Annotated in this window: 44 protein-coding genes and 6 pseudogenes; 25 read left to right on the top strand and 25 right to left on the bottom strand. The window is 57.5% G+C overall.

The window, feature by feature from the left end; all coding sequences use genetic code 11:
* A pseudogene (locus PL597_RS23585) lies at nt 1–186 on the bottom strand (MFS transporter); the annotation flags it as partial.
* A 388-nt stretch (nt 187–574) separates the two neighbouring features.
* Between PL597_RS23585 and PL597_RS23580 the strand changes: the two are divergent.
* The 3 genes and pseudogenes from PL597_RS23580 to PL597_RS23570 form a co-directional block, all read left to right on the top strand.
* Nucleotides 575–1,078: pseudogene (locus PL597_RS23580) on the top strand (ABC transporter ATP-binding protein/permease); the annotation flags it as partial.
* A gap of 16 nt (nt 1,079–1,094) precedes the next feature.
* On the top strand, nt 1,095–1,283 hold the full coding sequence (locus PL597_RS23575; RefSeq protein ID WP_269824965.1) for a hypothetical protein: 189 nt from the start codon (nt 1,095–1,097) through the stop codon (nt 1,281–1,283).
* A gap of 184 nt (nt 1,284–1,467) precedes the next feature.
* On the top strand, nt 1,468–2,280 hold the full coding sequence (locus PL597_RS23570) for a nickel-binding protein (RefSeq protein ID WP_271366350.1): 813 nt from the start codon (nt 1,468–1,470) through the stop codon (nt 2,278–2,280).
* Between the two features lie 41 nt (nt 2,281–2,321).
* Here PL597_RS23570 and PL597_RS23565 read toward each other — a convergent pair whose 3' ends face one another.
* The 4 genes from PL597_RS23565 to PL597_RS23550 all read right to left on the bottom strand — a co-directional run bounded on the left by PL597_RS23565 (nt 2,322) and on the right by PL597_RS23550 (nt 6,285).
* Entirely contained in the window at nt 2,322–4,325 is a 2,004-nt protein-coding gene (locus tag PL597_RS23565) for a hypothetical protein (RefSeq protein ID WP_271366349.1), read from the bottom strand.
* A gap of 147 nt (nt 4,326–4,472) precedes the next feature.
* Nucleotides 4,473–5,366: a DMT family transporter gene (locus tag PL597_RS23560; RefSeq protein ID WP_077984396.1), complete on the bottom strand. Its 894-nt coding sequence runs from the start codon at nt 5,364–5,366 to the stop codon at nt 4,473–4,475.
* Nucleotides 5,367–5,615: 249 nt separating this feature from the next.
* On the bottom strand, nt 5,616–6,020 hold the full coding sequence (locus PL597_RS23555) for a hypothetical protein (RefSeq protein WP_003505769.1): 405 nt from the start codon (nt 6,018–6,020) through the stop codon (nt 5,616–5,618).
* 46 nt (nt 6,021–6,066) lie between these two features.
* Nucleotides 6,067–6,285 (bottom strand): hypothetical protein, encoded by a 219-nt coding sequence (locus PL597_RS23550; RefSeq protein ID WP_003505772.1) that lies wholly within the window; start codon nt 6,283–6,285, stop codon nt 6,067–6,069.
* A 286-nt stretch (nt 6,286–6,571) separates the two neighbouring features.
* On the opposite strand from PL597_RS23550, the gene PL597_RS23545 reads away from it, so the two are divergent.
* From PL597_RS23545 to PL597_RS23520, 6 genes and pseudogenes are all read left to right on the top strand, one after another.
* Nucleotides 6,572–6,913: an ArsR/SmtB family transcription factor gene (locus PL597_RS23545; protein WP_020009926.1), complete on the top strand. Its 342-nt coding sequence runs from the start codon at nt 6,572–6,574 to the stop codon at nt 6,911–6,913.
* Nucleotides 6,910–7,848: an SRPBCC family protein gene (locus PL597_RS23540; RefSeq protein ID WP_271366348.1), complete on the top strand. Its 939-nt coding sequence runs from the start codon at nt 6,910–6,912 to the stop codon at nt 7,846–7,848. Before PL597_RS23545 ends, PL597_RS23540 begins: the two co-directional genes overlap by 4 nt.
* Nucleotides 7,849–8,155: 307 nt before the next feature.
* Nucleotides 8,156–8,592 (top strand): annotated as a pseudogene (locus PL597_RS26360) (winged helix-turn-helix transcriptional regulator); the annotation flags it as partial.
* Between the two features lie 568 nt (nt 8,593–9,160).
* Nucleotides 9,161–9,625 carry a nuclear transport factor 2 family protein gene (locus PL597_RS23530; protein ID WP_077984391.1) on the top strand — a complete coding sequence of 155 codons (465 nt, stop codon included), beginning with the start codon at nt 9,161–9,163 and terminating at the stop codon, nt 9,623–9,625.
* Between the two features lie 2 nt (nt 9,626–9,627).
* Nucleotides 9,628–10,230: a TetR/AcrR family transcriptional regulator gene (locus tag PL597_RS23525; protein WP_269827427.1), complete on the top strand. Its 603-nt coding sequence runs from the start codon at nt 9,628–9,630 to the stop codon at nt 10,228–10,230.
* A gap of 300 nt (nt 10,231–10,530) precedes the next feature.
* Entirely contained in the window at nt 10,531–10,899 is a 369-nt protein-coding gene (locus PL597_RS23520; RefSeq protein ID WP_416372248.1) for a GlcG/HbpS family heme-binding protein, read from the top strand.
* Between the two features lie 34 nt (nt 10,900–10,933).
* Here PL597_RS23520 and PL597_RS23515 read toward each other — a convergent pair whose 3' ends face one another.
* Both PL597_RS23515 and PL597_RS23510 read right to left on the bottom strand, forming a co-directional pair.
* A complete protein-coding gene (locus PL597_RS23515) occupies nt 10,934–11,314 on the bottom strand; it encodes a hypothetical protein (RefSeq protein ID WP_271366343.1) in 381 nt (126 codons plus the stop codon).
* A 19-nt stretch (nt 11,315–11,333) separates the two neighbouring features.
* The gene (locus PL597_RS23510) at nt 11,334–12,284 is read right to left on the bottom strand and encodes an AraC family transcriptional regulator (RefSeq protein ID WP_271366342.1); all 951 of its coding nucleotides are present in this window, start codon (nt 12,282–12,284) and stop codon (nt 11,334–11,336) included.
* Between the two features lie 94 nt (nt 12,285–12,378).
* On the opposite strand from PL597_RS23510, the gene PL597_RS23505 reads away from it, so the two are divergent.
* Nucleotides 12,379–13,131, top strand: a complete 753-nt coding sequence (locus PL597_RS23505) for an SDR family oxidoreductase (protein WP_271366341.1) — start codon at nt 12,379–12,381, stop codon at nt 13,129–13,131.
* A gap of 87 nt (nt 13,132–13,218) precedes the next feature.
* Here the strand turns inward: PL597_RS23505 and PL597_RS23500 are convergent, their stop codons facing one another.
* Entirely contained in the window at nt 13,219–13,950 is a 732-nt protein-coding gene (locus PL597_RS23500; RefSeq protein ID WP_077984385.1) for an SDR family NAD(P)-dependent oxidoreductase, read from the bottom strand.
* An 81-nt stretch (nt 13,951–14,031) separates the two neighbouring features.
* On the opposite strand from PL597_RS23500, the gene PL597_RS23495 reads away from it, so the two are divergent.
* The 10 genes from PL597_RS23495 to PL597_RS23450 all read left to right on the top strand — a co-directional run bounded on the left by PL597_RS23495 (nt 14,032) and on the right by PL597_RS23450 (nt 23,409).
* Nucleotides 14,032–14,424, top strand: coding sequence for a winged helix-turn-helix transcriptional regulator (locus PL597_RS23495; protein ID WP_077984384.1), 393 nt, complete (start codon nt 14,032–14,034; stop codon nt 14,422–14,424).
* A gap of 169 nt (nt 14,425–14,593) precedes the next feature.
* Nucleotides 14,594–15,223, top strand: a complete 630-nt coding sequence (locus tag PL597_RS23490) for a hypothetical protein (RefSeq protein ID WP_269824976.1) — start codon at nt 14,594–14,596, stop codon at nt 15,221–15,223.
* 272 nt (nt 15,224–15,495) lie between these two features.
* Nucleotides 15,496–15,807, top strand: coding sequence for a hypothetical protein (locus tag PL597_RS23485; RefSeq protein WP_269824977.1), 312 nt, complete (start codon nt 15,496–15,498; stop codon nt 15,805–15,807).
* A gap of 129 nt (nt 15,808–15,936) precedes the next feature.
* Complete coding sequence (locus tag PL597_RS23480; protein WP_271366340.1) at nt 15,937–16,383, top strand: hypothetical protein; 447 nt, start codon at nt 15,937–15,939, stop codon at nt 16,381–16,383.
* 218 nt (nt 16,384–16,601) lie between these two features.
* Nucleotides 16,602–17,024, top strand: a complete 423-nt coding sequence (locus PL597_RS23475; protein ID WP_269827420.1) for a hypothetical protein — start codon at nt 16,602–16,604, stop codon at nt 17,022–17,024.
* Nucleotides 17,025–17,493: 469 nt separating this feature from the next.
* Nucleotides 17,494–17,778, top strand: a complete 285-nt coding sequence (locus PL597_RS23470) for a YMGG-like glycine zipper-containing protein (RefSeq protein WP_077984381.1) — start codon at nt 17,494–17,496, stop codon at nt 17,776–17,778.
* Between the two features lie 207 nt (nt 17,779–17,985).
* Nucleotides 17,986–18,660, top strand: coding sequence for a response regulator transcription factor (locus tag PL597_RS23465; RefSeq protein WP_173991717.1), 675 nt, complete (start codon nt 17,986–17,988; stop codon nt 18,658–18,660).
* Nucleotide 18,661: 1 nt separating this feature from the next.
* Complete coding sequence (locus tag PL597_RS23460; RefSeq protein ID WP_269824980.1) at nt 18,662–20,011, top strand: sensor histidine kinase; 1,350 nt, start codon at nt 18,662–18,664, stop codon at nt 20,009–20,011.
* Nucleotides 20,012–20,242: 231 nt separating this feature from the next.
* Nucleotides 20,243–21,451, top strand: coding sequence for an efflux RND transporter periplasmic adaptor subunit (locus tag PL597_RS23455; RefSeq protein ID WP_271366339.1), 1,209 nt, complete (start codon nt 20,243–20,245; stop codon nt 21,449–21,451).
* A gap of 8 nt (nt 21,452–21,459) precedes the next feature.
* Complete coding sequence (locus PL597_RS23450) at nt 21,460–23,409, top strand: MacB family efflux pump subunit (protein WP_271366338.1); 1,950 nt, start codon at nt 21,460–21,462, stop codon at nt 23,407–23,409.
* A gap of 109 nt (nt 23,410–23,518) precedes the next feature.
* Here PL597_RS23450 and PL597_RS23445 read toward each other — a convergent pair.
* Nucleotides 23,519–23,665: pseudogene (locus PL597_RS23445) on the bottom strand (transposase); the annotation flags it as partial.
* Nucleotides 23,665–23,826 (bottom strand): annotated as a pseudogene (locus PL597_RS23440) (IS3 family transposase); the annotation flags it as partial. The pseudogenes PL597_RS23440 and PL597_RS23445, both read right to left, overlap by 1 nt.
* A 107-nt stretch (nt 23,827–23,933) precedes the next feature.
* On the opposite strand from PL597_RS23440, the gene PL597_RS23435 reads away from it, so the two are divergent.
* The 3 genes and pseudogenes from PL597_RS23435 to PL597_RS23425 all read left to right on the top strand — a co-directional run bounded on the left by PL597_RS23435 (nt 23,934) and on the right by PL597_RS23425 (nt 25,108).
* The gene (locus tag PL597_RS23435) at nt 23,934–24,404 is read left to right on the top strand and encodes a hypothetical protein (protein ID WP_271366337.1); all 471 of its coding nucleotides are present in this window, start codon (nt 23,934–23,936) and stop codon (nt 24,402–24,404) included.
* 72 nt (nt 24,405–24,476) lie between these two features.
* Nucleotides 24,477–24,608: pseudogene (locus PL597_RS23430) on the top strand (transposase); the annotation flags it as partial.
* A 227-nt stretch (nt 24,609–24,835) separates the two neighbouring features.
* A complete protein-coding gene (locus tag PL597_RS23425; protein ID WP_173991721.1) occupies nt 24,836–25,108 on the top strand; it encodes a hypothetical protein in 273 nt (90 codons plus the stop codon).
* Nucleotides 25,109–25,233: 125 nt separating this feature from the next.
* On the opposite strand, the gene PL597_RS23420 is transcribed toward PL597_RS23425, so the two are convergent.
* The 6 genes from PL597_RS23420 to PL597_RS23395 form a co-directional block, all read right to left on the bottom strand.
* Entirely contained in the window at nt 25,234–25,986 is a 753-nt protein-coding gene (locus PL597_RS23420) for a siderophore-interacting protein (protein WP_271366336.1), read from the bottom strand.
* Nucleotides 25,987–26,022: 36 nt separating this feature from the next.
* Nucleotides 26,023–28,014 (bottom strand): Fe(3+)-hydroxamate ABC transporter permease FhuB, encoded by a 1,992-nt coding sequence (gene fhuB / locus PL597_RS23415; protein ID WP_271366335.1) that lies wholly within the window; start codon nt 28,012–28,014, stop codon nt 26,023–26,025.
* A gap of 1 nt (nt 28,015) precedes the next feature.
* Entirely contained in the window at nt 28,016–28,915 is a 900-nt protein-coding gene (locus PL597_RS23410; RefSeq protein ID WP_269824987.1) for an ABC transporter substrate-binding protein, read from the bottom strand.
* Nucleotides 28,909–31,353, bottom strand: a complete 2,445-nt coding sequence (locus tag PL597_RS23405; RefSeq protein ID WP_271366334.1) for a TonB-dependent siderophore receptor — start codon at nt 31,351–31,353, stop codon at nt 28,909–28,911. Before PL597_RS23405 ends, PL597_RS23410 begins: the two co-directional genes overlap by 7 nt.
* Nucleotides 31,354–31,464: 111 nt before the next feature.
* Nucleotides 31,465–32,433 carry a FecR family protein gene (locus PL597_RS23400; RefSeq protein WP_271366333.1) on the bottom strand — a complete coding sequence of 323 codons (969 nt, stop codon included), beginning with the start codon at nt 32,431–32,433 and terminating at the stop codon, nt 31,465–31,467.
* A 90-nt stretch (nt 32,434–32,523) separates the two neighbouring features.
* Complete coding sequence (locus PL597_RS23395) at nt 32,524–33,021, bottom strand: RNA polymerase sigma factor (RefSeq protein WP_173991727.1); 498 nt, start codon at nt 33,019–33,021, stop codon at nt 32,524–32,526.
* Nucleotides 33,022–33,481: 460 nt separating this feature from the next.
* On the opposite strand from PL597_RS23395, the gene PL597_RS23390 reads away from it, so the two are divergent.
* Nucleotides 33,482–33,802, top strand: coding sequence for a 4Fe-4S dicluster domain-containing protein (locus PL597_RS23390; RefSeq protein WP_173991728.1), 321 nt, complete (start codon nt 33,482–33,484; stop codon nt 33,800–33,802).
* Between the two features lie 16 nt (nt 33,803–33,818).
* On the opposite strand, the gene PL597_RS23385 is transcribed toward PL597_RS23390, so the two are convergent.
* The 9 genes from PL597_RS23385 to PL597_RS23345 all read right to left on the bottom strand — a co-directional run bounded on the left by PL597_RS23385 (nt 33,819) and on the right by PL597_RS23345 (nt 43,398).
* Entirely contained in the window at nt 33,819–35,204 is a 1,386-nt protein-coding gene (locus PL597_RS23385; protein WP_269824990.1) for an amidohydrolase family protein, read from the bottom strand.
* 4 nt (nt 35,205–35,208) lie between these two features.
* Nucleotides 35,209–36,132 (bottom strand): LysR family transcriptional regulator, encoded by a 924-nt coding sequence (locus PL597_RS23380; RefSeq protein ID WP_137412167.1) that lies wholly within the window; start codon nt 36,130–36,132, stop codon nt 35,209–35,211.
* 49 nt (nt 36,133–36,181) lie between these two features.
* Nucleotides 36,182–36,967, bottom strand: coding sequence for an enoyl-CoA hydratase-related protein (locus PL597_RS23375; protein ID WP_137412168.1), 786 nt, complete (start codon nt 36,965–36,967; stop codon nt 36,182–36,184).
* Complete coding sequence (locus PL597_RS23370) at nt 36,964–38,121, bottom strand: CaiB/BaiF CoA transferase family protein (protein WP_149147399.1); 1,158 nt, start codon at nt 38,119–38,121, stop codon at nt 36,964–36,966. The genes PL597_RS23375 and PL597_RS23370 overlap by 4 nt, the downstream gene beginning before the upstream one ends.
* A complete protein-coding gene (locus PL597_RS23365; RefSeq protein WP_269825037.1) occupies nt 38,118–39,491 on the bottom strand; it encodes an FAD-dependent oxidoreductase in 1,374 nt (457 codons plus the stop codon). Before PL597_RS23365 ends, PL597_RS23370 begins: the two co-directional genes overlap by 4 nt.
* Before the next feature lie 10 nt (nt 39,492–39,501).
* Nucleotides 39,502–40,278: an ABC transporter permease gene (locus PL597_RS23360; RefSeq protein WP_173991752.1), complete on the bottom strand. Its 777-nt coding sequence runs from the start codon at nt 40,276–40,278 to the stop codon at nt 39,502–39,504.
* Nucleotides 40,279–40,334: 56 nt separating this feature from the next.
* Nucleotides 40,335–41,138, bottom strand: coding sequence for an ABC transporter ATP-binding protein (locus PL597_RS23355; protein WP_269827410.1), 804 nt, complete (start codon nt 41,136–41,138; stop codon nt 40,335–40,337).
* 4 nt (nt 41,139–41,142) lie between these two features.
* Nucleotides 41,143–42,177 (bottom strand): ABC transporter substrate-binding protein, encoded by a 1,035-nt coding sequence (locus PL597_RS23350; protein ID WP_271366332.1) that lies wholly within the window; start codon nt 42,175–42,177, stop codon nt 41,143–41,145.
* Between the two features lie 807 nt (nt 42,178–42,984).
* A complete protein-coding gene (locus tag PL597_RS23345) occupies nt 42,985–43,398 on the bottom strand; it encodes a VOC family protein (RefSeq protein ID WP_271366331.1) in 414 nt (137 codons plus the stop codon).
* Between the two features lie 94 nt (nt 43,399–43,492).
* Between PL597_RS23345 and PL597_RS23340 the strand changes: the two genes are divergently transcribed.
* Nucleotides 43,493–44,359: a LysR family transcriptional regulator gene (locus PL597_RS23340; RefSeq protein ID WP_269824995.1), complete on the top strand. Its 867-nt coding sequence runs from the start codon at nt 43,493–43,495 to the stop codon at nt 44,357–44,359.
* Nucleotides 44,360–44,796: the final 437 nt, after the last annotated feature.

Genomic DNA, 44,796 nt, shown 5'->3' with positions numbered 1-44,796 from the left:
GGTAATGCCGAGATCGCGCGCCATGGGCGTCAACAATCCCGCTGGCAGGAACTCGGCCGAAACCAGCGCAAAACTGGTGGCCGCCATCGAAAGAACCGCGAACCAGGTCGCAGCTGTCCATGCGGGTTCTTCTGCGGCCGCCAGGGCAATTGTTGACCCATCAAAATCTGATGTCGTGTCCGTCATGGTCTCTCTCCTTGAGTTGGGAGAGTTTTAGACGAATTTTTCCGGATGATATGTATCTAAAAATCCGAATTTCATGCCTATTCCTCCGAATTTTGTGCGTTGCACAACGTTGGCAGGCAGTGCGTACGAGATATTGGCGCCCGCGCACCTTCTAGAAACAAGGCGTCCGGTCTCGACATGCTTCGCCCTTGCAACGGAGACAGGGCCAGCGGAGCTTTCTTGCCCGACTGCAAACCCTTCCGGGCCGGCAACTTTTCAAACAGTCATCCGTTTATCCATCCATGAACGATGCTGACGCAAATCCTGAACAAGTCGATGCGCCGGCCAAAAGGGTGCAGAGAACGTTCATGCCAATGACGCACCGGATGATCCACTCCCGCCGGAGGAAATAGGGCCCGTCTTGGGCTTGACGCCGCAGCAGACCGAAGAGCTTCGCAAGCGATATCTTCTGAAGCGGTTCCTGATCAGCGCGCGGGGTTTCTGGAGCCGCCATGGGGATGGGCTTGCCTGGCCGTTCTCCATCGGGCTTCTGGCGATGATCGGCGTTAATGTCGGTTTCCAATATGGCATCAACATCTGGAATCGCGGGATTTTCGACGCGATTGAAAAACGGGATGCGTCGACGGTCTACTTTCTCGCTTCCATATTCCCGCCGCTGGTTCTTGGAAGCGTTTTTATTGTGACCTCGCAGGTCTACGTCCGAATGCGCATTCAACGGCGCTGGCGGTCGTGGCTGACCAAGGTGCTTCTCTCCCCATGGATCGCAAATGGCCGCTATTACCAGCTCAACCTGATCGACGGCGACCATCAAAATCCGGAGGCGCGGCTGTCGGAAGAGATGCGGATCGCCACCGAAGCGCCCGTGGATTTCGTGGCGGGCGTCATTGCCGCCTAGGATGATGCAGACGGTGATCGATGAATTGCCCGACGCCACCATCATCAGCGTGGCGCATCGTGCCGAACTGGAGGCCTTCCATAGCCGGAAAATAACCTTGGAGCGACGCGAAGGCGGCGCAAAGCTGGTCAGCGATATCCACCTCATTCCCCATAAAGTCCGATCCCGCTCCCTGCTTCGGCGCATGGTCAAGCGCAGGTAAGTCGCTGCGGCTGTCGGGAAGCCTTGCGGGCATACAGCCTGCGGCATTCTAAGGCGAAGGAATTTCGCCCTTTCCGGTGTTCCCGCCTTGTCCGGCGTCACCCGTAAGAACGGTAGACGGCAATTCGGCGACGTCATAAAATGGCTGACAGAGGAGGCAACGATATACTCTTGGGAGGAAACCAATGCCTATCTTCATGGACCGGCACGAGCTTGCCGGCGTTTCGGCTGCGGATATCGCCGCAGCACATCTTAAAGATCTTAACATCCAGGATCGGTACGGCGTCAGGTTCTTGACCTACTGGTTCGATGAAAGGCGCGGTACGGCCTTTTGCCTTATGGACGCTCCGGACGCCGAAACCGCGCAGTGCGTGCATCGGAAAGCGCACGGGTTCGTCGCCAGCGAGGTGGTGGAAGTCGCCCTGTCGGCCGTGGAAGCGTTTCTCGGGCGAATACAGGATCCGGTGGCGCCTGGGGCCGCCTCGAGAAATATGGACCCCGGCCACCGCGCGATCCTTTTCACGGACATTGTCGGTTCAACCGAAATGACGGCCCGCCTCGGGGATCGCATGGCGGCGGAACTTATCCGGGCACACGATGCCCTCGTGCGCGGTTGTCTGGGGCGGCGCTCGGGGCGGGAAGTCAAGCACACCGGCGATGGCATAATGGCCGTGTTCTCCTCCACGCCATTCGCCGTGGATTGCGCCATCGATATCCAGCGCGAGTTCCATCGCTACAACAGCGACAGGGGCGAGCCCATTCACATCCGTATCGGTCTGGATTGCGGGGAGCCTGTCGAGGACAGCAATGATTTCTTCGGGACTACAGTGCAATTGGCGGCAAGGCTTTGTGCCGCCGCCGGGAGCGACCAGATCCTGATATCGGACAAGACTTTTCAGGAATATGGCGGCGCCGATGTCCTCGTGCACGGCGATCGTTACAGGCTGAAAGGCTTTGCCGAGCCGGTCCTCGCCTATAGTTGTGAGTGGCTGCACTAGCTACGCTTGTGCAGCCACTGAAGGGGCAGAGGTCGCCCGATTTATTCGGCCGTCGCCTGAATGTCGACCTTGTCGAGAAGACCCATCGGATTGTCGGAGGCGGCAACCAGATCGAAAATGCCGAGGCCGTTTGCGCCGGTGGATTTGACCGTGACCGTCAGGGTCCCGGGTTTGCTGATGAACTGCACGAGCGCTTCCACGGCGTTTTGCAGCTTGGGCTGTTCAGCGGCCACCTGCGGCAGCATCATGCTCGCCACCAGAGTCAGAGTGGCGCGTACCTGATCTTCCGTCATGTCGTTCTGCAGGGCATAAAGCTTGATCGCCTTCGCCATCAAACCTTCGTCCTTGATCGTGAGCTTCACTTCGCGGCCGGCGAGCCCGAAGAGCGCCGCCTGCGCGCGATTGACGTCGAAGGAGAAGAACTCTTCCGTAAAACCGCTTACTAGACCGGCAAAATTGACGCTGCCGAAGTCCTTGCTGCTTAGCGAGATGTCGCGGATCACCAGATTGCTGTTCGGTTCGTCCCAGCCGGCCGCAAGGCCATAAGAGAAGGCGAGCGTTTCAAGACCCAGTTTGCGGGCTTCGACGAAAACTTCCTCCTGCGAGTCCGCGGGGATCGGAAGCGTGAGTTCGTCCTGCCTGATCTCGATATCGGTGGGGATGCCGTTGAAGGGCTTGGTCAGCCCCATCTCGAAATTCTTGAGTGAGAACTTGATACGCTCAGGCGTTCCCGTCGTTTCTTCCTTCGGCTTTTCCGGCGCGGCGATGTCGACGTTGATGCCGCCGACGCGCACCCGGCCAAGTTCCGGTATCAGGCGGTTAAACTGAAAGGTCTCGATCTGCGTCTCGTCGAGCGCGATGATCTCGGAAATTCCCTTGATCGTCGAACTCCAGTCAAAGCCCTTGAGGCTTGCTTCCGCGACTTCGATCTTGCCATCGTCGTCGCCGATCGACATGCCATTCAAGCCGAAGTCGAGCTTGCGGCTGTCCATCTGCATGTCGATACGGTCGATGGTGGCCTTGACCCTTTTGTCAGCCGCCCCTTGCTGTTCATCCGGTGCGTCGACCTTGAAGCCGATGAGCTGCATGTCGCTTTTGCCGACCATGTCGAGAATTGAGACGACCTTTGAGAAAAGCGCCTGGCGCGCTTCCGGTGAAAGCTCGTCAGGATTTTGGGTCGTTGTCAGTACTTTCAGGGTCTCCAGTAGCGGCTCGGCTGGCATCCGGGCGGTAAAGCCGTCACTGCGGATTTCATCGTAGCTGAAATGACCGTCTCCGTCAGAAAAGGAGACAGCCTTGACGGAGAGCGGCCCGTAGAGCGGCTTCGCTTCCTTGTCGTCCGGGCCGGCCTTTTCCGTATAGAGCCGGGCGAGATAAGCGACATCGATGTTCTCGCCGGCGATTGCGCCGGTCGACACAACCATATGCTTGTCCTTTATCGCGCCTTCGCTGTCGGGAAGCTGCATCTTGATGTCGTAGCTGCCATTGTCGATAGAGTATCGGGCAATGCGACCGCCGGTGATCCCAGAGAAAGCAAGGTTTCTGTAAACGGTCTTCTGCTCGGTGGTCGCGACGGACTGGGTAAACGTCACCTCCGGCGTGGAGATGTTTGTCGCCGCGAAGCGCTCGATGCGCCGGGGCAGGGAGTTGCCGTTTTCTTCAGCTTGTGCCGGCTTTTCGAATGCGGCATTCTCGACGCGGGCCTGCGCCATCGAAATCTTTCCGGTCGGCACATCGATATCGATGGTCTTCATATCAAGCGCGCCGTCCAGAAACGGAAGTTTCGGACGTCCGTCGATAGCCGCGATCTTGATATTCTTGCCATCTTCAAGCGGCAACGTCAGATCGCGAACATGAATTTTTCCGAGAAAATCGACCTCGATGGAAGTGGCCGTCGCACCGCTGCGGGCAACAAGTTCTTTCACCTTTGCTTCGTAGAAGGTCTTGCCGCCGATGACGCCTGCGGCAGCAACGGCAATAATTGCAACCGCCGCCCAAAGCGCCTTGCCTCGACCCTTGCCGGTCTGGATGGTTTCCTGTTCCACGAAGTGAGTCCTCTCTAACGAACTGATATTCTGGGCCTTTTAAGCACGCAAAAGTTGTTTAGCAAGGGGCCGTGCTGTCTGAATCTTGGCGTGAAATGTTTCGACGCGGATGATGTGTTTCCGCACCCGTACCCCATCGGGTTGAAGCTATCTCCAGAACATGAGCGCCATACCGGCAACGACAAGGGCGGCGCCTGCCCATGCGCCGGGCGCCGGCATTTCCCGTGTTCTCAGCCAAAGAAGCGGCAGGATAATCACCGGCGTCGTCGCCGACAGTGTCGAGACGATGCCGACCTTGCCGCCTGAAAGGGCAAAGAGAAGCAGCGTCATGCCGAAAGCCAGGGCGATGATGCCCGTGAACGCTGTCTGCAGGAACAGGCTTCTGGTCATCGGGCCTCTGGGCCTGACAGCTTCGATGGGCAGCATGGTCAACGCGGTGAGGCAAAGGGCGGCCACCCCGACACGCAGCATGGAAGCGGCAAGAGGATCGATCCCGGTCGCCATCACGGGCCGTGCGATGAGTGAGCCGACCGCTTGGCTGAGCGCCGCCAGAAGGCCGAAGAGCACGCCAAGCCACAGAGGCCCCTTAACGCTCTCCCATTCATGCAGCTGGGCCTTACGTTTGCCGAAGAGGATTGCCAGCAGCACGCCGCTGAGTGTCAGGCCTATGCCGGCAATGGCCCTTGTGGGAAGCTGCTCGCCAAGCACCACCCATGCCAGCAGCGCGGCGATCGGGGCATTCAGCGCAAACAGGATTCCCGAACGGCGCGGCCCCAGCCGGTTGAGGCAGGTGAAGAGCAGCGTGTCGCCAACAAAAATGCCGATGAAGCCGGATAGGAGAAGCGACGACAATGCTTCGGGCTGAAGCTCCCGCCAGGAGCCTGACGCGAGCACATAGACCCCGAGCAGAGCGGCGACAAAAAGCTGCCGCGTCCTGTTGAAGGCGAGCGCGCCAAGCCGCCCCGCCGGACCCGCGGCAAGAAGCCCGGTTATCGCCCAGCACGTCGCGGCGCCCACGGCAGCCAGTTCATAGATCGGCATATTTTCCCCGTCGATTCACAGCCTGCTTCCGGCTGCGGACACTATCCCTGTCTGCACCCATCGCAGATTCCGGGGTTGCCCGCCATACCATAAGCAGCGCCATCAACGGCATGAACCCGCATATGCCCGGGCCGCGCCAGCCGGCACGGTCGCTACGCCACAGATGCGCCGCACTCGCTTAGCCGCCACTACTCGATGTCGGTGAGCACCGGCATCAAGACCGCGAAGCGGCAGTTCATACACCGTGCGTCACGCGCCATTGATGATATTGCAGATGCCCTCGCGGATGACGTTCTTGTCCGCGATCTGTCCTGCCTGAATGTTGAAGACAGCATCAATCCGCACCGCGGCGCCCTTTTGCCGGGCCACGACCCGCAGCGTCTGAATTCTGCCGCTGCCGCTGGTCTCCTGGTGCGCATCGATGGAAGACAGCGCCTTGTTGATCTGGATGCCTGAAAAACCTTCCGCCGCCACGGCCTGAGCCAGCTTTTGAAGCACGGCAGGCGCTTTCGCCTTCGGCAATTCCTGCCAGGACTTGTATGAGACGGCCGTCACCATCGGTACGCCTGAGACAGTGAAGTTCTTCTCGCAGGATGCGGCGAGGGCAGGGCTTGAGAAGGCGATCAGGCCAAGAGCTGCTATGACATATTTCATTTCGGATAATCCAATCGTGGGTAAGGGCTGAAAACTGCCGGCCGCATCAGAATGTCGACCGTTTTCCTCTGTAGGTGGACGGAGGCGGAAGAGCCTCATGGGCCTGAGCCAGCGTTTCAAGCCATGTCGCCAGGCCAGCGGGAACCTCCTCGTTGCCCGCTTCCAGCGCCTCAATCCATGAAAGTTCGCATTGCAGCGCGGACGCAATATTGATCGGCGTCCAGCGGATCACCCGCAGGCATTGATTAAAGCGTTCTGGTGACATGATGATTTGATGTTTTCCCCGTCTTTTCCCGGCGAAGCTCACTCAGGCGGCAGCGAGAGTCAATCTTTTTCTGCAACTTTTGATGGCCCGTTTCCGGCGCTCCAGTTGCATCCGCTGCCCGTTGCCGAACGCAAGGCGCTTGAAGGGGGAAAGGCCCGGTTACGCAAATGAAACGGCCGGGAGACGCATCGGCATTTCATCCCAAGGACCATTCCCCGCGACAAAACTTAGTTAACTTACTAAGTTTTCCCTTGCCCCGTCACGATGAAGCATGATAGTTAGCAACATGACTAAGCATCATCAGGAACTTTCACTGATCTTCCAGGCTCTGGCCGATCCGACGCGACGGGCGATCCTTGCGCGCCTCGGCGGCGGGCCGGCACCGGTCATGGAGTTGTCCGCACCCACGGGGCTGCGTCTGCCCACGGTGATGCGGCATCTTTCCGTGCTGGAGGAGGCGGGGCTGATCATCACTTCCAAGGATGGGCGGGTGCGCACCTGCGCCATCGTGCCCGAAGCGCTGGAGCCGGTAAGCACATGGCTCGATGAGCAGCGGGCCGTGTGGGAGAGCCGGCTTGACCGGCTGGAGGCATTTGCAATGCAGGCCATGAAGGAGGATTCAGAATGACAACGAAATTAGGTCAAAAAAGCGCACACGCTGAACCGCATCAGCCGCAAGACCGTTTTGCGACGCTCAGCTTCGAACGGGAAATCGCCGTTCCGCTATCGGCTCTCTGGCAGGTCTGGCTGTCACCCGCCGCTCGGGCGGTGTGGGCCTCTCCCTCGCCGTCGGTCACAGTGGAATTCCTGGAGGCGGACAGCCGGCTGGGCGGTCGCGAAGTGTCGCTCTGCAAGGTCGCCGGCCAGCCGGATATTCGCTGTGAGTGCGGCTGGTTGGAGTTGCAGCCAACCCGCCGCAGCGTGAATTACGAGGTGGTTTCATCCGGCGGCGTAACGCAATCGGCAGCGCTGGTGACCGCCGATTTTCAGGCTGCGGAAGAGCGTAGCCGCTTGACCGTAACGGTGCAGCTTTCCTCGCTGGCCGAGGATATGCGCGATGGCTATCAACAAGGTTTCAGCGCCGGTCTCAACAATTTGGCCAGCGTGGCCGGGCGAACCATGGTCCTGGAACGAGTGATAAAGGCGCCGCGCAACATCGTCTGGAAAACCTGGATGAACGAGAAGACGCTACCGCAATGGTGGGGCCCTGAAGGGTTTTCCTGCCGCACGAAGAGAATTGACCTGCGAACCGGCGGGGAATGGGTCTTTGACATGATCGGCCCTGACGGCACAGTGTTCCCGAACCATCATCGCTATGTCGAGATCCGGCCCGAAGAGCGGCTTGCCTATACGCTGCTGTGGGGCGAAAACGGGCCGAAACATGCAGACGCCTGGGCCTCCTTCGAAGATCAGGATGGCGGGACAAAAGTTGTGCTGGGCATGGTGTTCAGCACGGAAGCTGAGTTCCAGCAAGCGAAGGGTTTCGGCGCCGTGGAGCTGGGTCAGCAAACGCTGGGCAAACTGGAACGCCTTGCCTCTTCAGCAGCGATCCTCTCGCCTTGAGAATGTTGTTCCGCGTCGTACGCAGCAACCGGACCCGCACGAGCCGCGCGAGGGGAGCGCGATATTAATCGCCAGCACATGGGGTGACGGCGGTCGTAGGCAGACCGCGCCGGACCCCAGAACCACATACGGCTGCAATCAGTGGCGAGTTCCTTGATGAGGCAACGGCTATAGTCCATCCGATCAGCGGGGTAGTGGCACCTGTGTATAGGTGAGCAAGTTTGCTACGCCCCAAGCGAGGAATGGGGCGGAAGCATCAAACGTGCCCATTGACCGGTTGGTATCGTAGCGCATGGCGGGATGTTGCTACCTCAGCCTTTATCTGAAGTCCCATCGGAGTGAATACTATCGGTTATTGCAAGAGGTCCGTGAGCATGGAAACTGGGAAGCTTGGCTGGACTTTCCTAGCCGGCGTCGCCGACACTGGCAATCAAGCGTTTGAGGCAGCTATTCAGATCGTCGATCTTTTCAAGGAAGATCGCGAGCGGATCACCATGGAGAGTGGTAGAGCAGGGTCGACCCTTCGTATTAACGCTTTTCCAGCAGGATCCTTTTCACACAGCGAACCAGATTGTTCAGGTGACGGGTTTGTCCGCGCCAACGGTCAACGCCGCACTCGCCGACCTAAAGCGATTGGGCATCGTTGATGAGGTTACCGGCCGCAAGCGTGGCCGGGTGTTCAGCTATCAACGATACCTTTCGATTCTAGGAGAAGGCACCGATCCCTTGCCTCTCAATTCATGACAAATAGAGGGGCCGAAGGTGCGACTTTCATCAAGGCGGAGAAGACTGAATTTTAGAAACTTTCTCTTCTAATTGCGGCTCGAAGAGCACCCTGGCGAAGCGCTTAAGCGCGATGTGGTTCGTCAGATCATGGAGCGATGCTATCCGGTTGGTACAATCCGCACAGATGCGGAGTTAGCCCCCATCTACCTTTCGATTTCTACTTTTGTGTCCGATGACGATGCAATTTCCGCAGAAATGTGTTGGTCGCACGGACAGTGTCTTCCCAGGTCTCCACCCCTTTCGGCACCAAACCCCCCGCCCACCGCGCGTGGTGCTATCGAGCGGCGCATGCCTAAGGCGGCTGAGGTTTGCCGAAAATAAACCAGCGCGCGGCCGCATGCTCTGCCAGCTCTTGTCTGGCCAATTTAGACATCGGCGCCCTCGGTACACGACAGGAAAAGGCCGTCGGGAAAAATTCGTTCCGCCTCAAAAAATCGTTGACACCCAAAATCGCCGTAGCTACTGTACCAATCAGTAAAGAGTTTACCAAGCAGTACAGACCAACGATTTACAAAGGAAAACCAACATGTCACGTCCTCCGCTCCCCCCTTTCACACGCGAAACTGCTATCGAAAAAGTCCGTCTGGCCGAAGACGGCTGGAACAGCCGCGACGCCGCCAAGGTCGCTTTGGCTTACACATTGGACACCCGCTGGCGGAACCGCGTCGAATTCGCCACCAACCGCGAAGAAGCCCAGGCTTTTCTGGAGCGCAAGTGGAACAAGGAGCATGAATATCGCCTCATCAAGGAGCTCTGGGCGTTCACCGGCAACCGCATCGCTGTGCGTTACGCCTACGAATATCGCGATGACAGTGGTCAATGGTTCCGTGCATATGGTAACGAGAACTGGGAATTCGCAGAGGACGGCCTGATGGCGCACCGCCACGCATGCATCAACGAAATGCCGATTGCTGAAAGCGACCGCTTGTTCCATTGGCCGCTCGGCCGTCGTCCGGACGGCCACGCCAGCCTCAGCGATCTGGGTCTCTAATCATGGCCCGCATGGTCGCTGAAAGATCCGACGCCATCACCGCCCTGGCCGAAGTATTTCGCGAGCATGGATACGAAGGTGCGAGCCTTGCCCTGATCGGCAAGGCCACTGGTCTTGGCAAGGGCAGCCTCTACCACTTCTTCCCGAATGGGAAGGAGGAAATGCTCCAGGCTGTGCTCGTCGAAATCGAGCAATGGTTTGAAGATTCCGTCTATTCTCCACTGCGAGACGGAGACGATGCCGATGCCGCGATCACGGCGATGCTCGATGAAACCGCGAAATACTTCAGGTCGGGCAGGCGCGTCTGTCTCGTCGGCGCTTTGGCTGTTACCAATACCCGAGACCTATTCGCCCAAGCCATCCGAGGTTACTTCGTCGCTTGGGTGGACGCTCTGCAAGCAGCGCTCGTCCGGCAAGGCCGTGACGCTGAGCAGGCACGCCTCCTCTCGGAGGACGCCGTTCTCGCCATCCAGGGAGCGATCATCCTCTCCCGGGCACTCGACGATCCCGCCGTCTTCCAACGCGCAATCGATCAACTTCATTCTCGATTGGCAGCCGATAGAAAGAAGCTCGACGATAATGCTTCGGGTAGCGGGTCGCTTTGATCTCTCGCTGCTCCTTGACCTGAGGCATTTTATCTGCAGGCTCACCGCTATGGCGGGAGTGCGGGCTGCGGACGTCTTGCATTTCGGGAATTCATCGTCGTCGCGATAACCCGAGTGGTTTTTTGCGACGACGTAATCTGCCGCAACGGAGCCGCTCAGCGGTCGATATCTAAAGAGATCCCACAAGAAGACCTTATTACTGGCCACCGCCATAGGTGCGCTTGGCGCCATTCTGTACTTGGCCACGACACTGAGCATGAGACCGGCGTCAGAGCGAGGCTTGCGGTCAAAATCGCTGAGATGGCCGTCGCGGCTTGTGAGGTAGACGGTTACAACGTGTCGGCGGCGGTGACAGATCGATTTGGAGCCCTCCTCGCCCTGATACGCTATGAGAAAGCCGATCCACGCACGATCAACACGTCTGCGCAGAAGGCAGTCACCTCGGTATCGTTGCACAGCCCCACAAGCGCGATGGTGGAGAACTTCATCGACAGCCCGCATGAGGCAGCATTCACAGATACTTCAGGCTACTTTGTTTCCGGGGGCGTTCCTATCAAAGCCGGCGAGGAGACGATCGGCGCGCTTGGCGTTGCGGGCGCGCCGGATGGCGGCTTGGACGAAGATTGCGCCTACGTCGCAATCGAGGAAGTCAAAAGCCTCCTCAAGTGAGATCTCCACAAAATTGTGTGTCTTGAAACCGCGTCTAAGGCTCGGTGACTTTGGAGATTGGACATGACTGGCGCGGAACTGTTCGTTCGGGCCCTTGAGAATGAGCGCGTAGAAAAAAATTCTTGGCATCTCCGGGGAGGAAAATCTCTTCGTGGTCGAAGCCCTGCAGAATCTCGCTGTTATGCTTGGCGTCAGGCGCTCCTCCGTTACCGATGTTCTTCACATATTTGAAGGCGACAAGCTTATCAGGGCAAACAGGAGTTGCATCAAGGTCAGGAATTGAAATCGATTGATCGAAGTCGATGGTAAATCCTACGCGGCGTCCGAGGCGGAACACAATCGACTGATGGCGCTTGGAGTTGCCGGTATCGAAGTTTTGGAAGCCGTTCAGCAGGCGGGCCAGGAACGAACTCACCGATAGGTCAACTGCCTTGCTATAATTCTGTCAGTGGCCGTATCAACCGGTTTTCTCCTGCCTCGCCGTTCTGTGCTGCCATACGGGCGTATCTAGCAGGTGGGATGCTGGTGCGTCGGGCAAAAGCCACGCTGAACGTACTTGCTGATCCATATCCGACCCGTTCGGCTACGTCCTCGATTGCGAGATCACCGCTCCGCAAGAGCTGCCTTGCCAACGCCATACGCCATGTCAGCAGGTATTCCATCGGCGCAACTCCGACTATTCGGCTGAAGCGCGCAAAAAATGCCGAACGGGAGAGTGCCGCCTCTTTCGCCAGATCAACGACGGTCCAGGGATGGCCGGGACGGTCATGCATAGCCCGAAGTGCCGCCGAAAGGCGCTCATCACCAAGCCCTCTGCCAAGGCCCTGTGCCGAATTGATGTCGGTTGAGGACCGTAGTGCCTCGATCAACAGCACCTCAATAAGTCGTTCAAGAACGGGCTCGCGCGCTGCGCGCCGTTCCTGCGTCTCTTCGTCGATCAACTGCATCAACGTCGCAAGTCGGGGTTTGTCCCGAACCAGAATCACGTCCGGCAACAGGGAAACGAGCAGGGCCGCATCCGGTGTGCCGAAGCTGCAATGTCCGATACGCATTCGTAGTGCGGGTTGGCCGTCATGTGGTCCCACACGAAAATGTCCCTCATTGATCTTCGTCGGAACCGTCGCCGGCAAGTCGGCTGTGGCGTTGGAGCTTTCATTGATGATATCGCGCATAGCAGGCGCGAGAATGAAGTCTCCGGCCTGCAGGATAAAGGTTTGTCGGCCACCGAAAGTGACCCGGCATTGCCCTTCCATGATGGCACAATAAAACGGCTCGCCGGTGCCCTCACGATGTATACGCCATGTACCGGCGCACTCCACCAGTTTCGACGCCCGGGCGGCGGGTTGCAGGAGTGTGACGATCTCAGTGAGCGGGTCTCTTGTCATATCGGGACTACTACTAAAGAAATGAGGACGTGAGAATATATAAAGTCTTATTTCGGGTCGCTACCATAATGACACACCACTTATGGAGAAAATAATGCCCGCAATTCTGATAACCGGTTGTTCCTCGGGTTTTGGCCTGGAAACTGCAAAACTGTTCCTCGAAAAAGGCTGGGACGTGATCGCGACGATGAGAACGCCCGACGAGAGCTTACTCCCTGCGTCCGGGCGTCTGCGTGTTCTAGCACTCGATGTCACCGTCCCGGACAGCATCTCACAGCTTGCGGAGGCAACGGGTCAAATCGATGTGCTCGTCAATAACGCCGGCTTCGGAGCACCATCTCCTGTCGAACTGACTGCATCCCAGACCGCACAGGCACTCTTTCAGACGAACACGATAGGCACTCTGGCGATGATCCAGGCCATCGCCCCGCAAATGCGTCGTCGCCGGGCCGGCGTCATTATCAACGTTACGTCATCGGTGACACTGAAGCCGCTGCCGGTCATCGGGGTTTATCGCGCCAGCAAGGCCGCAGTGAATGCGCTCAGCGAGTCCCTTGCTATTGAAATGGAGCCCTTCGGCGTTCGCGTCCACATCGTTTTGCCCGGACGTTCGCCGGAAACGAGTTTCGGCGCCAGTGCCCGCCCACACCTGCGCGGCATGGACGATGCGGACTATGCGCCTCTTCTGCAGCAGTTCGTCAGGAATGTTCAGGACGACAAGGGCCCCGTAACCCACGCGCGCGACGTCGCCGAAGCGATCTGGAAGGCTGCCACCGATCCGTCTGCGCCACTGCGTATACCGGCAGGTGCAGATGCAGCGCAATGGATGGCTGAGGCGGGTCTGTAATCAGCGAAATTGCGATCCGTGGATTTGCTGTCGAGTGTTTGCTGTACCCGACCATTCAAGATCGGGCACAGCGTTTCGAATTCTGGCTCAGACCTGCCGCAGGCCACCATCGACGCACAGTTCGGCACCGGCGATGTAACTCGCCTCATCGCTCAACAGGAACAAGGCAGCTGCAGCCACTTCGGCGGGGCGCGCCATTCGTCCCATCGGGATCGGAGCGACAATCGCCGCGCGCATGTCTGGCTGCACCGCAGCCATCATTTCCGTATCGGTTGGACCGGGTGCGACGACGTTAACGCGTATACCTTTGGATGCCAGTTCTGCCGTCCAGGTTCGTGCATAGGAACGCACCGCTGCCTTGGTCGCAGCATATGTCCCATAGGAAGTGTAACCGCCGCTATCGGCAATTGATCCGACAAGGACGACCGAGCCGCCTTGCCTCATCGCCGGCAGAGCCGCCTGGAACCCGAAGACCATTCCTCGAACGTTGACGTCGAAGTGGCGGTCAAAGTGTTCAGGCGTTATCTCCGTGATCTGAGCGGGCTCAGAAAGACCGGCATTCAAGACCAGCGCGTCGATACGGCCGTGTTCCCGTCTCACTTTTTCGACCGCCTCCCGCATATCTTCGGGAAGCGCGGCATCGGCGACAATGCCGACCGCACCATGACCGATGGCAGTTGCCGCCTTTTCGGCATCTTTGCTTCGACGACTGGTGATGAAGACCATCGCTCCTTCGGCCGAAAGCCGCTCTGCAATTGCCAAGCCGATACCCTTGGCGCCCCCCACAATCAGGGCAACCTTGTTACTCATCCGAGCCATCGTAAGTCCTTTCAATTGATGGTCTCTGCATGATATACGTTAGATATCTGGTATCAATTACGCACCTTAAGTAGCCTAGATATGGACGAGTATACCGACCTTGAAGCGCTCTCTCAGTGCGCCCTTAGAGACATGGCGCAGGTTCGCCCCGTGCTCGACAAGATCGCGGACAAATGGACAATCCTGATTCTGACGGTGATTTGTCCCAGGCCCTCGCGCTTCAACGAGATCAAGCGCCGTCTCGACGGCATCACCCACAAGGCTTTGGCCGATGCTCTAAAGAGGCTTGAGCGGAACGGTCTTGTGACGAGGACTGTCCTGCCGACCCAGCCTGTGGGTGTGGAATATGCGATCACCCCGCTGGGCCATTCGCTGCGGCAACCGTTTGAGGCCCTGTGCTCATGGGCAGCAGCAAACGGCGATAAGGTCGAGGCGGCTGCGCTGCGTTATGACAACAAGGCAAATCATCGCTGATATCGCGATGGCCGCTTGAGCACATGCTGGCCGGAAGGCTCGTCGTTTTTAACCGGAGAGCCATGCTCGCTAAGCAGGGCGTTTCCGCTAATCGTAGGATGGTTTGAATCTACGGTTGCCGAACAGTTCACCTCGTTGAACGAAAAGAGATCGGCACTATCTAGGAGAGATGCGGAAACTCGAGAAGAGCGATATCGAACTGATTAGAACGTGGGTGTTGTCGCCTGCGATGACGCTCGGGTCGTCCGTTCGAGCGAAAGGCATTCTGCAGGAAATGCAGGCCCGACTGACGGCGGCTTTGAAGAAAGCGATTAGCCTGGAGGGCAACGAGATCACGCTCGCGATGCCAGCCCGCGACAAAAACGCGTTCGACGCAGCTGCGAGGATCGTGGCCGGCGTGATGATGGAAGCCGAAACTCTTCCGGTGATTCCGCGAGAGATACAGGACATCCTCGCCATCAAGACGAGCGAGCGACATCGCTGGCTCGCGGATGGGCGTCTCAAGAGCGCCGGGACAAGAACCGTGCGGCTGAACGGCCGTGCCCGGCGGATCACCTTCCATGTCTTCGATCCGAAGGTGGTCGAGGACCTCCTCGATCGCGGGGTCGTGGAAGAGTGGCGGGTGGAGGATGCGGAGGCGAAGGCAGAGAAACGACAGAAAGCGGCCTATCAGAGGCGGCTGGCTCGATCGCTCAAAAAGAAGATGACACCGGGAGACAAGGCGGGTCATAAGGCCGACGAAGGCGCAGCCGACCTTCATGGATGGGGAGAGTTCGACCGGGATGGGTTCCTTCGATAAGCAATCGGACCCAAGGTCGTCGATAAGATGGTGCCTCCAGCGATTTCGCGAGGCTCTCCCTCCAGCGTTACGGAACGTTCTGTTGTTATCACGCAGCATCGATCGTGGCCGCGGGCCTGGGTCGACCCTTCGCGGAATGGAAGGTGGCATAGACTTCCGGCCGGGACGTAACGAAAGCCGCCCCCACCAGAATGTAGAGAAACTTCTGATTGAGGGAACAAACAGGACAAAATTCCCGTTGCTCGTCACAATAATTTCTTTGGAGGCACGTCATGAGACTCAAGCTGGCTTTAAGCGTGGTTCTAAGCGTTACCTTTACTGCGGCAGCGGCGGAAGCGCGGACCCAATTGCATCTTTACGGCACCGTTCCGGTGACGGGTAACCGTGTACTGGAGATGGCCTATCAGGCAGCCCTCGACAGATGCAGTATCGAACGTTACCGATCATATGGCGACGTGGGTTTCTATGTAGGTGCCTATGGCTCCGCCCAGGTGCGCAGCTGCATGTATAGCAAGGGTTTCGTCGTAGAGAACGGTGAGCCTTTCGCATACCCTGTAAAAAAAGCGACCTACCTTTCATGGTGACGAGATCACGAAACGTCGGACGGCGGACCGCCTGAGGGTTACAGCCTCGGAGTGAGGGCCGTCTTCGGAATTCACAAGTTGCTGGTCTCAGCGGCAAGTGATTTTTCAGTTGAGTGACCCGAATCCATATTGAAAATCGGCGACAGAGTATCGATTTCAGGTGATAACCTGGAGGTCGAAATGATCTCCGTTATTTTCGCGTTTTGCGCGCTTGCGGCAACATTCTCTGCCTGTCGGCATTTCGCCGCCAAGGCTCTGCTTGTCCAAAGCGAAATCGACAAGGCCATCGCAAGGCGGTTTGAATCGAGCGGAAAGGTTATCGAACTGGCGAAGCTGCGAGAGGCAAATGCGGTCATGCGTAATCTTCTGCTGGACCTTCTGGAAAACGAAGCAGCTTTTCCAGTCCAGTCAGCACCTCCATCGAGGGTCGATTTGCGCAGGATGGGCGCCGCAAAGGTCCAGAGGTATCGGGAAATTCTTGCTGAAAGTCGGTACGTCTTGCAACAGCGTGGAGCCATTGGGGTCTTCGAAGACCACGGCTCATTTAAGGCCGACCAACGCAGGTCTTTAGTTTAGGAACAGCTCGCGCAGGGTCTTCAAGGGAGTGCTGTAGGAAGAAAGGCCTGAAGTTTTCCTTGTAGAGCGAACGAGGCATCTTCACGCTCTTGGACCGCTTAACCCGATGCGACATTCTTGACAAACCGGTTCTGCGTGGACTCCATCTGGAATTGCCGACGTGTTTTGACTATCAGGGTAGCGCGTCGCAGCTGAAGCGAAGCAAAAAGTGTATTCGCATGAAAGCTGATAAAGGAATCCGGATGTCGATCAGTGTACAGAGAACAATTCCTGCCGAGCGGATGCGCCAGTTCCATCAGATGGTTGATCGGTGGCTGGACGAAGGTCCGATCAAGCTCGCGACCAACGCAACAATAACCGCCATGGAGAACGCCGGCATCCCAAAGGCCGAACAGGCAGCGATCATCGAGGACCGAGACATCATCATGAGATACAATATGCGCCTCGGTGTAATCAGCGAGGTATTCGGTCCCGCCATCGAGAAGGCGGTGGGGTCGTACCGCTCGGGACGTGAAGCACAGGACGAGATCGCGCGTTTGATTGTAACTGCAATGGGTCTCCGACAGGACGATGACAGCGAACAGGTCACGTTCACCTTCACGACCCAGAGTGAGGCAGATGTATTCGAAAAAGCCACTTGAAACATCACATTCCGCCCACTGCGTCGCGTGCGGGTCAGAGCTTGGGAACGTGACCGTCAAGGCGGCTGAAGAGCAGGCAAGATCAGCTCGGGGCTACCATCGATCAATGTGATCTCGTCCTGGCGAACTCATCGATTGTGCGAAGCATGTCGCCCTCGTTAATCTGCACCGACAAGGTTTCACTGTCGTGTTTGCGCGCCGCAAGAACGTTGGCGAGGGACTGCGCTTAGTCATTTCGGCTCTTCATCCTGAAACGCAGTGAGGAAAAGCGAGAATCCGGAGCCTATAAATGGACGGCGGTCACTTGAGAATGGGTGATCGCGAAGACGCGCGTCCTACAAGAATTTCCCCCTTCGACAGGCGTCGACGGCGCCGGTTCTGCGTAACTTCCCCGTAATTTTCGGCGGCCATACGTCTCTGCCTCAACGGTCGATGGACGGCCGCCGTGGCGGTGAATGGAAGGACAGGCATGAAAAAGATTATCTCGGGCGTACTCGTTTGTGTGGCACTGACCGCGTGCAGCCAGACGGAAAAGGGCGCCGGCATTGGTGCGGCGAGCGGTGCTATCATCGGTGGGCTGGCAAGCGGTACCTGGGAAGGCGCAGCAGTGGGAGCCGCCGCAGGCGGCGCGGGTGGCGCTGTGATAGGCAACATCAGCGAACGTAACGACAGGAACCGCCGCGACCGCTGGGGACAACGGGATCGCCGCGACTACAGCTGCAAATACCGGGATTATTACGGTCGCTGCCGGTAGAGATTGCAGCCGGGCTGCCGCACGTCAAAGGTTAGAGTGATACCGACGGACTCCGGTTCTTCGGTTTCCGCGTCCGCAGCAGTTTTATGACATCCGGTAATCTGACGGTCATGACATCGCGAACGTCGAGTTTATCTCGACCAATGGCCGTCGTTTTGCTGTAAGGATGATCGGAACCGATAGTCCGACTTGACTGAGTAGGCGACTATGAAACTTCTACTTATCGAAGACGATCCAGAAATGACGGATGCCTTGAGGGTGGCCCTCTCGCAGCATGGCATCGTTCTTGATGCGGTTGGCGATCTGGCAACGGCGCGGGAAGCGATCGCCATGGCGGACTACGATATCGTCCTTATCGACCGGCAACTGCCTGATGGTGATGGCAGTACCTTCCTTGCGGATTTGCGTGGCGCAGGTTCAAACACGCGATCGATCATCATCTCCGCTCTGAGGTCTACCGACGAGCGCATATCCGGGCTCAATGACGGTGCTGATGATTATTTACCGAAGCCCTTCGAAATCCCCGAACTGGTCGCGAGAATGAGCGCTGTGCTGAGGCGGGTGCCGACAGCAGGCCCGTCCGTCCTGTCGGCAGGAAACGTCACCTATGATCGGGTGTCATGCGATGTGCATGTCAACGGCGTCCGGCTTGGGCTCACCCGAAGGGAACTGCTCATCATCGAGACTCTTTTGAGAAACCGCGGTCGTACCGTGTTGCGCTCGTCTCTTGAGGGGCAGGTCTATTCCTTTGATGACGAAATCCAGTCGAACTCACTGGAATCCAATATGTCTCGCCTGCGCCGAAAGCTTGGCGAAGCGGAGGCCGACATTGTTATCAAGAACATTCGTGGCATAGGCTACTACCTTCATGAGCAGAAATAGGATGACCAGCACATCCCTTCGCTGGCGATTCACTTTTGGTTTTATTGTCCTGCAGCTCTGCGCGGTCATCGCCTCGCTCAGCCTGGTTTTCTATCTCCTTTCTGGCCTCAAGCCCGATGTGGCGATCACGTCCATCTGGCTGTCTCAGGAAATCGCAGACTCGGTTCGTCTCGAGCCGAATGGCCGACCCCATCTGGTTCCGACGGCCGAGCTTAAAGAGATTATACAAGAAGCGCCTGACCTTTGGTTCGTGGCAGACCTTGGAAAAGATATTGTCCTTGCACACGGTACGCCTCCTGAGAAAATTGCCGACAACATGCCATTCCTGCGGGCGTTCAGAAGTGTCGAGCTGCATGGTGACCTGAACGATCCGCTGAGTGTCGCCCGCATGGAGCGTTTCGACACAGAGGCCGGTGAGGCAACGATTTTTGCAGGTGGTGTTTCGATGTCCCAATATGGTGTGACCGTGCTGTTGGGGAACCTTGCCATCGGCGTGCCGGCGCTGATCCTCGTCGCCATTTCCCTGATTGGCGTCCCGTTTGTCACACGCTGGGCTTTGCGGTCCTTCAGCGACCTGACCAGGCGTCTCGACAGGATCGATCTCGACACACGTGGCGCCCTGGTGGAAGAGCGGGGCTTGCCCACTGAGGTGCTTCGTTTGGTGCGCGATATCAACAGGGCGCTGCGCCGTCTCGATAGCGGATTCGAGGCGACGGAGCGCTTCTTTGTCAACGCGGCCCATGAACTTCGAACGCCGATTGCTGTCCTGCAGGTGAGAATTGATACGCTTTCACCGGGTGCGGATAAGACACACCTGCAGACTGCCATCAAGCGACTTACAGCGATCGCAAACCAGCTTCTCGACACCGAGAAGTACCGGCAGAAGCCCCAGCAGAATGCACCTGTCGATCTCAACAGCGTTGTGTCTAAGGTGGTTGCGGACCTTGCTCCCTTAGCAATCGCCGAAGGTTACGAGGTTTCGTTCGATAGCGATGCGGAAAAGCTGTTCGTTCCCGGGGATGCTGAAGCTCTGGAGCGTGCATTCGTCAATCTGGTCCGTAATGCAGTCCAGTACGGAGGCGGAAGAGGACAGATATCGGTCAGTATTAAGGCTGACGGCAGCGTGACCGTCGCCGATCAGGGCTGCGGAATTGCCGGGGATAAGCAGTCGCGTATATTCGAGCCGTTCTACCGGGTCAGCCCTCACGGCTCAGGTGCGGGCCTGGGGCTCAGCATGGTCAACGAGATCGTCACCCGTCACGGCGGCTATGTTGAGCTTTCGTCCGCTCCAGGCAAGGGCAGCACATTTGCCGTACGCTGGCGCGAGAAGCGCGTTTTCCAGCAGCGGTAGGGACCGTCGCCTGCGCCAGTGGGTCAACGCATCTTATTCGTCGATGTTGGCTGGGCACGTCCGCAATCGCGTGATGTGTGGCGGGCGATCGCTGGCACACCATCGCCATTGCGAGCATTCTGTGCCGATCGCTTGGTTTTACAGCGCGTGCCAAACGGATACGCCCGACGACCGCTCCCCGTAATTTTCAGGTAACTCTCGTGACAGAGAAAGCCCGCAAATCTCAATAGCATGGACTACGACTACATGACACGGCACATCACCCGCAAGCATTTCATCCTGGCGGCGGCAACCCTTGTCGGTATGCTGGTCGTCTGGCTCCTGTTTTTGCGTTCGCCGGCGAAGCCTGAACTGGTGACGGCGCAGGCGCGAACGGGTGACATTGAAGAGGTGGTGCTGGCGACCGGGGTTCTCGAACCGCTCGAGCTGGTGCGTGTCGGCGCCCAGGCGTCGGGTCGCATTGAGCATCTGGCTGTCAAGATCGGTGACATCGTCGAGGCTGGCCAATTGGTGGCCGAGATCGATTCTCAGACCCGGCGCAACACCTTGCGGGACCGCGAGGCCGCTTTGGCCAACATCCGCGCCGTTCACGCCGCGCGCAGCGCCGGTCTGGTGAAGGCCGAGAAGGATTTCGAGCGCGAGCGTGACCTGCTGGCAGGTGGTTCCACGCCGCGCGCCCAGTATGACGCTGCGGTTGCGATGCGAGACACAGCACGGGCTGAGGTTCAATCGCTGGACGCTCAGGTCGCCCAAGCGCAGGTCGCGCTGGAGTCTGCGGGTATAGAGCTGGACTATACCCGCATCACTGCCCCAATCGCCGGCACAGTGGTCGCGATCGTCACCGACGAAGGCCAAACCGTAAATGCCCTGCAGACCGCGCCGACGATTGTCATGATCGCACGATTGGACACAATGACGGTGCGCGCGGATATCTCCGAGGCTGACGTCGTGCGTGTACGGCGGGGCCTGCCGGTCTGGTTCAGCATTCTTGGCGATCCGAAGCGCCGTTTCGATGGGGAGTTGCGACAGGTGGAACCGGCCCCGGCCTCCATCGCCAACGAGAGCAACAGCGCCGCTAGCCGGATTGGCTCAACCAACGGCGCGGTTTATTACACCGGGCTGATCGACGTGGCGAATGCGGATGGGGTCCTGCGACCCTCCATGACGGCGCAGGTGTCCATCGTCTTGAGCCGCGTCGGTGGCGCCGTGCTGGTTCCGCTCAGTGCAGTGGAAGGGGCGCGCCGGGCCGGTGATACGGCGCGTGTGCGCATACTGGACGCGATGGGCGAGGTCCAGATTCGACAGGTCCAGGTCGGCATCGATAACGGCGCGGACATCCAGATCCTTCGCGGTCTTCAGGCAGGCGAGACCATCGTCTTGGGAGCATCCACGGACGAACGCATGGATGGCCAGGCTCAACTGGCCGCGGCGAAGCGGTAGGGCGCGCTATGACGGAACCACTGCTCCGCGTACGTAGGGTATCCCGCGCTTTCCCCGCTGGCGACGAGATGGTGCGGGTGCTGAAAGACGTCGACCTCGACATCGAGGCCGGCGAGATGATGGCCATCATCGGGGCTTCTGGCTCCGGCAAGTCGACGCTGATGAACATCCTTGGCTGCCTCGATCGACCGACGGACGGCAGCTACTGGATCGAAGGGCGCGAGACGTCGAAGATGTCCGTGGACGAACTGGCGACGCTACGCCGTGAGCGTTTTGGTTTCATCTTCCAGCGTTATCATCTGCTTGGCGATCTCAGCGCGGCCAGCAACGTCGAGGTGCCAGCCATCTATGCCGGACGCAGCCGATCCGACCGGCACAAGCGAGCGATCTCCTTATTGACCCGACTGGGCCTCGCCGAGCGGACGGGCAATATCCCGGGCAAGCTTTCGGGCGGCCAGCAGCAGCGGGTGTCGATCGCCCGTGCCCTGATGAATGGCGGCGAGATAATTCTGGCCGACGAACCGACCGGAGCGCTGGATACGCACAGTGGTGCCGAAGTCATGAAGATCCTTCGCGAGCTTCACGCCGAGGGGCATACCATCATCCTCGTCACTCACGACAAGAAGATCGCCGAACATGCGGATCGGGTCGTGGAGATCAGCGACGGCGTTATCATTTCCGACGAGCGAAATATATCCAAATCCGCCTCGACGGCCCGTCCCATCCGCGAGCACGCGCCGGGCGCTGGCTGGCGTGGCGCAATTGACCGGATGGCCGAGGCCTTTCGTATGGCGGGCGCGGCAATATGGGCGCACAAGATGCGCTCGCTTCTGACCATGCTCGGTATCATCATCGGTATCGCCTCGGTAGCGGCAATCTCGGCACTGGGCGCCGGCTCGCAGCAACAAATCCTGAGTAGTATCAGTTCGCTCGGCACCAACACGATTGAGGTGCGGGCAGGTAAAGGCTTCGGCGATCTGGAAGCGGGCAAGATACGGACCCTGGTTCCCGCCGATGCAGAAGCGCTGGAGAACCAGCCCTATGTCGACAGCGTGACACCAACCGTCACGACGAGCGTAACTGTCAAGCGTGCCGCCGTGGCCGTCAATGCGTCAGTCACCGGAGTTGGCGCGGACTTCTTTCGTGTACGGGGCCTTGAGCTGGCACACGGACAACTGTTCGACGCCCAGGATGTTATCGCCTACAGCCAGAACGTGGTGATCGACGCAAGCGCCGCGCGAGACCTCTTTCCAGACCGGGTAAACCCGGTGGGGCAGGTCATCCTTCTGGGCACAATGCCGGCGAGGGTCGTAGGTGTGACGAAACGGGAAAACTCCTTCGGCCCGGCGGTTGATACGTTGACCGTCTATGCGCCTTACACAACTGTCATGGGCCGCATGCTGGGTCGTTCGAACGTCGACGGCGTAACCGTCCGTATCAGCGACGATGTCGATCCAGGCAATGTCGAGGCCGCAGTTTCGCGCCTTATCGAGCGTCGGCATGGGGCGAAAGACTTCTTCCTCACCAACTCCGCGACCATTCGCGAGACTATCGAGGCCACCACACAAACCCTGACATTGCTGATTTCGTCTGTCGCCGTAATCTCGCTGATTGTCGGTGGCATCGGCGTGATGAATATCATGCTGGTGTCCGTGACCGAACGCACCAAGGAGATCGGCGTTCGTGTGGCGGTTGGCGCGCGCCGCAGCGACATCCTATCACAGTTCCTGATCGAGGCCGTCATGGTCTGCCTTATCGGCGGCTTCATGGGAGTGATCCTCGCCCTCGGGATCAGCGCTCTTTTTAATTTACTGAGCCCAGACTTCAAAATGATCTTCTCTCCTGGCTCCATTATTGTGGCCTTCGCCTGCTCCACCCTGATCGGAATCGTCTTCGGCTTCCTTCCTGCCCGAAACGCGGCGAGACTTGACCCGATTGAAGCCTTGGCACGCGATTGATGGCTGGAAAACATGTGATGGCGTAGTGAAGAATAGCAGTGGGCATTGCCGTTTTGGAGTTCCAATTGGAAATCAGTCTCGTAAGTAGCTGGAGAACTACGGCGTCGACTCATAAACTCTGGCACCAGATCCTTGCGGCGACGAGCTTTATGGCGGCGAGGTAGTTTTCCGGACGCTTGTCATATCGGGTTGCGATGCCTCGAAACTGTTTGATCCTGTTGAAGAACCGTTCGACAAGGTTGCGGTGTCGATAGACCCCTCACGGCGGCAAATCGCGGCAATGCTGTCTTCGCCACGCAGGCCTTCCAGCACGATGCGGATCTTCTCCTCCCACGAATGGTGCTTGCGTGTGGCCCAGCGGATGTCCTTGACCGTCTTCTCGGCCGCCAATGTCTGCGGCCCGGTTTTCTGTCTCATCTTCGCTTCCTTTGAGTGAGCTACGATGAGCCGAAAATCCTCTCTTCTCGATTAGGCCGTGAACTCATTGAGTGGTATAGGCTATGCAAGTTGGCTAATCGTAATGCATGTTAAAGTTTGTCAAATTGCAACTCGGCCAGGGTTGGGTGGCCGATCCAAATGCCCCAGAGCTGCAGGTTTCAGTTGAGGCCTCCTCCGCCAACGTCCGCTTCCGCTCGTACAGGGTCGTGGACGACAAAAAGCCAACGGGTATTCGCAGGGCTTTGGCCCTGTTTTCGAAGCCCAGTTCGAAATTTGAAGAAACACGGGGCACTTTGAGATTTGCTGGTTGCAGCCGCTGGCGCTGGGACAGCACCAACGATCATGAATGGTATAAGGCGGACGGCCATGGCCGCTACAGCGGCGTTGCTCCTCGTTGGGGCGAGTTCTATGAGTTAATCGGTCCTGACCCCGACCGCGATGCCGTGTCTTGGGAAAATATCGGTGCAGACACCGTCAGTTCTCGGCATTTTCTATACTATTTCCGCGACGAAACGCTCGAATTCATGGCCGAGGATTGGTCTTTTTTCCCAAGTTGATGGCCTAGATTGGCGCTCCCACTTCAGTTTCGTGCCTTTCCTGTAGTCGTATCACCTGATTCAGATTCAGGGATGAGCCATTATGATCTGACCAACTTTGAATGGCGCATGATTTCGACACTCGTGCCTAACAAGCCGCGAGGCGTGCCTCGCGTCGATGACCGACGGGTGCTCAACGGCATCTTCTGGGTTCTACGATCAGGTGACCTTTCTCGCCATGACCAAGCTGGCGTGTATTCGTCTTACTCTCCGCCATAATGAGTCCACGGCCTACTTGACCGGCACACTCGCCGCCATCGTGAATGGTCACAGGCAGAGCCGGAACGATGAATTGTTGCCGTGGCATTCAAAAGTACCATCAAGCCAGCCACTTGACGGGTTCATCTCCACCGGCATACTCGTCGTCGTGATACAGGAGCTGGACTTGCGAAATGATCGAAGACGACGAACCAAATCTGGTGACTTCTGGCAAAAGTAAGAGGATCGTCGTTGATGGCTATCCGTTCTCCATCGACATATTCCGACTGGAAACCGATACGACATGGACGCTTGAGGTGGTCGACTACAACAACACAAGTCACGTCTGGGACGAGCAATTCCGATCCGACGCAGAGGCACGGGACGTAGCGGTGCAAGCCATTGAGACAGAGGGTGCCCTTGCGTTCATGCGCGGAAACAACGTTATTCCATTCCCTCAAGCGTAAACCGACGTGCTCTCAAAACGGCGCTTACGATCCCTTCAAGGCGAACCAGTGTATCTGCCGGTAAACTGATCGATCACGATCGCGTGGGGCCGACGGTTCGATTCACATCTAAACCTTCATACTTTTCAATCCCTCGGTTTTCCCAGGATCCAATAGCCGATTGCCGTGATGGAATCTTTGGGCATGCCTCGCTCGTCGCATAGAAGCCGGCGGACCGCTGTCGTGACCTTTGCTTCTCCCGCAACCCATATATATCCGATACCCGCTGGGAGCTGAACGGCTTGGGCGATCTCGAGCAGGTTTGTCGATCCTGGAATGTTGCCGAATCCGGTGTGCCAATTCATGTCGCAAAGCGCGTCGAGGTCGAGCAGCGCGTCATGCATGTCCGGGATCTCGATATGAGAGACACATGGGCGATTACATTTCTTCTCGGCAAGTATCCTTGCGGCCGCGGGCAATCCTGTTGCGTCGGCAATGAGAATTATCCATTCGGCATCGTCAGGCGGTGCATATTTGCCCTGCGGACTGGTGACGCCGATCTCGTCACCCGTGCGTGCCAAACGAGCCCAATCCGAGGCCAGTCCACCGTCATGGACCACGAAATCGACAGTAACGGAGGCCGTTTCCTCGTTCACCTGCCTGATCGTGTAAGGTCTAAGGCGCGACCTTGGCAGGTCGGTCGGCATCTGCCAACGGTCATCAACCAGCCGAGGCATCGTGACTTTCCCGTTCTCCGCTGGAAAAACCAGCCGCACCCATTCATCCGGAAATCCGCTCGATTGAAACTGCGCCATATCCCCGCCGCCGATTTCAACGCGTATCATTGATGGTGTCAGCCAATGCTTGTCGAGAACTTCAGCGCGGTAACATTGTTTCATGGGGTAGGGTCTCCCGTTTCAAGTGTTGGTCTGGATTCAACGTCGCTGGCGAATGGAATAGAGGAATAGTGGCCCACCGATCAGGGCGGTCAGGAGCCCGGCGGGCATCTGCCACGGAAAGATCAGCGTCCGGCCGAGCCAATCGGCAACAAGCATCAAGGCGCCTCCGGCAAAAGCGGAGGCAAAGATCTGGGGCAAAGGACGATGGATACCGAATTGCCGCACCATGTGGGGGGCCAGGAGGCCGACAAAGGTTGCAGGCCCTACGATGATTGTCGCTGCGGCGGTCGAAATTGCGCTGTAGAGGATGATGGCGCCCCGTGTTGCCGATACGGGCAGTCCAAGAGCGCGGGCATTGTCTTCTCCGAGCTCCAGTACCTCCAGGCAACGACTGAACAGCGGCACCACGGCCATTGCCAGGGTTGCGGCGGCTGCCACGAGCACGGCCTGATCCTGCGTTACACGATGGGTCGAACCGGAAAACCATGTCAGAAGCAGGCCGCGTGCGGGTCCTCCCATGGCAATCACAAAGGAACCTATGGCACCGACGATCGAAGAAAGGGCTATGCCGATCAGGATGATTCTGTCTGGGGCAAAGTTGGCGCGTCCGGCGAGAATGACGATCGCGGATGTCACGAGGAGCGAACCGATGGCACATGCAGTGAACAGGTCGCCCGAGGTGAATGTCGTAGAGACGAAAAGAAGCGCGATTGCTCCGAGTGCTGCGCCGGCGGATATTCCCATAACCTCCGGGCTTGCCATCGGATTAGCTGTTACGCGCTGAACGAGAACACCACTAATGCCGAGAAGAATGCCGGCTGAGAGCGAAGCCTCGACCCGCATGACGCGCCAACGTTTGATCACCTCGATATCGGTGCACCATTCCCATCCCGCCGGGCCGCGGGCAAATGCGAGGCTCACGGCGAGCACGGCGACCATAATGAGAAAAATACCGAGCAGATGCCGCGGCCTGATCAGGACGCGTGGGAATGTCATCTGCCTCGCGACTGATTGCAACGTGCGGGATCTCGTTCCGGATAGAAGCACAAGCAATACCGGCGCACCCAGAAGCGATGCGAATGTGCCTGTCGGGAATTGGCCGTTCAAAAAGGCCGGTAATTGCACGATCTGATCGGCCAGGACGAGGAGCAGGCCTCCTAGAAGAGGTGCCCAAAGGACGAGCGTGCGCAACTCCCGTGCTCCGAGCGCACGGGCAAGGGCCGGCACTGCAAGGCCGATGAAGCCGATCGTGCCAATCGTGGCAACCACCGTTCCTGACATGATAATGGCGATGGCGAGCGATATGCCGCGCAGCCATGCTGGTTTCATCCCGAGCGAAATGACGACCGTATCCTCCATTTCGAGAAGGCGAAGGGCTCGGCACAGAAAGGCGGTGATCGCCCATCCGAGGAACAGGCATAGACCAAGGCAGAGCGCAGGTATCCAGCCGGTTTGTTCCAGCCGTCCGGTTTGCCATTGTGCGAGATCCTCGCTCCGTTCCGGATAGAGAAGGATGATGATTGCGCAAATCGTGCCGAGAGTTAGATTGACGACGAGGCCCGCGAGAATGATTACGATCGGAGATCGTTCCGCGCGCAAACAGATACCAAATACCCCCGCGGTGGCAAGTGCAGCGCCGGCTATGGCTATCGGGCCCTGGCCGATACCGAGTAGGCCGGGGGCCCATACCAGGGATGCGAGCAAGGCTGCCTGCGCACCCGCCGACGTTCCAAGTGTCGTCGGCTCGGCCAGCGGATTGCGGAGAGATTGCTGGAACAGCAGACCCGATAGGGAAAGCGCCGTCCCGCAGAGAAATGCAACGGCCAGACGCGGAAGTGCGGCCCAGGCGAAAAGAAGCTGCTGTATTGATTCCGACTGCTGCAATGACAGGGCATTGAGCCACTCAGATACGGGCAGGACGCGTTGGAGATTGATTGCTGCCAGCAGGAGGCTGAGCAACCCGACCAGCAGCACGAAAAAGGGAAGTGGGGACGATATTCGGGAGCGTCGTTCGAGTGCCTTTGCCATGTTATGTCGCCTTGTCGAACGTATCAGCCAGCCATTCTGCAAAGGTCGTCGCTGACAGCAATCCGCCGAAAACCGAGATCGGCGGCGAGACATGAATACGGCCCGCGCGCACGGCCGGCATCGACGCCCAGAAAATGTTGCGTTCGAGCCGCGACAGCATCTCGGTCGTCCGATCGTTCTGATTGAGGATCACGATCGACGCATCGGGAGACTGGAGCAGTTTTTCCGCTCCGATCGAGGCGAAACCAAAGCCGTTTACGGGGCCTTGCCAGGCATTCTGAAGACCGACATGCATCAATGCGCTGTCTGGCAGGCTGCCGGCAGCGTAGACGTTTACGAAACGGCTGGTACTGCGCAGATTAAGAAGAAACACGGGTTGCGGTGATGTTTGGCCGGTGATCCGTTGTAGGCGCGCTTCCAGTTGCCTGATCGCGGAAGGCTCTGACATTGTTGTTAGTTCATTGAGGACGCTTTCGCCAAAGCTCCTGGCCTTCTCTATCGGATCGCCACCGTTACCGTGGATGTCGCAAAGACGAACCGTGGCGATTTGGTCAAGCTGGGCGCGTGACAGGCTGCTCCACGATGGAAGATAAATCAGGTCAGGTTTCAAGCGATCGAGAAGCTCGAAGTTCGGCTCCCAGGTCGAGCCCAGATCTATGGTGCCGGCCGTGTCCGGAAGATGTGCGAAGCTGGCGCGAAACCCCGCAAGGTCTGCAATCGCAATCGGCGTTATCCCGACTGCAATCAAAGTTTCTGCAGCGGCCCAGTCAATGGCGGCGACGCGCGGGGCGTCAGTAGACGCCGCGCGCGCCGTAAGGCCTTGCAAAAGAAATGCCGCCGCACCGAAAATGACGGTGCGTCGGCAAATACGACCTTGCAGATGATACTTGGATCTTACCACTGGTAGCTGAGCTTGCCGAAAATGGTTCTCTGCGAACCATAGTTGCAGCCGTTGCTGGTGAAGCATCCGGGCACGTAATACTTGTCGAACAGGTTGCTGACGTTGATCGACGCGCTCAACCCCTTGGCTTCCGGAAACTTTTTGCCGAAGTCATAGCGGAGTGCAAGGTCAACGAGTGTGAACCCCGGCACCTTGAAGGTGTTATCGTCATTGCCCCAGGTCTCGCCGATATAGCGCACACCGGCACCAACACTGAGACCTTCCAGCGCTTCCTGCTGTAACTCGTAATTCACCCAGAGCGACGCCGCATGGCGGGGAACACGGTAAGGCGTGTTCCCGAGCTGACTTGCCGTTTTTGTTTCCGTGATCTCTGCATCCGTGTAGGTATAGGCTGCCGCGAGGCTGATGCCGTTATCAAGATTGGAAACGGCCTCGAATTCCAAACCACGGGCGCGGATTTCACCGGTCTGCAGGGTATAGCGCGGATCGGCAGGATCGTAGGTCTGGACGTTCTGGCGTGCGAGATCGAAGGCGCTCACGGTGAATATGCCATCAAAGCCATCTGGCTGATACTTGATGCCAACCTCCCATTGCTGAGCCGTTTCTGGAACGAACACATTGCCGAGGCTGTCGGTGCCGACGACAGGGTTGAAGGACTCGGAATAGCTGGCGTACGGCGCAATGCCGCCGTCAAAGAGATACGTCAGACCGGCCTTTTTGGTGAAGGCATGATCGTTTTGTTTGGTCGACGTTCCGGCGATGAGGTTTTCCGTATCGCGCCACGCCCAGTCCTGCCTCATGCCGAGTGTCAGAATGAGATTGTCGAGCTTGAGTTGATCCTGAACGTACAGACCTGCCTGAGACGCGTCGATGTCCGAAAGTGACTTGGTCGAATAGACGTTAGTGTTGACGGACGATCCGTAGACGGGGTTGTAGATATCGATCGCGCTTGCAGTGCCGCGCTGCTCCAACCAGCGTGATGTGCCCCAGAGATAATCCAGACCGACGATCGCCTTGTGTTCAATCGGACCGGTGTCGAAATCGAACCGGAAGCGGCTGTCGACGGCAATGCCGTCGTTTTCAATGTCACGCAGGTTATAGGTGCGGTTGAGCAACCGGTTGTCCACCAGCGCTCCGCTGGCCTGCAGGTACTGGCGATGGTTGGACATATGTGTGTAGCGAAAATTCTGCTCGAACTTTACGGTATCGTTGAAACGATGTTCGAACTCGTACCCGACCGCTGTTCGTTCGGATGTCTCATATTCCCAATCCGGTTCGCCGAGGAACCGGCTGAATGGGATGTGGCCGTTCGGATTCGGCAAGAGAACGGCGGTGGCCGGAACCTGCGCGTAGAAATCTCCCTCGTTGCGCTGATAGGAACCGAGAACGGTCAGCTTGGTATCCTCATTCGGCGCCCAGGTGATACTCGGGGCAAAGTAGCGGCGATTGTTTTCAACGTAGTCGACCTGTGTATCGGCCTCACGCACCATGCCGACCATGCGGTACATGATGTTTTTTTCTTCCGTCGTGCCGCCAACATCGAAACCGCCTTGATAATGATCGAAGCTGCCGACCGTTGCTTCGACTTCATTGACCGGGTTTTCTGTCGGTCGTTTGGAAACCACATTGATCAATCCGCCCGGAGCCTGCTGACCATAAAGAACGGAAGAGGGCCCCTTGAGAACCTCGACACGTTCAAGGCCGTATGGTTCGACAGCGAAGAAGCCGAAATAGCCCGGGGTGACGGACCTAAGGCCGTCCTGATACATTTCCAGACTGCTCTGCTGGAAGCCGCGAAGATAGAGCGGATTGTCCATCATTTGCGCGCCGCTCGTTTCCGATCGGACACCTGCAGTATAGCGAAGCGCTTCGTTGACGCTCTGTGCCGCCTGATCTTCGATGCGGTCGGCGGTCACAACGGACACCGCCTGTGGCGTTTCGAGGATCGAGATGTCACCCTTCATTGCCGAGGAGGCGTTTCTTGCCACATAGCCGTCGACCGGGCCGAAGGCACTCTCGCCGGATACGACGATCGGTGCAAGGTTTGTGGAGCCGCCCCGTGCATCTGCTGTGCCGGCGGCCGCAGGCGAAATGACAATTGTTCTGGAATTGGTGAAACTATAGCTCAGGCCGGAGCCTGAAAGGATGCGCGCGATGGCTGTATCGGCCGACAGGCGCCCGCTGACGCCGGGAGACTGTTTGGCTGTTGCATTCGATGGGGCATAGGTGACCTGAATGCCGGACTGGCGACCAAAGGCAGCCAGAGCTTGGTTCAAAGGTCCGGGTGCGATTGAGTACGTCGTTTCGGCGGTCTGCGCGATGGCAGGTTTTTCCGCCGTCATCGTCACGATTGCCGCAACCGACGACAACAGCAGCGTTACTGCCGAAACTCGACCTCGATGCCTGTAATCGACATCCAATTTGCCCCAAAGTCCCATAGGTGCCCCTTCAAAATACGCAGTTTCAAGGCGCGATGAAGCTTTTTCATCGGCGCCCCGATACAGAAAACGGAAGGGGCCGCAAAATTTTCTCTTTTTTCTCAAGTTTTTTTAGAAGGCCGAAATTATGGTGAGATAAGGGGATAATTCCCTGACCTTGCCGCCATAGGGTCGGACGACGGCTTCGAGCGCCAGATCCGGGTTTCTGAGGTCATAGACACCGCTGACCGGCTGGATTCCCAGGTCCGTGTCCGCAATCAGCACCCGGCCACGTTTCCAGCGGGCGATCCTTGTCACAACGGTAGCGATCTTCTCTTTTTCGACAACGATCATGCCGTCACGCCAACTGCCAATCTGGCCGACATCACGTGTTCCGGTGGAAAGCGTTCCGTCGGATGTCGAAAGGCTTAGCCAGTCTCCGGCATTCAAGGTCATAGCTGGCCGTTTGATCTCGGGCGGCAGGTCGGCCCGAACGATCCCGTGGCTCACCGAAAGATTGAACTGGCCGCCGTCTTCGCTGATATCGAAGGCGGTACCGAGTGCCGTGGCGATCATGGTGTCCATCTGAACGGCAAATGGACGTGCGCTGTCTCTGGCGACTTCAAAAAATGCCATGCCCTGGATCAGTTCGACGTCGCGTCGTGTGCTGTCGATGCGAGAGGCTATGGCACTGTCTGGCCCAAGCGTCGCGATGCTGCCATCGGCAAGTTCCACGCGTTTGATTTCCGCAGTCGAAGTGATGACATCGGCGCGCGCCTGAAGGATCAGACCGGGAGCGGAATAGCCAGCCGCCATTAGCGCCCCAGCGCCGAGGAGACCACCGACGACAAGGGTGCGCCGCGACATCGAATAGGCATGGCTGCGTTCGGTTCGACGTTTGTCCGTCAGAAGCTTGCCTGTCATGCCGTGGATTTCGAGCGCCTCTGCAAAGACCTGACGATGCAGATCGCTTCGACCCAGCCAACGGGTTGCAACGTCAAGCGCCACCGGATTGTCCGGATCGCTCTTGATACGGATCAGTATATCCACCGCTTCTTCGAACAGCCGATCCTCGTCGGTTTCATCATCACTCAACGACATTTTTCCCCACACGATTTCTGCGCCATTTCCGGTCCCGCATAGGGGATAACGAATGAAAAGGCGGCTTTTTCTGCAGTCTGACGCGGAATGTTAGACATCCTTCAGCCGTGCGCGGATGTGGCGATAGGCCTCGCGGATGAGAGACCAGGTTCGGGTGGTCGAAAGCCCGATCGTCTCTGCGACCTCGGCGATGGTCATTTCCTCCAGCCGGTAAAGTTCAAACGCCCTGCGTGTCCGTTCGGGCAGTTCCGCGAGTGCTGCATCCGAGAGTGCCAGACGCTGTTTGTCGTAGACGACAGTTTCCGCAGACGGCTTGGGGTCGGCAACCGCGTTGGCCTTGGCCTCCGAGACCTGGCTGAAAGGCGCCTTGCTTTCTCGTCTACGGTGATCAATCAGGACATTGCGGGAAATTTGGAAAATATAGGCGCGCGGGTTGTGTTCCAGGGCGGTCGGCTTGGCCGTTATCAGCCTTAGAAAACTGTCCTGCGTCAGATCTGCGGCGGTGTCCTCCGTCAGGCCACGGTTACGCAGGAAGCTTCGAAGCTCCTTCGAGTAGCGCTCAAACAGGTCTTGAATATCCCAAACCATCACAAATGGGCCATCGACACTGGGTTCAAATGGACGCAACCGGGCACGGCAGAACTCAACCAAGTCACAGACGGCAACACATAGCTTAGGCGGGGCAGTTAAACTAGGGAGTATTGCTCATGTTTTTATGTGGCCGGACTTGAGCATCTAGATATTTGTTTATCGCACAGGCATCCAAGAATGCGGCCTAAGACATGGAAAATAAGAAAGATCAGTCGTTTAGAGAACGCGGCGCGCAGTGGTCGAAGGTTCGATTTAGTTCAAGAGCTTGGCCCTCAACAGCCATTCTCGAACCCACAGCTCGCGATGCAGTCAGCAGGAAAACAGCGTTATCTGGATCAGTGCATACACTTGCTGAAAGGCAGGGATGGGCATTGCCATTTCGGCAACATAGCCTGCTAAACATTGGTCTGTTCAAGAACGCATTCCTTTGACACTATGCCAAAAAGGAGCAATTTCAATGGCATATATCGTCACGGAGCCTTGTATCGACGTCAAGGATGGAGCCTGTGCGCAGGTCTGTCCGGTGGATTGTATCTATGAGGGTGGCCGGATGTTTTACATTCATCCCGATGAGTGCATTAACTGCGGGCTTTGCCTGTCTGTCTGTCCCGTCGATGCCATTCTTTCGGATGACGCCGCAGCTGGTCGAATGGATTTTATGGCTATCAACCGCGACTTCTTCGGTGCCGATATTAGTAATATTGGCTCACCCGGGGGGTGGGAAAAGTGGCGTTCTACCGCCATGGATCATCCGCAGGTGGAGCAGTTCGGACGATAGGGGGCTTCAGGCAGAGCTATGCGCCGGCCATCTGTTCACGATAATACCGACGGGCCGCATCGGAGAGTGACTTTGCCAGACCACGCTGCTTTTCGAGCCGTGGCAGATCGGCTTTTGCCTGAGCGCGGAGTTCGCTGCGGGCATTATCAAAATCCACATTGACGAGCTTGCGATCTCTCATCACGGTCGACCCATCGACAACCAGCCCTCGGGCATACCGGCCGGTCATTCGCGTCATGAGCGTCTCAGGCACATCGACATCCGTGAAAATCGCGTCCTGCGTCAGACCACGATAGTCGATACAGACAAGGTCTCGGGCGGGGGGTGCATTGATAACCTGTGCTGCGTGATGAATGGCGGCTTTCAATGTGGTCTGCGCTGTCATTTTCTCATCCAGGTCGCACCCTGCCTGCAGAAGGCGAAAAAGTCTCATCTCACGCCAGAGATCCTGATCATCATCCAGGCTCGTTCCGTCAAGACCAATGGCGACTTTCAGACCGGCGCGCATCGCATCTGATGCAGGTGCGATACCTGAACGCAGGCGGAGATTGGCAGACGGGTTCGAAACCAGTTGGACGCCGCGTTCGGCGAGCAGTTCACATTCGGCCTGTGTCAGTTGCACGCCATGCGCGACGGCAAGCCGCGGAGACAGAAAGCCAATATCATCGAGATATCTGACGACGCCATTCGGAAACCGGCGGTCGAGCCAGGCGCGTTGCCGTGGGCTTTCCAGCAGGTGCATGTGCACACGGCGGTTATTGTTTGCAGATGCATCTGCGATGGCTTCAAGCAGGGCATTCGAACACCACTGCGGCCCGATCGGTCCATACTGGATATCAAACAGCCCCCCTTTATTTTCGGCTGCGACAATATCCACAGCCTCCAGCTGGCGCGCGATCGAAGCGTAGCGTGGGATGGTGTCCTCAACTGCGTCCCATTCGTCTGCCGACATAAAAGGCCTGAGCCGCGGTGGACCGCCGCCATAGGCCCACGGATCGAAGTCGAGCATGGGGCAGGAAAGAGCAAGCCGGATGCCAACATCCGACGCCGCCTTGCACACAAGCGCGGCCTCGGTGATCAGGCTTTCCGCATTCAGCGAGTTGTGGCAATGCATCGTTCCGCCAACGCCATTCAGAGCAAGTCGGGAGAAGGCGACGAGTGCTTCCAGATAAGGGTCAGTGCGTGGGCGCAGGCGTAGCCAAGGAATCCAAACTTCCAGTGCGTCATCGAATGCAGCAAAATCGAGTGTCCGGATGCCGTAGCCGTGGTCATGTGCGTTGATCGGAGCTGGCATGATCAGGTCGCCGCCGCGTGCGCCTGACCGGTCTGAAACAGAAGCGTCCTGCACGTCTTCAAGTGTGGGGTTACCCTTGGCCGGCACGTGCAATAGGCTCAGTTGCATCAGGCTATTCCCCTATGTAGACTTTTAATCTGGATGTGAATTCTTCAAGTTCGGTGCTTAGATACTCGATCACCAGCTCGGTCGCACGGGTCAGTTGTCGACGCCGTGGCGTGACGATGCCGACCTCGATATCATTAACGCGCGAGCCGGATATGCGGATCGCGACAACCTCGCCAGCCTCCAGTTCACGAAGAAAACCAAGCGGGGTGAAGAATGCCACTCCTGCACCCGAAAGGATCAGCGGTTTCAGCATCATCTGGCTATTGGTGGCAACGAACGTCCGGCTGACACGATCGAGTGCGCCGAGTTCGACCGCGACCATAGAACTCATCACCTCGTTATCGAGCTGTAGTAAAAGCGGAAACTGGGCGCATTCCTGTAGGGTAAGGCTCTTTTGTCTGGATAGCGGGTGGTGCGCGGCAACGATTGCCATCAACGGCATTTTGACGCTGAAGACACACTCGATATCGTTGGGTCGCGCCAGATCGAATGTGACGCCGATGTCGCAGTCGCCCTCTGTCAAAAACCGGAAGATGTTGTTGTAGCTCTCTGTTCGGACGCGGAAATCGATCGCGGGGTGGCGTGTGTGGAACCCACGCACCAATTCCGGCAAAAACTGCACTGTCAGACTGTCAAGACAGGCTATGTGAACCCGTCCGGTTTTCTTGCCTGTCAGGTCGCCAAGATCGGATCTCATGATCGAATAGTCGTGTAACGTTTCGCGGGCATGGCGGAGCACGATTTCACCCGCCATGGTCAGCCGGAGACCATCGGAGAACCGCTCGAACAGCGGAGTTCCCAGCTCATCCTCCAGCTTCTTGATTTGTCGGCTCAGGGCGGATGTCGCGACGTTCAACTCTTCCGACGCCTTTCGGATAGAGCCGGATCGCGCGACTTCCGTAAAATATTTCAGGATACTTGCATGCATGCTTATCTCCGGTCAGCATCAGTGCGCATTTCGGAAATCAATAACACGCTCAGCACCCTCGCCAAACGGGGGGTCTTTTCTCCTGGAATGCCAGCACGCCTTCTTGCGCATCTTCACTACTCAAGGCTTTCAGCAAGGCGGGGGTTCTCAGCGCCTGCGCTTCGGAAGGCACGAGATGCCCGGTGCGGTTGACCGTCTGTTTGATCGCCCTGAGTGACAAAGGCGCACAGGCTACGATGTCGGCAACCCAACGGTTCACCGCCTCGTCCAGATTTTCGGGTGTGGCGACTTCGTTGACGATCCCAAATGCCTGCATGTCCGATGCGCTGAACTGGCGACCCGTGAGCATGACGCCCATGGCCTGGTTAAACGGAATCTTTCGCTGTAGCATGACCATTCCACCGTCCAGCGGCATGCGACCAACGCGGGCTTCCGGCAGTCCGAAACGGGCGGTGTCGCTGGCGATAACGATATCGCAGCCCAGCACCATCTCGAAGCCGCCGCCGAGAGCGAAACCGTTGACGCGGGCGATGACGGGAATATCAAGGCTTTTTCGAAACGCGATACCGCCAAACCCGTTCGGGCGGCTTTCGGCCCAGTATTCGAGGCCGGTTTTCTGGATGCCGGTCGCGCCGCCCTTGAGGTCTGCACCAGCGGAAAATGCCCGTTCGCCCGCACCGGTCAGCACCACGCAACTGATATCGTCGCGTTTCTCGATGTCGTGCCAGATACGCTCAAGCTCAAGCTCTGTCGCCGGATCGATGGCGTTCATGCGCTCGGGTCGGTTTATCGTCACGCGAGCGATGCGGTTCTCGATATTGAAGACAACGCTCACGCTGCGTCTCCTGTGAGCAGACCCAGCGAATGAATGATCTCATCATTATGTTCGCCAAGTTTTGGTGGCGGCAAACGAACAGAAACCTTCGCCGCAGACATTTCGATGGGTGAGCCGATGACACGAACCGGGCCAGCGGCGGTTTCGCCAACCTCCAGAATCAGGCCGTTGATCAACGTCTGTTCATCTTCGAGCGCTTCGGGAAGTGAGCGCACTGGCGCGCACAGAATATCGACGTCTTCAAGCCGCTTCAACCAGTGTGCTGTGGAGTTCGTGGCAAAACGCGCCCGGAAAATGGCGTGTAACTGGGGGCGTGTCTGCGCCTGGGCATCGAAATCCGCATGTTCGGGCAATGCCGAGAGATCATTGATCTCAAGTGCATTGCAAATATCGCGAAGCGGGTTTTCCTTGAAGGCGCCGACCATGACGATTGCGGTATCGGTGGTTTCGAAAACACCGCTGAGCGGAAAGGACGACCAGTTGAGTTCTTTGCCACGCATCATGTGCATGGTGCCTTCCTGCATCTGCATGGCAATCAGCGAACTGTACAGGCTGACGGCAACCTGCTGGCCTTCCCCGGTTTTTTCACGATGCAGGAGTGCCAGCAGAATGCCCTGTACGAGATGCATGCCAGCCGAATAATCGGCAATCGTCGTCGAATAGATCGCCGTTGGATGGGTATAATCTGACTTGCGCTGCATGACGCCGGTCATTGCTTGCGCCAGGGTGTCCTGTCCACCCTTGTGGCGATAGGGGCCTTCGAGGCCGAAGCCTGTGCCAACGGCAAAGATCAGCTTCGGATTGATCTTTTTGAGATCGTCGTATCCGAAACCCATGCGCTCCATCACGCCGGGGCGGAAATTGTTCACGACGACATCGGCATGGCGAAGCAGTTCCCGAACGACATCGCAAGATTGCTTGTCCTTCAGATCGACGGACAGGCTGCGCTTGTTACGGTTCAGTGAGGTGAAGACCGGATTATTCAGCCCGTCCGGGTCCGACCCTACTGACCAACGGGAGAGATCGCCGATTTTCATCTTTTCGATCTTGATAACGTCGGCGCCATAATCGGCCAGCATCTGGGTGCAGCAAGGGCCAAGCATCACCTGCGTGAAGTCCACGACACGGATACCTTCGAGCGGAAGAGTTGTCATTCTGCTGCCTCCAGATAGCTTGCATTTGCAGAGGGGATATCACCGGGGTCGGCCCCCTGATTGCGAAGCATACTGCGGATCTTCGTGATATCAGCCTGTCGCGCCGTGACACCGGCATTAAGAGCAACCACTGCAGCCACGCCTGCGGCTTCGCCCATGGCCATGCAGGGGGGGATTTCGCGGCTTGATTTCTGGGCCTGCGGTGTCGCCGAATAGTGGCGTCCTGCGACGATCATCTGCTCCACATCCTTTGGCAGCATGGCGCGATAGGGCGTGTAATAGTCGCGGCCACGGCATATCGTATCTGCGAAATGCCGGCGATTCATCACGTCATCCTTTGTCACGACATAGGAGCCTTCAAGAAGACGCGTCTGGCGAACGCCTGTTTGCGGTGCAAAATCAACCACATAGGCATTTTCGAAGCCGGGCATTTTTTCACGGGCAAAATCCAGCAAATGGCCGATGCGGCTGCGGCCTTCGATCTCCGCAGTGGTAAGGTCGTCAACCTTCAGGCCGCTGAGCTTCGGCATATGCGGGCAGTTCAGCCATACGACACCCGGCAGTGGCGTTTTCAACCACCAGAACGACCAGCATCCGCCGATCAGGCGTTTCGCTTCATGATCGAGCTGCTTGAATGCTTCGGGCTCCTCGCGCTCGAAACGCTCAGCGGCATCGGTGTCGACGCCGCCCCACCGCGACACAGTGGTAAGAATAAAATCGGATTCGGTGTTTGCCGCACCCGCATTGGCCGCGACGTCGAGATCGCCAGTCGTATCTATGACGATACTACCCAAGATGGCTTCCAGTCCAGCTTTGGTCTGGCAGACCACACCGGTGATACGGTTGCCCTCCATGATAGCGGACGAGAACCAACTGTGCAGACGGAGTTTGACACCCGACTCGGCAATCAGATCGTAGGAGGTCTGCTTGAAGGCATCGGGGTCGAAGGCCGCGGAATAGCAGATGGGGTGAGGCATGGTTTGCGTATGGAAATCGAACAGGCCCCAGCGCGCCCAGCGTTGCCAGGCCGCCGGCGTATCGCGAAATTCGATCATGCGGTCACGCTCATCCGGAACCACGCAAAGGCCACGCTTTTGCATGCGCCCGATCATCTCGACGCAGATGCCCTGCACGGTGACTTCGGTTTCATTGACCATATCGTCAAGCACCAGCACCATGCCGCCAGATGCGAGGCCACCGAGATACGGGTAGCGCTCAATCAGGGTCACGCTCGCGCCATTGCGTGCTGCCGAGACGGCCGCTGAAATGCCCGCAGGGCCACCGCCGACCACGACGACATCCGAGCGATCCACGACTTTTACGCCGCGCGCTGGCAATTCAATTATCGATGTCATTTCATTTGCCTCCAGATAAGCCGCTTTAGTGAGCAGCAGCCGGCTTCCACCGGACAACTTTTGTTTCGATCAGCGATACGATTGAGAACAGAACCACCGCAGTCAGGGCTGCGATCACCACGGTTGCGTAAAGCAGCGGCGAGCGGAAATTATAGGTGGCCTCGATGATGAGGGCGCCAAGCCCGAAACTCGAACCGATCCATTCCGCCACGATCGCGCCCATGACACTGCTGGTGGCGGCGATCTTGAGCGCGGCAAACAGAAAGGGCAGGGATGCCGGGAGCTGAACTTTCCACAAGACTTCCCGCTTGTTGGCCGACAGAACCCGCATCAGATCCAACATGGCCGGGCTGACGGATTTGAGCCCCTGAACCATGTTGACGAGTGTGGGAAAGAAACAGATGAGACCGGCGATAATGATCTTGGGCGCGATGCCGTTGCCAAAAATCAGCACCAGGATAGGTGCGAGGGCTATGATCGGAATGGCCTTGATGAAGACAGCAATCGGATAGATCGCCCGTTCTGCCACGCTGCTGTGCACGAACCAGATAGCCAGAAGAATGGCGATCAGGTTTCCGAAAATAAAGCCCAACGATGCTTCCAGCAATGTCGGAAGAAAGTTCTTCCACAGGATGGGACCATTGTCCCTGAAGGCAAGAACGATTTCCCACGGACTTGGCACCATGAATGTCGGCACTTCGAAGGCCGTCACCCCGATTTGCCAAGCTGCGACGAGACCGATCGTCGTCAGGATGACAGGCATGTTACGGCTAAAGACGCCAATGGTCATATCAGCCCACATCGCCTTCCGGGACGCGGTTTGTATTTCGATCGTGTCTCTGGTCGAGATGGAATTGCTCACAGGCATTCCTCCAGCAATGTGCGCAGGTGGGCGGTAACCTGAATAAAATCGATGGTATCGCGTATGGCCAGCGACCGTCCCGCAGGAAGGTTCACCTCCAGAAACTCCTTTACGCGACCTGGGTTGGCCTTCAGCATCAGAATCTTCTGGCCAAGAAACGCGGCTTCAGGGATCGAGTGGGTGACGAAGACAATTGTCGTTCCCGTTTCCTGCCAGAGGCGTAGAAGCTCCTCATTGAGCTTGTCACGGGTGATTTCGTCGAGTGCGCCGAACGGCTCGTCCATCAGCAGAATACGCGGGCGGGTCACCAGCGCCCGCGCAATCGCAACACGCTGGCGCATGCCGCCAGACAGCTCATGCGGCAACGCTTTCTCGCGCCCGCCGAGACCGACCATTGCCAGCAAATCGTGCGCGTCGGCGTGATCGCGTGCCTTGCCTGCCCCGACTTCAAGGGGAAGGCATACATTGTCGATCACATTGCGCCATGGAAGCAACGTCGCGTCCTGAAAAACAAACGCGAAATCTCTATTCCCGCGTGCGGCCCGCGGAGTCTGGCCAAGTACGGATATCTGCCCATGCGATGGCTGTACAAGATCGGCCATGCAGCGCAGCAGCGTTGATTTTCCGCAGCCTGACGGCCCGAGCATGGTCACGAAGCCTCCTTCCGGAATGTCCAGAGAGACATCCGAAAGAGCGGTAAACTCGCTCGGGCCTTTTCCGAAACGCACAGAGACGTTTCTGATGGAAATTGCCGCTTTCGCGGTGGTCGGGCTTTCCTGGATGGTCCTTATTGCCAGCATGATCTCAGCCCAGATTCTTGCGGAAATCGCTTGTTGCCTCCAGTACGGAGAAACTCACGACATCATCGAGTAGGGGGACAGATTGCTTGAACTGACCGAGATCGGCATAAGCCTTGATCTGGTCTTCCCAGGTCGACTTGTTCATTGTCCCCCAGCCATCTTTTTTGGTGGTTTCGCCAAACGAATAGCCGAGAACCGGTACGGCAGCTTCAAGCTCGCTGGCCTTGTCGAGATTAGGGAATGCCTCGACCAGAATATCAACCGCTTCTGCCTGGTTGTCGCGGGCATAGGACCAGCCCTTTGCCGTCGCCATTGTGAAGCGCGCCAGAACATCGCCGTGCTTGTCGATCTGGTCGTCGGTGGTGAAATAGACGTTTGCGTACAGCTTGAGGCCCGCATCCCACAGCATCATCTGTACGGAGTCCGTGCCAAGCACCTTCATGGCGTTGATATTCGTATTCCAGCCGGTCACCGCCTGTGCCTGACCCGTCAGAAGCTGGTTCATATCCGAACCCATATTGACGATGGTGACCTTGTTTTCCGCGATGCCGTTTTTGGCAAGCAGTGCGCGGAGTAGGATAACGGCAGTTGGCTGGGTGGCGATGGTTTTGCCGATCATATCTTGTGGCATGCGGATCGGATTTTTATCTGTCGAGAAATAGGTAAAAGGGTGTTTCTGATAACCGGCGAGAAAGGCCTTGATCGGAATGCCCGCGCCACGCGCCAGCATCACGGCCGGGCTGGACGATGTCTGGCCAACGGCAGCCTGCCCGGACGCCACACCCGCGACACCATCGATGTTCGGGCCACCCGGTACGATTTCAAGGTTGACGCCCTGTTCGGTATAAAATCCCTTTTTCTTCGCCACGACTTCGCCAAGAACGCCGTTCGAGCCAAGCCAGCCCAATTGCATTTTGACGTCGGCTATATCGACTGCATTTCCGGCGCGAACGCTGATAAAATTCTGCATTGTCGCCGCGCCACCCAAAATGGCGGCGTTCGCAATGAAACGGCGGCGATTCATTAAAAAACTGCTCATGTATGTTCCCCTTATAAGAACTAGCTTCGCGGGTAGCGTGCTACGGCTTATCCGCCGTTGAGGGGATCATGCCGAACATAGGCGTTCTAATAAAGAACAATTATTCGCCGCATTACTTGCCGAAAAGGCAACGCATGGATCGTGGCCCTGTCTGCCCTGTTTTTCATCATCGGGAACAGATTTGATGCACGACAGATCGTGCCCTGCATGCCGACTGAACAGACTCTGGTACTTCCCTCGGGAGGATTTTGCGTATCGTCACGCGAAAAGCGCGTATGCCGGCTGCTTATTTTCAGATGACGGTAATAGAATCAGTGATCCGTTGGGAACTTCCGGACTGGCGACATTTCCGAAAGCATGATGCGGGCGGTAGAGATAAGCGACGGTCCCACTCTTGTCTCTGGTGCAGGGCGGGATGAAACGCTCATGCGAAAACCGTCGCCGCAAAATGGCAACATTAGCGAGGCCGTTGCCGCAATGCGTTTTGCCGTTGGTGTGTTTTCAAGCATCATGATATCGCAGACTTACGGTCGCGCTGCAAACCCGATGGTAACGGGCATCAGGGCGTCACGGAGATTCGGCACGGGGCCGTGGGTTGCCGGCGTGGGCGAGCATATCCTTGGGGGCAATGTCGCCGAGACCATCACTGTGGCAACGGAAGATGACTCCCAGTTATTAGGGAAAGCGACTGCAAGCCATGATTGCAGCCGGCGTCATGGAGGCCGTCTTCACTAGCCCCGGGGGGCATGCCGAAAGCCGCGCGGTTATGCAGTGCCTCACGGATTGGGAAGCGCTGCTGCAACCGGTCTAACGGGCGAAAACGCTGTCGAAATCGTTGAAACCCTTTACTTCGATGGGATTACCGCTCGGATCGAAGAAGAACATCGTCCTCTGTTCGCCTGGTTCTCCTTCAAAACGCACGACGGGCGGAATATCGAAAGCAATACCTGCCGTCTCCAGCCGGTTGGCAAGCGCAAACCATGCCTCCAGCGGCAGTACCACGCCCAAGTGGGGCATCATTACCATGTGGTCGCCGACTTTTCCTGTGCGCGATACTTCGAAGGGCTTGCCAAGATGAAGCGAAATCTGATGTCCGAAGAAATCGAAATCAACCCAGGTATCCGTACTGCGCCCCTCTTCGCATCCAAGGACATCCCCGTAAAAACTCCGTGCTTCGTCAAGATTGGTCACGTGGTAGGCGAGGTGAAAAAGTGATCTCATTGGCGGTTCTCCAGAATGATGTTGATCCCATCATAGGTTTACCGTAGGGCAAGTGAAACTATGAAATTGTGTCTCTGAGGATAAGCATCTCTATATGGACATTCGCTTCCTGCAAAGCCTGCTTGCTGTCATAGAAACGGGCTCTATCACGGGTGCAGCCCGCCGGGAGAAGCTGACGCCTGCCGCGATCAGCCAACGTATCCAGGCTTTGGAACGCAGCCTGAACTGCAAGCTTTTCTCGCGCGGAGCGCATTCCATCCAGCCGACCGAAACATGTCTGGCATTGCTGCCTCGTGCACGGCTTCTGGTCCGGGAGAGTGCTCATCTCATGGATGATGCGCTTGATGGAGATTTGAGAGGCGAGGTGAAGATCGGTGCGATTTCGACGGTGCTAACCGGACTTTTGCCTGCATTTATCCGCGAAACGGCACGGCAAGCTCCCGATCTGAAGTTGCGGCTTGTCCCGGGATCGTCGCTATATCTATTCGAACAACTGCTTGCTGGCGCTCTCGATATCGCAATTCTTGTCGAGCCGCCTTTTGCGCTGCCTAAATCACTCGTTGGCCACAGAATCAGAAGCGAACCACTAGTTTACATGACCAGGGCTGAGATAGTTGCGGATGATGTCTTGAAGCATGCTGCGGGGGAACCGTTCATCCGGTATGATCCCGTATCCTGGGGAGGCCGCATCGTTGGGAGATATATGGAGACTTTCGATCTCTCGCCCGATGTCGTTTGTGATCTCGATGCGCTGGAGACAATTGCGATCCTGGTGGCCCAGGGACTGGGAAACGCTCTCGTTCCGGCATGGCAAGGCCTGGTGCCAACGGGTTTTAACATCGTCTCCGCTTCGTCCGGCACGACATTCTCCCGCAACATAGTGCTTTTGCATGAAGCTATCCCGGCACGGCCAAAAGCTGTTGCTTTTCTTCTGGAATTACTCCAGCCCGACGATCATTGAAGATTGCGTATTTCCGAAGTTCAAGTTTCTTGCTTACGGTCTTGACCATGGCAGCCGTGAGCTTCGTGTCAGTGCTGAAGATCTGTCCGGTAGGGCAGGGTAGCAAGGGGCTTCGATGGAAGAGGTTGCAGCAGCCATCGACCAGATCACTCTCAGCCTTGCCAAGGCTCGGTGACGGCGCGGCGTTTTGGATTTTCGCGGTCGTTGTTGACCCCTTGGCTTCGGGAATAGCCCACAGCACGAAGACCGGGCTTAGGCTCGACCAGACTAAAATAAAGCGTGTTAGCTCGAGGCCGTCGTCGGCTTTTTGTTGCTCATGTCATGACGCTACTATGTATGTAAGCGGTGTTTCACTGGCACGTCGCCTGATAAACGCTAGCCCTCCAAGCTGGAAATGATGGTCGTTAATTCTTCCATGTTGGCGAAGGTGACGTCGG

It is taken from the genome of Agrobacterium sp. ST15.13.013 (genome assembly GCF_027956525.1).
Taxonomy (GTDB): domain Bacteria; phylum Pseudomonadota; class Alphaproteobacteria; order Rhizobiales; family Rhizobiaceae; genus Agrobacterium; species Agrobacterium salinitolerans.
Note: the sequence above shows the minus strand (reverse complement) of the source record. Positions and strands in the feature narration are given on the sequence as shown.

Excerpts from the sequence above, each read along its gene's own strand:
- PL597_RS23570 (WP_271366350.1), top strand. The coding sequence starts at position 1,468 with ATGCCTATCTTCATGGACCGGCACGAGCTTGCCGGCGTTTCGGCTGCG.
- PL597_RS23560 (WP_077984396.1), bottom strand. The coding sequence starts at position 5,366 with ATGCCGATCTATGAACTGGCTGCCGTGGGCGCCGCGACGTGCTGGGCG.
- PL597_RS23555 (WP_003505769.1), bottom strand. The coding sequence starts at position 6,020 with ATGAAATATGTCATAGCAGCTCTTGGCCTGATCGCCTTCTCAAGCCCT.
- PL597_RS23550 (WP_003505772.1), bottom strand. The coding sequence starts at position 6,285 with ATGTCACCAGAACGCTTTAATCAATGCCTGCGGGTGATCCGCTGGACG.
- PL597_RS23545 (WP_020009926.1), top strand. The coding sequence starts at position 6,572 with ATGACTAAGCATCATCAGGAACTTTCACTGATCTTCCAGGCTCTGGCC.
- PL597_RS23540 (WP_271366348.1), top strand. The coding sequence starts at position 6,910 with ATGACAACGAAATTAGGTCAAAAAAGCGCACACGCTGAACCGCATCAG.
- PL597_RS23530 (WP_077984391.1), top strand. The coding sequence starts at position 9,161 with ATGTCACGTCCTCCGCTCCCCCCTTTCACACGCGAAACTGCTATCGAA.
- PL597_RS23525 (WP_269827427.1), top strand. The coding sequence starts at position 9,628 with ATGGCCCGCATGGTCGCTGAAAGATCCGACGCCATCACCGCCCTGGCC.
- PL597_RS23520 (WP_416372248.1), top strand. The coding sequence starts at position 10,531 with ATGGCCGTCGCGGCTTGTGAGGTAGACGGTTACAACGTGTCGGCGGCG.
- PL597_RS23510 (WP_271366342.1), bottom strand. The coding sequence starts at position 12,284 with ATGACAAGAGACCCGCTCACTGAGATCGTCACACTCCTGCAACCCGCC.
- PL597_RS23505 (WP_271366341.1), top strand. The coding sequence starts at position 12,379 with ATGCCCGCAATTCTGATAACCGGTTGTTCCTCGGGTTTTGGCCTGGAA.
- PL597_RS23500 (WP_077984385.1), bottom strand. The coding sequence starts at position 13,950 with ATGGCTCGGATGAGTAACAAGGTTGCCCTGATTGTGGGGGGCGCCAAG.
- PL597_RS23495 (WP_077984384.1), top strand. The coding sequence starts at position 14,032 with ATGGACGAGTATACCGACCTTGAAGCGCTCTCTCAGTGCGCCCTTAGA.
- PL597_RS23490 (WP_269824976.1), top strand. The coding sequence starts at position 14,594 with ATGCGGAAACTCGAGAAGAGCGATATCGAACTGATTAGAACGTGGGTG.
- PL597_RS23485 (WP_269824977.1), top strand. The coding sequence starts at position 15,496 with ATGAGACTCAAGCTGGCTTTAAGCGTGGTTCTAAGCGTTACCTTTACT.
- PL597_RS23475 (WP_269827420.1), top strand. The coding sequence starts at position 16,602 with ATGAAAGCTGATAAAGGAATCCGGATGTCGATCAGTGTACAGAGAACA.
- PL597_RS23470 (WP_077984381.1), top strand. The coding sequence starts at position 17,494 with ATGAAAAAGATTATCTCGGGCGTACTCGTTTGTGTGGCACTGACCGCG.
- PL597_RS23465 (WP_173991717.1), top strand. The coding sequence starts at position 17,986 with ATGAAACTTCTACTTATCGAAGACGATCCAGAAATGACGGATGCCTTG.
- PL597_RS23460 (WP_269824980.1), top strand. The coding sequence starts at position 18,662 with ATGACCAGCACATCCCTTCGCTGGCGATTCACTTTTGGTTTTATTGTC.
- PL597_RS23455 (WP_271366339.1), top strand. The coding sequence starts at position 20,243 with ATGGACTACGACTACATGACACGGCACATCACCCGCAAGCATTTCATC.
- PL597_RS23450 (WP_271366338.1), top strand. The coding sequence starts at position 21,460 with ATGACGGAACCACTGCTCCGCGTACGTAGGGTATCCCGCGCTTTCCCC.
- PL597_RS23435 (WP_271366337.1), top strand. The coding sequence starts at position 23,934 with ATGTTAAAGTTTGTCAAATTGCAACTCGGCCAGGGTTGGGTGGCCGAT.
- PL597_RS23425 (WP_173991721.1), top strand. The coding sequence starts at position 24,836 with ATGATCGAAGACGACGAACCAAATCTGGTGACTTCTGGCAAAAGTAAG.
- PL597_RS23420 (WP_271366336.1), bottom strand. The coding sequence starts at position 25,986 with ATGAAACAATGTTACCGCGCTGAAGTTCTCGACAAGCATTGGCTGACA.
- fhuB (WP_271366335.1), bottom strand. The coding sequence starts at position 28,014 with ATGGCAAAGGCACTCGAACGACGCTCCCGAATATCGTCCCCACTTCCC.
- PL597_RS23405 (WP_271366334.1), bottom strand. The coding sequence starts at position 31,353 with ATGGGACTTTGGGGCAAATTGGATGTCGATTACAGGCATCGAGGTCGA.
- PL597_RS23400 (WP_271366333.1), bottom strand. The coding sequence starts at position 32,433 with ATGTCGTTGAGTGATGATGAAACCGACGAGGATCGGCTGTTCGAAGAA.
- PL597_RS23395 (WP_173991727.1), bottom strand. The coding sequence starts at position 33,021 with ATGGTTTGGGATATTCAAGACCTGTTTGAGCGCTACTCGAAGGAGCTT.
- PL597_RS23390 (WP_173991728.1), top strand. The coding sequence starts at position 33,482 with ATGGCATATATCGTCACGGAGCCTTGTATCGACGTCAAGGATGGAGCC.
- PL597_RS23385 (WP_269824990.1), bottom strand. The coding sequence starts at position 35,204 with ATGCAACTGAGCCTATTGCACGTGCCGGCCAAGGGTAACCCCACACTT.
- PL597_RS23380 (WP_137412167.1), bottom strand. The coding sequence starts at position 36,132 with ATGCATGCAAGTATCCTGAAATATTTTACGGAAGTCGCGCGATCCGGC.
- PL597_RS23370 (WP_149147399.1), bottom strand. The coding sequence starts at position 38,121 with ATGACAACTCTTCCGCTCGAAGGTATCCGTGTCGTGGACTTCACGCAG.
- PL597_RS23360 (WP_173991752.1), bottom strand. The coding sequence starts at position 40,278 with ATGTGGGCTGATATGACCATTGGCGTCTTTAGCCGTAACATGCCTGTC.
- PL597_RS23355 (WP_269827410.1), bottom strand. The coding sequence starts at position 41,138 with ATGCTGGCAATAAGGACCATCCAGGAAAGCCCGACCACCGCGAAAGCG.
- PL597_RS23350 (WP_271366332.1), bottom strand. The coding sequence starts at position 42,177 with ATGAGCAGTTTTTTAATGAATCGCCGCCGTTTCATTGCGAACGCCGCC.
- PL597_RS23345 (WP_271366331.1), bottom strand. The coding sequence starts at position 43,398 with ATGAGATCACTTTTTCACCTCGCCTACCACGTGACCAATCTTGACGAA.
- PL597_RS23340 (WP_269824995.1), top strand. The coding sequence starts at position 43,493 with ATGGACATTCGCTTCCTGCAAAGCCTGCTTGCTGTCATAGAAACGGGC.